Consider the following 57671-nt stretch of genomic DNA (forward strand, 5'->3'; position numbering starts at 1 on the left):
TGCACTCGGACCGAGGCTCCCAGTTCCGCTCCAACGCGTTCCTGCGGGTGCTGAAGAACAACGGCATCACCGGGTCGATGGGCCGCGTCGGCGCATGCGGTGACAACGCCGCGATGGAGTCGTTCTTCGCCCTGCTTCAGAAGAACGTCCTCGATCGGCAGCGGTGGTCAACCCGGGAGGAACTGCGCCTGGCGATGGTGGTCTGGATCGAGCGCACCTACCACCGCAAGCGCCGGCAACGCCGCCTCGGTAAGCTCACCCCGATCGAGTTTGAGACAATAAACGTGGCCCTCAAGGCCGCCTGAAACCACTAACCCTTTGAGTCAACTGAACTCGGGGCAGCCCCATCAGGATGAGGCGGGAGAGCACCGCACGTGAGTGCGGGCCAGGATCCTAGATCCAGTCGTTGCGTTTGAAGAGGAAAAACAACACCGTGGAGAAGCCCACGATCAACGCTACCGAAGTGAAGAAGCCTCCGATCTCTCCGAAGCCGGGGTAGGGCACGTTTTGGCCGTAGAAGCCGGTGACGGCCGTCGGTACGGCGATGATGGCGGCATAGCCGGTCACCTTCTTGGTGATCACGTTGAGCCGGTTTCCCTGGAGGGCCAGATTCGCTTCGAGGATACTCGTGGCGAGGTCGCGCAGGCTCTCCGTCCATTCCATAGCGCGCAGTACATGGTCGTAAACGTCCTGAAAGTATGGACCCATTTCGTCGGCCACAAGGTGAAGGTCGCGGCGGAGGAGCGTGTTCACCACTTCGCGCATCGGCAGGATCACCCTCCGGAGCGTTACCAGGCTCTTCCGGAGCGCGAAAGAACTTCGTTGCAGGGCTTCCTGGTCGGCCGAGGGCACGAACAGCTGGTTCTGGAGCTCTTCGATTTCCTCGTCGAGGGTTTCTACCGCCTCGAAGTAGCCGTCGACGAGGTAGTCCAGCAGTCCGTGCAACAGGAAGGCGACACCATGCTTCGCCAAGTCGGGGGAAGAGTCCCATCTGGCAACCACAGCGTCCAAATCGATGCTTTTCTCTTTGTGCACGGTAACCAGTGCGCGGGCCGTGATGAAGGCGGCAATCTCGTCGGTGGTAACCGCTTTCGAGGCCGGATCGAAGCCGACAGCGTAAGCAGACAAGAACGAGTGATCGGGATAGTGATCGAGCTTCGGCCGCTGACGCAGTTTTGTAGCGTCTTCGACGGCCAACTCGTGCAACCCCAGCTCCTCGGTGAGTAGTGCGAGGTCGGCACCATCCGGGGTACAGAGGTCCACCCAAACCACGGTGTTGGGCAACTCAAGATGTTCGGACACATCGCCCAGCGCAAAGTTCTCGTCGATGAGGACACCATCGCGGTAACAGCGGGTACGAGGAGTGGGCACGGCACAGTCAACCATGTCCACCCGTGATCTTCTGGGACCTCGTTTCGCGATTCACGAAGGTGCATCGGGCGACAATCCTTGTCCAAACGGCATGGTCTTCGCACTGTTACGTCTCTGGCATGCGCAAGGACCCAGTCCCTGGTGGCCACACGGATCCCCGCCAACCTCCGGCTGGATCATCGGACCCGAGTCCCGCTGGAGGCGGCCGGGGCTTGGCTCATGTGATGCGCGGCCGGATTAGTGTTCGGTCCAGCAGCCCAGGATGGCAGTAGCTACTTGATAGGAAAACGCGGTGCGGGTGACGCCATGCGGCCCGACCTTCTCCGTCAACTTTCTGGCGTCAACTTGTAACGTCATGTTGTCTTTGAGGAAGACGACCACGCCGCCTGTAGTTTCGTAAGCAGGCAATCCGAGATTCGCGAGTCCTTCAATGGGTTGGACTGGGGCAAGGTTTCCCTGCATCGTGTCGAAGTAGCTGCGGGCAGACGCTGCGTCCGAGGATTCCTGCACCGAGATCACGAATTCTCCATCAGTCAGATGGTAGGTGCAGGTGTATTGGCGAGTGATCCAGCTGTCGACGGAGTGTGGCGGGGCGGCGAGAGCCAGCGCACGTGTGATGTTGTCGCGTGTTTCGGTGCCACAAATCATCTGTGATGCTGCGGACGGTCCTGCCTCCGCGGTGTCTGCCGAGCTCGACTGCGGAGTCGGGGAGGCCGACGTGCCTGGCATGGACATTCCGGGGGCCACTGTGTTCACGGCGCCGGAGGAGGTGGTGGCGCATCCAACCAGCAAAGCCGTGGAAGCCACCGCGATCGCAAGCACCCAGACACGCCTGTTGATACGCGTCGTCGTCCTGCTACGCCGCATGGCTGGACACCAAGCTGGCATAGACAACCACATTATCCGGGTACGTGCGAGTGGTTTCGTCGAACTCTCCACCGCAGGTGATCAGCCGTAGTCCCGCATGATCGGTGTTGCCGTAGACGGCGAACTGCGGAAAGTCATCTTTCGGGTATTCCTCCACCCCGTCGACCACGAATACCGCCACTGTCGCATCGGCCCGGGTAACCAAAACCTCGTCGCCGGGACGCATCTCACCAAGTCGGTAAAACACCGCGCGCCCCTGCACCCTGGAGTCGACGTGACCCAGGATGACGGAAGGTCCGACCGCGCCAGGGGTGGGCGAACCGGTATACCAGCCGGCCGGAGAGGCCTCATCCAACGACGGCGTCTGCACCGTGCCGTCAGGATTTTGTCCCAATTGCATCAGGACAGAGTCCACTTCAATCGCGGGGACATTGATCTGGATGGGCTCGGAGGCGGTCAAGGTCGGACCGACAACCTGGTCAACCCGCGGAGTCGGCTGAACAGAGATGGGCTCCGGTGAGGGTGTAGCGGAGACGGACTCCGGCGATGGGGCTGACACGGCAGCCGAGGCTGGCGGTCGAGGAGGAGGAGGGTTGCCCCACAGGGCGAAACCGGTCGCCGCACAGCCGACGATGAAGAGCAGAACCGCCGCCGCGGTAGCCAGACGGCTACCGCGGCGACGCTTTTCAGCCGGGATAATCACCGGGGATCAAACCGATCTCAGCCTCGGACGGCAAGACGCCGACGAATCATCACCGCGCCACCTGCCGCGGCCAGGGCCCCGGCACCAAGGGCGAGAAGACCCATGTCAGCACCGCTTGACGTGCTGCCACCGCCGGTTTCCACGCCACCATCAGGCATGTTCGCCTGCGACGCACTCAGGGCGCCGCACAGAGCCGGCGACGTTGCTGCCAGGGGCAGACTCGGAACCAAGTCACTCTTTGCGTCCTGTGCAGCTTTCGTCAACGTGGCCGGGTCCAGCCCGTGGACCACCACAACCGCCGTGCCTGCCTCAAGCGAGGCCGCGGTGGCGGCATCCAGAGTGAAGGTTCGGTTGTAGTCGTAGTTTGCACCCATCCCGGCAAGAGTCAGATCAGTTCCGGCCGCCGGACTCGTGTCGCCACTCGTGGACAACGTTGTGCCAATCGCTCCGTAGGACGGCTGACCTTCGGTCGTGCTGATCACACCATCTCCATCGGCGTCAGCTGCCGTGGTGGGACACTCCCCCTTCGCACCGATGTGGATGTGCTGTACGTGCGGGTACGGCTTACCGTCGAAGGTCTCGGCCAGACCCTTGACGGTCTGAGTGACTGTGGCCTGGTCACCGGAAACCTGGATGGAGAAGGTTCCGCTACCGTTACTGCCGTTGATCGCATCGAGCGTCCCCTGATAGGACGCGTCACCAGTGGCAGCAAGAGCTGGGCCACCAGTCAAGACGGCCACGCCCAGAGCAAACGCCGGCACAAACAACACTGCTGTTTTCTTATTCATCAAAGTCCCTTACTAGGAGGTAGTTTTCGAAAACATATCGGAGCGAAAACATAAAAGAGTAATCGTCAGTTGAGTTTGTGCGTACAGGCCATATATGTCAAGAGTGGCCCTGGCCTTGATGGCCGACAGCTCACAAGACACACAGTTCACTGTGGACGGATCACGTCGGGAGTTCACTTATAGGTACACAGGCGAAGCCGTGAAGCGGGTCATCACCACCGGCAAAGCGATCGCGACCGTCCTCCGAGAGAGTGAAGTCAACGAGGCAACCCTGGTTCGCATGGCGAGATCCGTCCGAAGAAATAGAAAAGCCACCACCACCCACCGAGCTGATGCCTACTCGGTCGACGTCACCGACGATGACCCCGCCAAGATCGAATAACGCGACGTCCGGCACCAACAAGCGGGTGTAGGTCTTTGGAAATGTCACTCAGTCGTGGTGGCAGACGGTCGGTTCTTCACAAAAAAGATCGTGAAAATGAGAGCGGCCAGAGCCGTACCGGCGAGAAGGATTAGTCCGATCGCGTAGCTGTTTTCCGCAGCGTTGTAGGTGGCCCCCATCACCAGTGGCGGGAAGTATCCGCCTAACCCACCGGCAGCGCTGACGATGCCGCTCACCGCCCCCACTCTGGCGGGCGGTGCGCTCCTCCCGATCCAGGCGAACACTCCCCCAGCTCCGAGACCGAGTGCCGACGCCATCGCGACAAAGGTGAGGCCGGCGGGGATCTCGCCATCGGGACGGAGGTTCACCACCCAAGCGAGAACGGCCACCGCCGCCAGAGACCCGGTTACCACTGGCTTCGGACCGATGCGGTCGGCAAGAATTCCGCCGATGGGGCGGAGAATAACGGCGGCAACAGCAAACCCAGCCGTTCGTGTTCCCGCGGCAGTGAGGTCGAAATCGTATATCTGGCGGAGGTACGTGGGCAGGTAGGTGGAAAATGCGACGAATCCGCCGAAGACCAGCGCATAGAGAAAACTCATCTGCCACGTCACGCCGAGCCGCGCCGCAGCGGTGAGCTTGGGAAGGAAAGGATCAGTGCTGGCCGTGAATCCGGGGGCCTCTGCCATCAGAATCCATACGCATGTTGCGGTGACGAGGAGGAGCGTCGCGATGATGAGGTGAGTTGGAACGTATCCGAGCCATTCCACCAAACGTGGAGTGAAAAATGCCGACACTGCGGTGCCGCCCATCCCTGCCCCGAAGACGCCGGTTGCAAAGCCCCGTCGGGACGGTTGGAACCACTGGCTCACAAAGGGAATTCCCACCGCGAACACGGTTCCGGCTACGCCGAGCAGCAGCGCTGCAGCTACCAGGAAGGCAAATGAGTTGAGGGTTCCGGCAAGCGCCACGAGCAAAAGGACCGGGGCGGATGCAAGCAGTACCAGTGTGAACAGGAGGCGTCCGCCGAATCGGTCGGTGAGCACGCCCACTGGAATGCGGCCGATCGATCCGACGAGTATGGGCATCGCAATGAGTACGGACGTTTGAGCCGAGGAGAGGTTCATCGACTCCGTGTAGCGAATTCCGAGCGGCGAGACGCTCGTCCACGCCCAAAAGCACACGACGGAGGTGAGCGTCGCGAGGGTGAGGTTCACACCCTTGCTGCGGTGTGCTCGCTGCAGTGCCGTCATTTTCGAGCCCATTGGTGTGTCCATGGCCCGCAACTCCGATCAGCGTTTTTCCCGGGTGCGGTCCGTGGTTCCGATAGGCGCCCACCCGCGGCGCACCGGTCGAATCAGCCCGGGCTCCTGATCCCTGGACCGATAGACAATGTAGGGCCGGAAAAGGTAGTGCAGAGGTGCGGTGAAGGCGTGCACCAGCCGGGTGAAGGGCCACACAACGAACAAGAGCATGCCCACGAGGGTGTGAATGTGGAAGGAGAATGGAGCTGCGGCCATGGCCGCAACATCTGGTTGCAGGATGAAAAGCGACCGGAACCAAGGCGCCACGGTTTCACGATAGTTGTGGCCATTTTCGCCGCTGAAAACACTAGCGAGGGTGGTCCAGAGCCCCAGGATAATCGCGGCGGTCAACACGACGTACATGATCTTGTCGTTGGTGGTCGTGGCCATGAAAACCGGCCCGGTTTTGCGTCGCCGATAGATCAGAATCACAATGCCACCGAGAGTGCAGACCCCCGCAACGCCGCCGACCAGCAATGCGTTGAGGTGATAGAAGTCCTGACTCATCCCAAAAAAGAGTGTCCAGGAAATCGGGATCACCAAGCCGAAGAAGTGTCCGGCGATAACGGCGAGGAACCCGAAATGAAATATCGGCGATCCGATGCGCAGGAGCCGGGATTCGTAGAGCTGGGACGAGCGGGTGGTCCAACCGAATTGGTCGTAACGGTAGCGCCAGATAGTTCCACCGATCAGGATTGCCACCATCACATACGGAAGAATTCCCCACAGCAGCACGTCCCACATCATGAGCTAGCGTTCAGAGGAAGCAGGCGCGGGTCGTACGGTTCGAGTCCGACACTTTCCGTCGGAGGGCCGACGCCGGCCATGGCTTGCACGGCCTGCCGGTCGGCCGGCGAGCGTCCTGGCAGCGTGGCGCAAATGCCGTCCATCACGATGGCGTACGGCGACCCGTGATCCGTGAGCGAAAGCCGGAGCATCTCGACGCTGGGCCGATACTGGATGAGCAGGTCCCGGCCCGCAACGGGGCCGGCCACAGCCGCGAACTCGAGCACCAGTGGCAGGAAATCGGGCAACTCACCATGAGTATTGGTCAGAAAGTCACTCCCCCGGTATACCTGCTTGAAGGCCGCCAGCACGTCACCCCTGCGACGGGTGTCGCCATCTGTCCAATATGACAAGTAGAGCGGATGATGCTTACTGAGATCGAACGTCTCAACGTAGGAGCGCTGCAAGGTGCCGATTGCGGTGTTCTCAAGGTACGCAATGATCGCGGTGAGATCAGGCGCTGCCGGGCTCTGTTCGGCCAGTGCGGACCGCATCAACTCGCACCTTCCCACCAGTTGAGCGTCCGGGTACGACAGGCACCACGAGGCTGCCTGGTAGAAGACCCGCTGCGCCAGGCTCTGAGCTGCAGCCCGGTCGCGCCTCACGGCGCACCGCCATCCGTCGGCGGGCGCAAGTCCGCTGGTGACGGCGGTGCAGCGCGGGGCCGGTCCCGTTTTTCGGGGAAAAGGCCGACGGGGGTTCCGTTGCCGTCCCAATTCAGGAGGTTAACGCGGTCCCGTAGCGTCCGCTCGCCGGCGGGAGTGTCGGAAGTCTGCCGATCTCGAAGCGCGTAGAAGTTCTCCACGGCGACGGGCGTCGGCCGACCACTCGCCTCCCCGAACGGAGAGTCTTCGTACATGCCCGGCCCGCCCTCGAAATCGACCGAGCAGCCCATCTCCTCCAGGTCGTGCGCCTGCTCAACGTGCGCCTTGGGGATGACGTAGCGCTCGTCGTACTTCGCGATCGCCATCAGTCTGTACATTTCATACATGTTGCCTGGAGACATCCCCACGGCGGCGGGGATCGACGGGTCGGGATCTTGTCCCATCGTGATACCGCGCATGTAGGCCCGCATCGCCGCGAGTTTGCGTAACACCTCGGTGACTTTGTCGGTGTCCCCAGCGGTAAAGAGCTCGGCGAGGTACTCGACGGGAATGCGCAGCGCGTCAATGGCACCGAAGAGGTTGCCGCTGTCTTCGGCATCGTGGCCCTGTTCACTGAGGAGGTCGACAATGGGCGACAGCGGGGGCACGTACCAAACCATGGGCATCGTGCGGTATTCCGGGTGCAGCGGCAACGCCACCTTGTACACCTTCGCCAGTGCGTATACGGGGGACTTTCGCGCGGCTTCCAGCCAGTCGCCCGGGATGCCCTGGTCGAGAGCGGCGGCGGCCACCTCTGGGTCGTTCGGGTCGAGGAGTAAATCCATCTGCGATTCGTACAGGTCGGTGACATCCGTCACCGCGGCAGCGTCGGTAACGCGGTCGGCGTCGTAGAGGAACAAGCCGAGATAGCGGAGGCGCCCGACACACGTTTCGGAGCAGACCGTGGGGAGACCAATTTCCACCCGCGGATAACAGAACGTGCACTTCTCGGCCTTGCCGGTTTTGTGGTTGAAGTAGATCTTCTTGTACGGGCAGCCGGTGATGCACTGGCGCCAGCCGCGGCATTTGTCCTGATCGACGAGCACAATGCCGTCTTCCACGCGCTTATAGATGGCACCAGACGGACACGACGCCATACAGGAAGGATTGAGGCAATGCTCACAGATCCGCGGAAGGTAGAACATAAAAGTTTGTTCAAAGGCAAACTTAATCTTGTCCTCCGACTCCCGCCGAACTTTTTCCACGATGGGGTCAAGGTGACCCATCTCCGGGGCGCCGCCGAGGTCATCGTCCCAGTTCGCCGACCAACTGATTTTGGTGTCCTCACCCGTGATCAAAGATTTCGGGCGGGCCACTGGAAAGTCGTCTCCCAGCGGCGCGTCGATCAGGGTTTTATAGTCATAGGTCCAGGGCTCGTAATAATCCTTCAACTCGGGCTGCACGGGGCTTGCGAAGATTCCGAAAAGCTTCCTTAGGCGTCCGCCCCCCTTCAGTACAAGCCGACCCTTCTTGTTTAGCTGCCAACCGCCCTTCCACTGCTCCTGGTCCTCGTAGCGACGCGGATACCCTTGCCCCGGCCGAGTTTCGACGTTGTTGAACCAGACATATTCAGTTCCAGCTCGGTTCGTCCATGCCTGTTTGCAGGTCACCGAACAGGTGTGGCACCCGATGCACTTGTCGAGATTCATCACCATGCCCATTTGAGCCATCACGCGCATCAGTACCGCACCTCCTGGGAACGCTTTCGGATTGTGGTGACCATGTCCCGCTGGTTGCCGGTGGGGCCCAGGTAATTGAAGGCGTACGACAACTGCGCATACCCGCCAATGAGGTGGGTGGGTTTGACAAGCAGGCGGGTGGCCGAGTTGTGAATTCCACCGCGGCGGCCCGTCGCCTCCGACTTCGGCACATCGATGGTGCGCTCTTGCGCGTGGTAGACGTAAACGACTCCCGCGGGCATCCGATGGCTGACCACGGCGCGGCACACATACACGCCGTTGGAATTGACGCACTCGATCCAGTCATTGTCAGAAACCGAGATGGCCGCCGCATCCGTCGGGCTGATCCAAGCCGTCGGTCCTCCCCGCGATAGCGACAGCATGAATAGATTGTCCTGATACTCCGAATGGATTGACCACTTCGAGTGCGGAGTCAAATAGCGCACTGTGATCTCGGTGGTTCCGTTCGGGCCAAACCGCGGTTCACCGAACAGGCGCTGCATATCCAATGGGGGCCGGTAAATCGGGAGGGCCTCCCCGAGGTCGCGCATCCAGTCGTGATCGAGGAAGAAGTGCATCCGGCCGGTGAGGGTGTGCCAAGGCTTCAGCCGCTCAACGTTGATCGTGAACGGGGAATACCGACGCCCACCAGTCTCCGACCCGGACCACTCAGGCGACGTGATCACCGGGACGGGCCCCGCTTGCGTCTGCGCGAAAGTCACCCGCTTCTCCTCGGATCCCTCGGCAAGGTCGACGAGCTTCATACCGGTCTGCTCTTCCAGTTCGCGAAACCCCTGCACGGCCAGTTCGCCATTGGTGGTGCCGGAAAAGCTCAGGATGGCCTGGGCGAACTTCGCATCGGTATCGATGGCCGGGCGGCCGTTCCCCGCGCCACCGAGCATCACCCCGTTGCTACGGGCGAGCCGCTCGATCTCATGCCCCATCCGATAAGTGATGTTCTTCACGGTGAAACCGCGTTCCTCCGCGAGGGGTCCGATCGTAGCTAGCTTCTCTGCGATAGCGGTGTAGTCCCGTTCGACGATCGAGAAGACAGGCATGTTCTGACCGGGGACCGCCGGAATATCGGTGTCCCGCCAGTCGCGCACCACCCCACCCGGCTGAGCAATCTCCCCCGGCGTATCGTGTTGCAGCGGAACACTGACCAGGTCCCGTCGGGTGCCGAGATGCGTTTTGGCCTGGCGGGAGAACTCCTCGGCGAGCAGTCGAAACGTGTCAAAGTCGGTTTTCGCCTCCCACGGTGGGTCGATTGCGGGGCTGAAGGCGTGCACGAAGGGGTGCATGTCGGTCGAGGAAAGGTCGTGTTTTTCGTACCACGTTGCAGCCGGAAAGACGATGTCCGACAACAGCGTGGTTGACGTCATCCGGAAATCAGCTGAGACGAGCAGGTCCAGTTTTCCTTCCGGCGCCTGGTCGTGCCATTTCACATCACGCGGTCGGGCAGCGTTCACGTGGTCGGCCCCCATCACGTTATTGTGAGTGCCGAGAAGGTTGCGCAAAAAGTACTCATTGCCCTTGGCAGATGAGCCGAAAAGGTTGGAGCGCCAGAGCACCAGGGTGCGCGGCCAATTTTCGGAAGCGTCGACATCGTCGATGGCGGGGGTCAGCCGCCTGCTTTTGAGGGCATCGGCGATCCAGGTGGCGGCGTCGGGCGCCTCCCCCGCATCCACCGCAGCTTGCGCCTCATCGGCGAGGTCAAGCGGGTTGCGGTCGAACTGAGGGTAGAACGGCATCCAACCGAGCCTGTTCGACTGCGCGATCGTGTCCGCGGTGTGCATACCGTCGAAGTGCCCATCAGCGAGAGGGGACTTGAGCGAGTCGGCCGAGTACCCATCTGAGCGCCATTGATCGGTGTGCATGTACCAATACCCGGTACCGATCATGGTGCGCGGCGGTCGACTCCAGTCCAGAGCGTTAGCGAGAGAAATCCATCCCGTGATCGGACGGGTCTTCTCTTGGCCGACGTAATGCGCCCAGCCGCCGCCGTTTCGTCCCATGCATCCGGTGAGCATCACGAGCGAGAGCACCGCACGGTAGGTGGCGTCACCGTGGAACCACTGGCAGATACCGGCCCCCATAATGATCATGGACCGCCCCTTCGATTCCTCAGCGTTGCGGGCAAATTCTCGCGCCACCCGGATGCACGCGGCGGCCGGCACGCTCGTGATTTCCTCCTGCCAGGCCGGCGTGTACGGCGTCGACGCGTCGTCGTAGTCGGTCGCCCAGTCGCCCGGCAGCCCTGGACGCCCAACCCCGTATTGAGCGAGCATCAAGTCGAACACCGTGGTTACCAGGTGCCCTGCCACGCGCCGGACGGGAACGCCGCGAGTCACGATCGACCCCTCCCCGGAGGGTGCCTCGAAGCAGGGCATCCGGATCTCAGCGGTTTCCGGGGGCTGGCCTGAGACGGACTCGTCGAGAAGGCTCAACGCCGGGTCGACACCCTCGAGGTCGAGGTTCCACTTGCCCTTGCCCGCTTCACCGTACCGGTAGCCGATGGAACCATTGGGCACCACGGGAGCGCCAGTCGCTGAGTCAAGCAAGACCGTTTTGAACGCAGCATCCGGAATATGCGCCTTGTCGGGCAAGTCAGCCGCCATCAAAAATTTCGTGGGCACCAGCCCACCGCCGGCGTGCTCCTCGAGCCGGACAAGGAAGGGTAGATCTGTGTAACGGCGCACATAGCCGCTGAAATAGGGCACCTGCCGGTCGACGAAGAATTCTTTGAGCATCACGTGCCCCATCGCCATCGCAAGCGCAGCGTCAGTGCCGGCTTGGGCGGGCAGCCACTCGTCGGCGAACTTCGTATTGTCGGCATAGTCGGGACTGATCGCCACCACCTTTGTGCCGCGATACCGCACCTCCGCCATGAAATGCGCGTCAGGCGTGCGCGTCACAGGAACGTTTGATCCCCACATCATCAGATAGGTGGAATCCCACCAGTCACCTGATTCAGGCACGTCAGTCTGGTCGCCGAACACCTGCGGAGAGGCCACGGGAAGGTCGGCATACCAGTCGTAAAAAGACGTCATCACCCCGCCGATGAGCTGGATGAACCGGTTACCCGCCGCGTGCGACACCATAGACATGGCCGGGATCGGGGAGAACCCGGAACACCGATCCGGACCGTACTTCTTGATCGTGTGGACGTGGGCGGCGGCGGCGATTTCGATCGCCTCCTGCCACGGAATCCGGACGAGCCCGCCCTTCCCTCGCGCTTGCTGGTAGGTACGACGTCGTTCAGGGTCGTCCACAACGTCAGCCCAAGCGAGCACGGGGTCCTGGAGACGCACCTTCGCCTCACGGTACATTTCGACGAGAACACCGCGGGCGTACGGATACCGCACCCGCGTGGGTGAGTAGGTGTACCAACTGAACGCCGCACCACGGGGGCACCCCCGCGGCTCGTACTCCGGACTGTCGGGGCCCACCGACGGGTAATCCGTCTGCTGCGACTCCCAAGTGATAATGCCGTCCCGAACGTAAACCTTCCACGAACACGACCCCGTGCAGTTCACCCCATGGGTGGAACGCACCACCTTGTCATGGCTCCACCGGTCGCGGTAGAACACATCGCCCTTGCGCCCGCCCTCACGGAACACTGCGCGCCCATCATCTGTTTGGTCCCACCGAGTGAAAAAACGGCCTAACGCCAACATGGTGTCCGACGCTTTTCCGTCCAACCCGGCAGGCACTGGAGTAGCTGCCATGGGGGAATACTATATATCGACCTTTCAGTCCGCTAGTGGTGCACATGAACCCGGATGGTGGACACGTATCACGCGACCGTTATCACGGGAAACAGGGCTAAACCGGGATTCTCAAAAGCACCTCACTTTGAGCCAGGAAGCCGCAACTACGAGCGACAAGTGATCGCACTGACGTCGGTTGCGAAGACCTACTTCAGCAGCGTCCGCACGAAAGCGCGCCGGCGTGGAGGGCTGCGGCTCGCGAGGCAATTCTTATCGGCGACTGACAGCGTTCTCCCAGCGAACCCCTATTCTCTTGACCGCACTATTTCGATTGCCTCCAACGAACCGTCCCGATTACGAGGAGATAACATGCCCTTCATCACCGCCCCGGATCACAGCGGTCCCGACGTCGAACTGCATTACGAAGACGTCGGAGCCGGTAAGCCCGTCGTACTGATCCACGGTTGGCCCCTGAGTAGTAGGTCCTGGGAGGGGCAGGTACCCGCACTGGTCGAGGCCGGCTATCGGGTCATCACTCTTGACCGTCGCGGGTTCGGACAGTCGTCACAGCCCTGGGATGGGTACGACTACGACACGTTTGCCGCCGACCTGAAGGCGGTCATCGATGCCCTCGACCTGCAGGGGGTCACCCTGATCGGATTCTCGATGGGCGGTGGAGAGCTCGCTCGATACGTCAGTACCTACGGCACCGCCCGCATCGCGAAGCTCGTCTTCGCCAGCGCCGTGCCGCCTTACCTCTGGAAATCGGATGATAACCCTGACGGAGGCGTCGACTCCGATTTGGCTCACTGGTTCCACGACGGCTTGACCGGAGACCGGCCGGCGTTCCTGCACGAATTTCTGCAGATGTTCTTCACCGCCGGCAAGCCGTCGCTGGTCAACACTCCAAAGGTTAGCTCCGCGCAGATTGCCTATAATCTCAACATCGCACAAATGGCATCGCCGAAGGGAACGCTCGACTGCGTTACCGCATTCTCCACTACCGACTTCCGCGACGACCTCACGAAAATCACGGTGCCGACTTTGGTCATACACGGTGACTCCGACACCATTGTGCCATTCGAGGTGAGTGGCAAACGTACTCACGAGTCCATCACCGGCAGTGAACTCGTCGTGATCACAGACGCCCCGCATGGTCTCACCGTTTCGCACAAGGACGAATGGAACCAGCACGTCCTCGCATTCCTCGCGAAATAGCCAACCGCCTAAGGCCCTCGCCGACGAGGTTAAAACCCTTTGCGCAGGACCTTGCCTTGTGATCGATCGTAGCCGTGCATAGATTGACCGAAACTGAAACCACTACCGGGTCTGGTGCTGGCCGGCTCGTCTATGGCACGACCACGGGGTCGATCAGCAACTTTTCCTCAGGGCTTGCGTGTCAGAGCTCACGATTGTTTTGGCGAAACCTCGAACCTTAATGTCGGTATGGTCACCCGGGCCCCCACAAGCCTCTCCCTGGTAATTTTCAAGAAGGAAGTAGAAACATGAGTCAAGAAGCGAATATCACCGCACAGCAAAAGTTCCGTGACGCCGTCAACAGCGGGGAACTCGCGCTTATCAACGAACTCGTGGCCGAAAACGTAGTCGATAACGATCCTGCTCCTGGCCAAGGCGCAGGCCCCGCAGGCTATCAGGCGTTCTTCGCCGAAATGATTGCCGCTTTCCCGGACTTGCACATCAGAGTTGAGCATGTCGTCGCGAATGACACCGACGTCGCATTCGCCTACACCCTCACCGGTACCCACCAAGGCCCCCTCATGGGCCATTCTGCGAGTGGAAAATCAATGTCCGTTCGTGGCATGCAGATCAGTCGGTTCAAGGCCGGGAAACTCGTAGAGCGGTGGGGCAGCAGCGACGAAAAAGGCATGCTCGAACAGCTCGGACTCGCTCCGTAACCTGCCGCGCTTTGTGTTCGGTAATTCCGGTGAAACAGAGCTGGCTCGGGCCTGTCGCGGTGAATTTCCGCATGACGTGGTCGTCTTGGACGGGCTTATCGGAGGTAAACCGGCATCCGAACGCGGAGTCGTCTCGGCGAAATCCCAGGCGGCGTTGGTGAGTTGCGGGTCGTCCCTGTTGCGCTGGGAGGTGGGGTCGCGCTTCCACTGGTAGAACGCTCGTTTGGAGGGGCGCAGCACCCGGCAGGTCACCGTGACGATCAGGAGTTCCGCGCGATTTCTAAACTATCTCTCTAGGCACAACCGCCTAGGGCGTGTCTCCTAATGCTTTTGACCAGATAATTATCGCTCGGAGTACAAAACCGCCGCGGTAGGTGAGGGCGAGTTTGTCGTAGCGGGTGGCGATGCCGCGCCACTGCTTGAAGACCTCGAAACACCGTTCAATGACGTTGCGGCATTTGTACGACACCTTGCCGAAGGTGGGTGGGCGGCCACCGGCTTGGCCGCGCCGTTTCCGGTTAGCGACCTGGTCCGATCGCTCCGGGATCACGGCCTCAATGCCGCAATCCCGGAGCATCTTCCGGTTCGCTTTCGACGAATACGCCTTGTCACCCATCGCCCGATCCGGCGTCGTACGCGGCCGACCGCCACCGAGCCGCGGCACTCGCAGACTCCCCAAAACCTCCGGGAACATCGGTGAGTCACCGCCCTGCCCCGGCCCTAACAGAATCATGATAACGCCGACCCAAAACAGGGCCAGTAGTGCCGGGCGAATTCCAGCGGTCGTCGCAACACTGATTGGTTAGCTGGATCGCAGTGCGTCGGCGAGGAGCTGGGCTGGTGTTGTCCAACCGAGTCGCTTCCGGGGCCTGTTGTTGATCTTGATCGCGACAGCGGCGAGGTCATCGGCGCTGTGGATGGCGAGGTCGGTGTGCTTGGGGAAGTATTGCCGCAGCAGTCCGTTCATGTTCTCGTTGGATCCGCGTTGCCAGGGCTTGCCGGCGTGAGCGAAGAACACGCCGTCGGTGAAGAGGGAGGCGATCTTGTCGTGGCTGGCCATTTCGGCGCCCTGGTCCCAGGTCAAAGTGCGCCGGAGTTCCTGAGGTAGGGCAGACATCGCGGTGATGAGCGATGCGTTGACTTCAGCTGCGGTGTGCCCGCCGGGGAGGTGGAGGAGGACGGCGTAGCCGCTCTTGCGGTCTACCAGGGTGCCGATCGCCGAACGGGTGCGCGTGCCGATGATGAGGTCGCCTTCCCAGTCTCCGAACCGAGACCTGTCGTTTACGACCTGGGGGCGGTGGTCGATCAGGGTCGCTGGTGCGATGAAGCGTGGGGCGCGTACGTCGGGGCGCCGTCGACGCTTGCGCAGTGCCCTGCCCGTTCTTAGGTGTGGTATCAATTTCCTGGTCAAACCGCTGTTACCCGGCCAGTACAGGGCCTGGTAGATCGTTTCGTGGCACACGTGCCACGATCGTTTCTGTGGGTGAGTGTCTCGTAGCCAGTAGCTGATCTGTTCGGGGCTCCAGTCAAGTTTCAGTTTGTCTTGAACCAGGTCTCGGAGCTGGAGGTCTTGCCCGATGCGCCCTGTTCGCGCCCGTCGGGCCTTCTCTCGAGCTCGAGCGTGGGCCAGGACAGCGTCGTACTGGCCGCGGTCGTGTTTTCGCATGTTGCGGCGAAGCTCGCGGCTGATCGTCGACGGTGACCGGCCAAGTCGCCGGGAGATCTCCCGGATGGAGAATCCTTCTCGTGTGAACAAAGCGATCCGCTCACGTTCGATCAGGCTCAGGTACCGTTCGTGTCTGTCCGCCTCAGCAAGTCGTAGCGGCGCGATCCCACCACGTTGAGATCGCCAACGGTGGCCGGTCGTGCGTCCGATCCCGACGCGCTTCGCGGCGGCGATCGGTCCGATCCCGGCAAGGATGAGTTTCCAATACTCGTCTTCGCGGTTGAGGTTTCTCTTGCGCCCACGTCTGGCCATCTTCACACTCCAAATCTTGGTGGAGTGTTGGGACGAGACCTAGAACTCGCCCGGAGTGATTTCCAGACCCTCGAGTCCAGCGTTCAGGAGTATCCCGCGGAACGAGCGCCTGACGTTGTACGGTGCGAGCGGCGTACCAACCCGCGAGAAAAAGAGCAGGTGCTCGGTGTCCTCCGGATCGAGTAGCGCCAAACGCTGGCGAATCACATCGGCCGCGAACTGCGGCACAGCGATGACCCTGTTCGACTCGTGTGTTTTGGGATGCTCTTGACGGTGCACGCCGGTGCCGTTGTGCACCACAAGCGTGCCGCTGATGTTCACCCACGGCGGATCCGCATCCATGTCGACGTCGCACTGCCGAAGCGCAAGCGCCTCGCCAATGCGCGTAGCAGTACCGAGCATCACCTCGATGATGTCTCGAACCTGCCCGTCTGACCGTGGCCCCATCCGGCCCTCCCCCATGCGCCATTCGCGTGCCGCGAGGCGGATGGCGGCTATCTGCTCCGTCGTCAGTGCCTTCGGGGTGTGTGGAGGCATCTTCATGCGTGAGGCCTCGTTCATGGGATTTCGCGGAATGATTTCCCGCCGTACCGCGAATGCCAAGATCATGCCAAGGATCGTACGGGAGTGCTTCGCTCGCGGATAAGCCATCTCGCGCTGCTTCTTCAAGAAGAGCTCGATGCGTCCGACGGTCACTTCGCGAACCGTGAAGTTCTCAAAATAGGGCAAGACGAGGAGACGCAGTTGACGCTGGTAGGTGTCCTTCGTCCCTTGGGAACGGTCGACATCGTTCATCACGTCGTCCATCCAGGCCGCAGCGAGGAGAGGGAACGGTGAGCCGGCCTGGAGCGAATCGCCGACGTCCCCGGCATGCATCCGAGCGGCCAATGCGACTTTGAGCGCTGCTTGCGCCGCGTTGCGGCTCGAGCGGGTCGCGCCCACCTGCCGTGACTGGCCGTCCCAGTCGCGGAAGACAGTCGTTGCCCGGTACCGGTCTGGACCGACCTTGGTCGTCTTAATAGCACCGAACGTGCTGATCGGAAGCCGTGGTCGTCCGACCATCAGTGCTCGCCACCTCGACTACTCAAGGATGATTCGGGCTCGTGGAGGCCGTCCAGCCATCGCCGCACGTCGGAGACTCGATAGCGGATCTCCCGTCCAACTCGAATGCCAGAAGGACCGCGCCCGTCGGTGCGCAGGTCATAGATGGCCTGCACCTGCACGCCGAGATACTCGGCGAGTTCACTTGTCGTCAGTACAGGCTCTAGACCGAGCCCGAAGAGTCGTTCAGTATCCATGATCAGCAGGTGCTCGAGGCCACTCCAGCTCAATCGAACCGGGTCGTGCACCTTCTTAGTGAGCGCCGGCATCAGGCGGTCACTTTCGAATAAACCATGGATAAACCATGTATACATCAAGTCTTGCCCTTTCAGTGAGGACAAGAAACCCTGATCAGATCTTAATTACAGTAGGGCGGCCGGGACTTGAACCCGGGACCGACGGATTATGAGTCCGCTGCTCTAACCAGCTGAGCTACCGCCCCAATCGACGCGACTGCTCTGACGAGTGGGCGACCGATTCTGTGGTGATCGGGTGGATCACCGGATCCAACGATACAGGTTCGAAAGGCGGGCTCGCCCGCCTACTCCGCGCCGCGGGCGGCCGCGTCGGAGGTGACCGCGTCGATAACCGGTTCCCCGCGATACAGGCACTCAAACGTGTTCAGGGTGCGGTTGATGTCGTGCATGCTGATGAGCCGGAGGGAGCTGTTTTTGAGCGCGATCAGGTCGTCGGGTGCGGCCGTCAGAACTGTTGTGAGCTTGTCGGCGAGGTCCTGAGCGTTACCGGGCTCGAACAGGTAGCCGTTCTGGCCATCGTGCACGAGGTGTGGGAGTGCCATGGCGTTGGCGGCCACGATCGGTAATCCAGACGCCATCGCCTCCATAGTCGCGATGCTCTGCAACTCCGCGATCGACGGCATCGCGAACACCGTCGAGCGGGTGTAGGCGGTCGCCAGTTCGGCATCCGTCACATAACCCGCGAACGTGACCCGACCACTAAGTCCGAGCGTCTGCGACAGATGTTCGAGGTTGCGCTTCTGGTCGCCCCCACCGACGATCTCCACCTGCACATCAAGGTCGGGCGACAGGAGTGCCACGGCCTGCAGCAACACGTCGATCTGTTTCTCACCCGTCACGCGGCCAACGAACAGAATGCGGTTTTCGGAGCGCGGCGCGAAACTGGACGAATAGTTGTGGGCGTCGATGCCGCAGGAGATCGCCAGCACACCCTCGAGGCCGGTATAGCGTTCCAGGAACTGAGCGGCCCGCAGCGTCGGGGTCGTGACGGCCTCAGCCCGACCAAAGGTGCGCCGGGCGGCCCGCCAGGCACCCTTGATGAGTCGGTCGTGCAGACCTTTGGGAACAAGGGTGAATTCCAGCATGTTCTCCGGCATGAAGTGATTCGTGCCGATGATGCGGATGCCCCGCTTCGCGGCCTCGATCGTGACGGCGCGGCCCACCATGATGTGCGACTGGAAATGCACGACATCCGGTTTGAATGTGTCGAGAATACGCCGGCTCTCCCTGGGGATGAACCACGGCAGCGCATACCGCAGCCAGTCGTGCGGGTACCAGCGCCAGCTCTTGAGACGGTGCACGACCATCGGCTGACCCTCGTGCACCTCGGTCCAGGTGCCGAACTTGCGTGACGCGGCCGGTGCCATGATCTGCACCTCGTGCCCGCGGGCCACCATCCCGGCGGCAAGACGCTCCGCGAACTTGGCCGCACCATTCACGTCGGGCGCGAAGGTATCCGCAGCGATCAGTATCCGGAGCGGCGACTTCGACACCGGCTCGATGCGGGTCGCCTCGCTCGGCATAACGGTCGAATCTGACAAAAGACACTGTCCCAACGTATGTGAGCCGGAGTTCGTCATCCGGCGATAATTCATGCTTTCGACAGCGCACACGCTGACGAGGTCTTGTAGAACCCTATTCTAAACCGTCCCGGCCACCGCGATACGGGTCGCGACGCGCCCGTGGGAACGCCGATCCCAGTGGCTCGGACCGTGTCAATCGTCGGCCAGTGGGTGAAACCGGGCCAACAGGAAGACCCCGACGATTGCGATGACACCCGCAACGAGGAAGGCGACCGTCGCCCACGGCGGCGCCTGCTCGATCTCGCCCAGGACGACGATGCCGATACCGACGGCGATCAGCGGATCGATCACTGTCAACCCGGCGATGACCAGATCCGGCGGTCCCGATGCATAGGCATTCTGAACGAAATAGGCGCCGAGCCCCGCCGCCAGCAGCAGCCCGACGAGGCAGGTCAGAGTCAGCCACTCGAAGTTGCCGTTCTGGGTGCGGTTGATGACGACCTTGGCCAGTGTGGCGACGAACCCGTAAAGGACTCCGGCGCCCACGATGTAGAACATCGCCTTGAACCGGGTGCGCAGTCGAACGAACAGGACCCCGAAGACGGACAGCACGACGCCGAGCACGACCAGGATCGTGATCAGGTTGCCATCCGTGACCGGCTTGTCTACCGCGGTGAAGGCGGCCACGGTGACGAAGAGGGCCACCCCGCCGACGCACATCGCGATTGCGATCTTGGAAGCTCGGTTGACGGGTACCCGGGTAATGCGGGAATTCAGGATCGACGTGATCACGAGGGCGACGGCGCCCAGCGGCTGAACCATGATGATGGGGGCGAACGCCAGGCTGGAGAGCTGGAACGCGATCGCCAAACCGAGCATAATCGTGCCGAACACCCAGGACGGTCGCCCCAGAAGCAACATCAGCTGGCGCGGGTTGAGCCCCCCGGTGACCTCCGCCGTCTTGGCCTCGACCTTGGTGACGCCCCGATGCTGGAATTGCGCTCCCAGGGACAGGAAGACCGCTCCGACCAGGGCGAGCGGTATACCGATGGCCTGACGAGGATTGATTGCGATTTCCGCAGTCAGGTCAGCCAGGGAGAGTGTCACTCGACGACTTTACCGAGAACCGGCCCGATATCCTTGCTGAATGGCCGTTCGCTCGATAGTTATTTCAGGAGACCCCGTTCTCCATTCCCCTGCCCTGCCAGTGACCGATTTCGGGAGTGTCCTGCGTGAACTCGTGCAGGACATGTTCGAGACCATGGATGCCGCGCCCGGCGTCGGTCTGGCGGCGCCGCAGGTCGGAGTGCCGCTGCGGCTCTTCACCTTCAACTACCTCGACGACGACGACCACCTCTGGCGTGGCGTGGCCATCAACCCGGAACTGTGGATCACCCCGGTTTCCGCGGGCGAGGCCGACGAGGACGAAGACGTCGAGGGCTGCCTGTCCTACCCGGGCGAGCGCTTTCCGCTGATGCGTTCTCCCTCCGCCATCCTGAGGGCGGTGGATCTCGAGCAGAAACCCTTCGAAATCCACGCCGAAGACTGGCTGGCCCGAATCTTCCAGCACGAGTACGACCACCTCGACGGCACCCTGTACGTGGATCGCCTCGAGCATTTCTACGCCAAGATCGCCTTCAAGGTGACCCGCAAGCGTGGCTGGGGCACGCCCGGGCTCGGCTGGATGCCCGGCGTCGACAACCTCGAAGATTGACCAGATAGGCCTGGCCTGATTCGCTGGCCCGGTGAAAGAGTCAGCCGCGGTCGAGGTCCACTCCATGGATGCCGTTGTGGAAGCGCAACGACGGGAAGATGGCCGAGACCGTGAACCCGACGCCGGGCACGGTCCCGGCGTTGAAAATGCCACCGAACATCGCGGTGCGCTCGCGCATCTGAGTGATGCCTGCCCCGGCTACGTTCGCACTCAGTGCCTTGAGGTCGTCGTCGATCGTGTACATCGTGCGCGCGGCGAAGTCGGCGGCGTCGGCACTGTCCCGGCGAGCCGCCGCACGGATGCCGTCATCGGCGACCAGCAGCTGCAGCCCGTCCTGAGTCCACGTGAACGTGACCCGAGCCTCCGTGCCTCGTCCGCCATGGGTGAGAGTGTTGGCCAGCGCGCTCTGCAGGATACGGAAGACGGCCAGTTCGGCGCCCTGCTTGAGCGGGAACCGCGCGCCTGACTCGGTGAAGACCACGGTGACGCCCGCGTCACGCATGACCCGGAACAGCTCGTTCGCCGACTGCAGGCCCGGTTGGGCGGCGGCGACAGATTCGCCCTCGCGCACGATCGTCAGCACGCGGCGCATGTCGGCCAGCGCCACCCGACCGTCGTCAACCAATGCCGTCGCCACCCGCACGGCGCTGGACGGGTCGCTCTCGGCCGTGTAGCGGGCACCTTCGGCACGGGTGATCAGCCGCGCAACGGACAGCACGGCCACGTCCTGCAGTTCCCGGATGATGCCGAGCCGGCCCTGTTGTTCGGCAAGAGACAGTTGCAGGTCAATGCGCATCCGCTCGGCCGCCGTGCGGTCGAAGACCACGCGCCGGGCCCGGACAAGGGTGACCAGCCAGAGGGCGAGCAACCCGACGACGAGCACGGACAGAACGGTGCTCACGGTGAGCCAGGACTCCACGGATGCCGCCTTTTCTGCGACCGCGTCGCACGGAAGTGAACGGGATACAAAAAAGGCCACCAGGGGTGGAGCCCTTGGTGGCCTTTCGCTCCCCGACTTGGACTCGAACCAAGAACCTGCGCATTAACAGTGCGCTGCTCTGCCAATTGAGCTATCGGGGAATGTTGCTGGAACAGCTCTGCTACTTTATCAAAAGTTGGCGATCTGCCAAATCGGCGTCAACCGTCAGTAACCGATTCGAGGGTCAACGACGCCGACGTACCGCCCATCCGCAAGGAAGGCAACCACATTCAGGCGAATCCGCTCGGCCAGGAGCGGGGCGGTCATCTCGGGCGTGTCGGCCGAATGCGGTGTGATCAGGCACCGCGCCTCGGCCCAGAGCGGATGCCCCTGCGGCAACGGCTCCGGATCGGTCACGTCGAGGGCAGCGCCGGCGATGGTTCCTGCGGCCAGCGCTGCCACCAGAGCGTCCGTATCGACGAGCGGGCCGCGGGCGATGTTGACGAGCACCGTTTCGGGCCGCATCAGCTCGAGTTCGGCCCGGCCGATCAGGTGGCGGGTGCCGCCCGTGAGCGCAGCCGCCACGACGACGACGTCGCTGGTCTGGAGAACGCCGGAGAGGGCGTCCGTCACCACCGTCTGAGCCGCACCGGGCACCGGCTCGGTGCTGCGGCGCACCACTGTGACGTGGGTGCCGAAAGGCTCGAGCAGGCGGATCAGCTCACGGGCGATCCCACCAGCACCGATGATGGTCACATTGAGGCCGTAGAGCGAGCGCCCCTCGGACAGCGTGCTCCAACCCTTGGCCCGGACGCGCTTCGGCAGCACCCGCAACAGCGCCAGGGTGAGAGCCAGGGCGTGTTCGGCGACGGGCTGCGCGTACGCGCCTTTCGCGCTGGTCCACAGAAGGTCCGGGCGGTCCAGGCCGGCCAGCACCCCGCTGAAGGCGTCGACGCCCGCCCAGGGGAGCTGCACCCACCCGATGCCGGGATACGCGTGCAGGGTGGCGCGCAGCTCGTCGGCCCTGCCGTAGTCCAGCCAGATCAGTCCGCGGGTCTCGCCGGAGAGCTCTGTCACGGTTCCCCCGGCAGCCTCGACCGCCCGGGAGAAGGCCGGTTCCGGCCGCGGCAGGATGGTGATCGGACCGGGGGCCGGCCGTCGGTGCGCCGGAAGGGGCGTGACCTCGTCGGCGAGAACGGCCTGGTGTTGCACGAATTCAGTTTTCGATGACATGTTCGTCGGATTCACTCTCGTAGTCGTAGTTGTCGTCGTCGTTCTCCTCGTCCGGCGCCTCCCCCATCAGAGCCGCAGCCAGGCCGGCGACATACGGGTGCCATGGGTCGTCGAACACCTCGTCGATCGTACCCAGCCCCACCAGCACGCCCTGGTGCAGCACGGCGATTCGGTCCGCGACCCGGCGAAGCACGCTGAGGTCGGAACTGATCACCATCGCCGAGAAGGCCCGCTCGCGCTGCAGCTCGCCGATCAGGTCGACCACGGCGTCCCGGACGGTGGCGTCGACGCCGGCCGTCGGCTCGTCCGCGATCAGGACCGACGGCCCGAATACCAGCGCCCGGGCCAGCGCCACCCGCTGACGTTGACCATTGCTCAGCTCGTAGGGGAATTTGGTGAGCACCGACAACGGAAGCCGCACCGCGTCGATCATGGTCGCCACTTGCTCGTCGAGGGTGTGCCGGTCGTAGCGCCGGTCTCGGTCGAGCACGGGCTCGGCCACGATCTCCGCCACCGTCAGAGTCGAGGGCAGCGTGTCGGCGGCATCCTGGGCGAGGTGCCCCACCCCGAAGGTGAGCCGGGCCAGCTTGCGCCGACGGATGCCACGGAGCCGGTACCCGAGCACCGTCGCCTCTCCCCCGGTGATCTCTGGTCGAACGTCGCCGGTGCCTCCGCCGCCGTGGCTGAACGCGGCGCCCGAGAGAACCCGGGCCAGCGTGCTCTTGCCCGAACCGCTCTGCCCGAGCAGTCCGAGCACCTCACCGGCCCCGATCTGCAGGGTAAGGCCACGCACGGCCGTGAATGCGCCGCTGGCACCGTGGGGCGGGTACTCGACCGTCAGGTCACTGGTGGAGATCGGACTGGTCGGACTTGTCGGTGCGGCGCCGCGGATCATGTGTCTATCCTGCCTCACGCAGCCGGCGCAGTCCCTCCCGGCGCAGGGCCTGCTCGGCCGGGTCCGGCACGGGCAGGGAGGCCAGGAGCCGCTGGGTGTAAGGATCCTTGGGTGCACCGAGAACCTCGGCGCTGGTGCCCTCCTCGACCAGTTTTCCGCGGTACAGCACCGCAATCCGGTCCGCGACGAGGTCGACGACAGCCAGGTCATGACTGATGAACAGCGCGGCAAAGCCGAACTCCCGCTGGAGATCGGCGAACAGCTCCAGCACCCGCGCCTGCACGGAGACGTCGAGAGCGCTGGTGGGCTCGTCGGCTATCAGCAGGGGCGGCTCCAGGGCGAGCGCCCGTGCCAGGCTCGCGCGCTGGCGCTGGCCGCCGCTCAGCTCGTGCGGGTAGCGGTCGCCGTAGGCACGCGGCAGCTGCACGGCCTCGAGGAGCTCGTTGACCCGCGGGCGGGCGTGGGCGGCGTTCTTCGCCCGACCGTGCACCACCAACGGTTCGGCGACGCAGTCGGCGATGGTCAGCAGCGGGTTGAAACTCGACGCCGGGTCTTGGAAGACGAACCCGATGTCGCTGCGGAACTTCCGGAACGCACGTTCCTTGAACCCGTTCATCTCGTGGCCCATCACGGTCAGGGAGCCACCGGTCACCCGGGTCAGGCCGGCGATGGCCCGCCCGATCGTGGTCTTGCCGGAACCGCTCTCCCCCACCAGACCGAGAACCTCACCGGGCCGGATCAGGAAGCTCACGCCGTCGACGGCGGTGAAACCGGACCGGCCGAGCCGGCCGGGGTATTCGATTCGGAGCTGGTCGGCGACGACGACCGGCGCCTGCTGCTCCCAGTCGGCCGCGCGGGCCGTGGCACGGGCGGCGGCGTGCACGACCCCCTGGCCCACGTGAGGCACGGCGGCGAGCAGCTTCTTCGTGTAGTCGTTCTGCGGCGAGCGGAAGAGGGTTTGGGCATCCGCCTCTTCGACGACCTTGCCCTGGTACATCACCGCGACTCGGTCGGCGAGGTCGGCGACCACGCCCATGTTGTGGGTGATGAGCACGATCGCCGTGCCGAATTCATCGCGGCAGCGGCGCAGTAAGTCTAGGATCTCGGCCTGCACGGTCACGTCGAGCGCCGTGGTCGGCTCGTCGGCGACGATCAGGCCGGGGTCGAGCACCAGGGCCATGGCGATCACGACGCGCTGCTTCTGGCCGCCGGAGAACTGGTGCGGGTAGTAGTCGACGCGGGTTTCCGCGTCAGGGATACCGACCCGCCCGAGGATCTCGATGGCCTTCTTGCGGGCTTCCTTGCGACTGAACTGGCCGTGCGCGCGGATGCCCTCCATGATTTGCCAACCCACCGTGAAGACGGGGTTCAGCGCGGTCGAGGGTTCTTGGAACACCATGGAGACGTCGGTGCCGCGAACCTGCCGCAGCTGGGCGGTGCTGAGTGCGATGACGTTGCTCTCGCTCGAGCCGTCTTTGCTGCTGAGGATGACGGCCCCGGAGGCGGTCGCCGTCTCCGGCAACAGCCCGAGGATGGTCTTGGCGGTGACGGTCTTGCCGCTCCCGCTCTCGCCGACGATGGCCAGGACCTCGCCGGGAGCGACCCGCAGGGTGACGCCGTCAACGGCCCGAACGGCTCCGGCGTCGGTCGCGAACGAGATGCCCAGATCGGTGATGGTGAGCACGTCGGTCATGGTCGGTCCTCGAGTCCTTCGGTGGGATGGGTTGCGGCGCCTTCCAGTCCGCCGAGCCCGCCGGGGCCGGCGACGAGGGTGCCGCCGGGAACGACCGAGGTCTGCGCGACGATCCCGGCCGACTGGCCGACTGCGCGGCGTCCGCGCAGGCGGGGATCGGCCAGGTCGTTGAGGCTTTCGCCGACCAGTGTGATGCCGAGCACGACGAGCACGATGGCCAGTCCGGGGAACAGTGACGTCCACCAGATACCGCTGGTGACGTCCGAGAGGGCCTTGTTGAGGTCGTAGCCCCACTCGGAGGCGGCCGTCGGTTCAATGCCGAACCCGAGGAAGCCGAGGCCCGCGAGGGTCAGGATGGCCTCCGACGAATTCAGGGTGAAGATCAGCGGAAGGGTGCGGGTCGCATTGCGGAACACGTGCCGGAACATGATCCGGCCGCTGCCGGCACCCAGCACGCGTGCGGATTCCACGTAGGCCTCCGCCTTGATCCGCACCGTTTCGGCGCGGATCACCCGAAAGTACTGCGGAATAAAGACCACGGTGATTGAGATCGCCGCAGCCAGCACACCGCCGATCAGGTTGGATTTGCCCCCGGAGATGACGATCGACATCACGATGGCGAGAAGCAGCGACGGGAACGCGTAGACGGCGTCGGAGACGACCACCAGGATTCGGTCGAGCCAGCCGCCGAAATAGCCCGACACCAGCCCGAGGAACACCCCGGCGAAGATCGACAGCAGGACGGCCACTATGATCACGAACAGGGCGGTCTGGGCACCCCACAGCACCCGGGAGAGCACGTCGTAGCCGCTGACGGTGGTGCCCAGCGGATGCGCGCCCCCGGGCGGCTGCTGGGCTCCGAAGGCGCCGTCGGCGTCGCGCAGCTGGCTGAAGCCGTAGGGCGCGAGCACGGGGGCGAAAATGGCGGTCAGCACGAAGAGCGTGGTGATGATCAGGCCGGCGACCAGCATCCCGCGCTGGAGTCCGATGCTCTGCCTGAGCTGGTGCACGACGGGGAGGCGGGACCAGACGCTGCGCTTCTGCCGGGCGGAGATCGCGGTGGCGTCACTCATCTCAGTACCTCACTCTCGGGTCGATCAGTGCGGCGATGATATCGACGACGAAGTTGGAGAGGGCGACGATCACGGCGAGCAGGGCGACGATCCCCTGCACCGCCACGAAGTCCCGGGCCTTGAGGAACTCGGAGAGCATGAAGCCCAGGCCCTTCCATTCGAAGGTGGTCTCGGTCAGCACGGCGCCGCCGAGCAGCAGGGCGATCTGGAGGCCGATCACGGTGATGATCGGGATCAGGGCCGGCCGGTAGGCGTGCTTCCGCACCAGGCGGAACTCGCTCACCCCACGCGAGCGAGCGGCGTCGACGTAATCGGTGCCAAGGGTTCCGATCACGTTGGTGCGCACGAGGCGGAGGAAGACCCCCGCAGTGAGCAGCCCAAGCGTCAGCGCGGGGAGCACGGCATGCTCGAGCACGTCCCCGAGCACGGTCGGGTCCCCGGTCAGGATGGCGTCGATCGTGTACAGGCCGGTCTGGTTCGGCAACAGCTGCATCTGCAGCTCGGAACTGGTCGAGGCCCGCCCGGAGACGGGAAGCACGTCGAGGTAGACGGCGAAGACGAGTTTGAACAACAGCCCGGAGAAGAACACCGGCGTGGCGTAGCAGAGGATAGCGAAAACCCGGAGGAAGGCGTCCGCGGATTTGTCCCGCCAATAGGCGGCGACCATGCCCAGGGGAATCCCGACGATGAACGCGACGACCAGGGCGTAGAAGACGAGCTCGAACGTGGCCAGCCCATAGGTGACCAGGATCTCGGAGACGGGACGGTTGGTGCTGATGGTCGTGCCGAAGTTGCCGGTGAATACCTGGCCCAGGTACTCGATGTACTGCACGAAGATGGGCCGGTCGTAGCCGGCGGCCTGGATGCGCTCGGCCAGCTGCTCGGGCCCGAGACGCCCGCCGAGAGCGGCCGTGATCGGGTCACCGGTCGTGCGCATCAGCCAGAAGACCATGGACACGAGGATGAAGATGGTGGGAAAGATCAGCAGGAAGCGGATCAGGATGTACCGGCCGATCCCGCCGTCGGTTGCGGGACGTTTCTTGCGTCCCGTCGCGCGGGGCGACGGGGGGCGCGTGGTCACAGTGGTCATTCCTGCCTAACGATTGGACTGTGCGATTAGACCGTGACGGGGGCACCCAGCGCGCAAGCGGCTGGATGCCCCCGGGTTTCAAATTAGAGAAACTCTAACCGGTTGACGTACTAACCTTTGGCCAACGCCGCGTAACGGAACTTGAACGACGCGTCGAGCGTGTCGCTGGTTCCGGTCACATCGGGGCCGGTGACGGCAACCTGGGCGCCCTGGAGCAGCGGCACGGTGGATAGCTGCGCGGCGACCTTGTCCTGGATCTCCTCGATCAGCTTGGTGCGCTCGGCGGGATCGGCGGTGACGGCCTGCTTCAGGATCAGGGCGTCGACCACCGTGTCGCTGTAGTGGTTCTTGAGGAAGCCGCCTTCGAGGAAGAACGGGGTCAGATAGTTGTCCGCGTCGGAGTAGTCCGGGAACCAACCGAGCTGGTAGACGGGGTAGACATCCGTCGTGCGGTCCTTCGAGTACTGAACCCACTCGGTGGTCTGCAGGTTGACGGTGAAGAGGCCCGAGGCTTCCAGCTGGTCCTTGACCAGGGCGTACTCGTCGCCGGACGACGGGCCGTAGTGGTCGTTACTGTACTGGAGATTGAGCTTTACCGGACCGGTCACACCGGCGGCCTTGAGGGTTGCCGCGGCCTTGTCGACGTCGGGGGCACCCTCACCGTCGCCGTAGAGGCCTTTGAGGGACTCGGTGGCGCCGGTCAGTCCGGCGGGAACGTAGGAGTACACCGGGGTGTATGTGCCCTTGTAGACCTGCTCGGCGATTTCGTCGCGGTCGACGAGGTCGGCCACGGCCTGGCGCACGGCAAGGGCCTTGGCCGGGTCGGCCTCGGCGGTCTTGGCACCGAACGGCTGGGTGTCGAAGTTGAAGACGATGTAGCGGAGTTCGCCGCCGGGGCCGTCGACGACCTTGACCTTGTCGTTGCCGCGCAGGTCCTCGATGTCGGTGGCCGACAGGCTACGGAACGCCACGTCGATATCGCCCTGCTGCACTTCGAGCTTCAGATTGGAGGCGTCGGCGTAGTACTTCACGTTGACGACGTCGGTCTTGGCCGCGCCCAGGAGACCCTCGTAGTCCGGGTTGGCCTTGTAGCCGACCAGGTTGTTGAAGTCGTAGCTGGTGATGACGTACTGGCCGGCGAACGCGTTGGCGTCGACGATGTCCTGGTCCGGCGTGAGCTTCGTGGCCGAGAAGGTGTCCTCGTCGACGATGGGGCCGGCCGGGCTGGACAGGATCTGCGGGAAGATCTGGTCGTCCGCCTGCTTCAGGGTGAAGACAACCGTGGTGTCATCGGGGGCCGCGACGCTGTCCAGATTATAGAGCAGCGAGGACGGGCCGTTGTCGTCTGCGATCGCCAACTGGCGATCGAAGGTGAACTTGACGTCGGAGGAGGTGAGCTCGTTGCCGTTGGCCCACTTCAGACCAGGCTTGAGGGTGACCGTGTACTCGGTGGGGCTGGTGAACGCGGCGGCCGTGGCGATGTCGGGCTCGACATCCGGGCTGCCGTAGGGCGTGTTCATCAGGAATGGGAAGACCTGGTTCTGCACCGCGAACGAGCCGTTGTCGTAGGAACCGGCCGGGTCGAGCGACGTGATCTTGTCGGTCGTGCCGATCGTGATGGCTTCGCCACCCGAGCTGGTCTCGTTGTCGGTTCCGCCGGCGGAGCAACCCGCGAGGGTCAACGCGGTGACCGCGAAAACCGCTGCGGCGCTGAGCCCTCTCGCGCGTGAAGTGGATGAGAATGCCATAGCCGTGAGCCTCTTCCTCTAGAAAACCGATGCCGGGCGCAGGAATCGTGCGCGGCCAGCATTGCTGTAGGAAAAGAAGTAGCACAGAATGCGCGGTGTCCCGGCGCAATACGATGCATCTTTATCGAGCTGCAACCAAGGAGAAGCCGGGCGAGACGAGCCCGGTCTACTCCTCCCGGAGGTTGCGGCGCTCGGCCTCGACTCGCACCAGCTCTCGCTGGAGTGCCACGTAGACGTCGCGATTGGTCGCATCCGCGCGCTGGAGTCGGCCGAGCAGTTCGGCCTTCTGACGCAGCAGGTCCCGGTCGATCAGGGCCACAGTGATGTCGCGCACGTAGCGGCCGATTTCGCGTTCGGAGCGTTCGGGAAGGGAAGCCATCGCCAGCTCCTTGACCAGGTTTTCCAGCGTGGCCGGGACCTCGGCGACGATGCGGTCGAGCCAGTCGACGGCGTCGTGGTGGGGCGCGGTGGCCGCGATGGCGTCGCGCACCACCGCCAGGGAGGTGTTCACGAAGTTCGTCGCCGCGGCGCGCTGGATCAGATCCACCCCGACGACGGTAGGGCGCTGCAGCATGGCCATCAGGCCGTCGCGTTCCAGCCGGGTGACCGGGTCGGTCGCCAGGTCGATCATGGAGAACGGCTGCTCCCGCGGCGCCGGCTCGTTCTCCCCCGGCCGAGATCCCGGAGTGGCCGTAACGGTGCTCCGGGAGCGCGACAGGGCGGCGGAGACGGCCTTGCCGACCTCGCCGAGCTCCATGCCGAGCATGCGCGCCAGCTCGTGCGTGTAACCGGGTCGCAGGGTCGGGTCACGGATGTCGCCGACGATCGGCGCCGCGGCGCGAAGCGCGGCGACGCGACCCTCCACCGTGTCGAGGTTGTATTGGCCGAGCAACTGCCGGATCATGAACTCGAACATGGGCTTTTTCGAGTCGATCAGCCGGCGCACGGCGTCATCGCCGCGGTGCAGTCGCAGGTCGCAGGGGTCCAGTCCCTCGGGCGCGACGGCCACATACGTCTGGGCGGAGAAACGCTGCTCCTCGCTGAATGCGCGCACGGCGGCCTTCTGGCCGGCGGCATCCGGATCGAACGTGAACACGACCTCGCCGACCCCGCTGTCGTCGCCGAGCACGCGACGCAGCACCTTGATGTGGTCGACCCCGAAGGATGTGCCGCAGGTGGCGACCGCGGTCGTCACCCCGGCAAGGTGGCAGGCCATGACGTCGGTGTAGCCCTCCACGACGACGACCTGGTGGCCTCGGGAGATGTCGCGTTTGGCGAGGTCAAGCCCGTAGAGCACCTGGGACTTGTGGTAGATCGGCGTTTCGGGGGTATTCAGATATTTGGGTCCTTTGTCGTCGTCGAGGAGGCGACGCGCCCCGAAGCCGATGGTCTGCCCAGTGATGTCCCGGATCGGCCAGACCAGGCGGCCGCGGAACCGGTCGTACACGCCGCGGTCGCCGCTGGAGACGAGACCGGACAGCGTGAGTTCCTCGGTGGAGAACCCCTTGGCGCGCAGGTGGTTGGTGAGCTCGTCCCAGCTTTTCGGGGCGAAGCCGACCCCGAACCGGGCGGCCGCGAGGGAGTCGAAGCCGCGTTCGCCGAGGAAAGTACGCCCGACCAGGGCGCCGGGGCTGCCGAGGCGTTCCACGAAGAAGTCGGCCGCGGCCTGGTTGGCGGCGTACAGGCGGGCCCGATTGGTGTGGTCGGGAGCCTCGCCGGCGCCGCCCTCGTAGTGCAACTCGATACCGACCCGGCCGGCGAGCCGTTCGACGGCCTCACTGAAACTGACGTGGTCCATCTTCTGCAGAAAGGAGTAGACGTCGCCGCTCTCGCCGCAACCGAAGCAGTGGTAGAAACCGACCTGGGGGCGCACGTGGAAGCTTGGGCTGCGCTCGTCGTGAAAGGGGCACAGTCCCTTCATCGATCCCACGCCGGCGGACTTGAGACTCACGTAGTCGCCGACGATGTCGGCGATGTTGGTGCGGGCCTTGACCTCTTCGATGTCGTTTTGTCGAATCAGGCCTGCCATAGCTGAATGTTAGTCCTGCCCGTGTCGGTGTTCGGTGTGGTGTCGTCGTTCTGTGCGATGCTGTCCGTGCTGTCCGTGCTGTCCGTGCTGTCCGTGCTGTCCGTGCTGTTGTTCGCGCAGGTCAGTGCTTTACCAGGCGTTCGTACCAGGCCAGCGCGGACTGGTCGGTCAGGCTGGCGACCTGGTCGACGACGACGCGTTTGCGGGCTGCGGCGTCGGCGGCCGCGTGCCAGTCCTCCCGGTATCCCGCGTCCAGGTGTTCGTCCCCCGTCGCGTGCAGCGTGCGCGCCAACAGGGTGAGCACCTGCCTCTGCTCCACGTAGATGGGCTTGCGGGTCTGTCGCGTCATCACGAAGGTCGCCACGATGCCCTTGAGCACGGCGATCTCCGCCTCGACCTCCCGCGGCACGACCACGTGGGCGCCGAACCGAATCAGGTCGCCTCCCGGGTTGGCGTCGCGGGTGGCGCGCACGGCGGCACCGCTGAAGCGGCCGATCAGCTGGCTGGTCAGGTTCTTCAGCAGGCCCTGGTCGCGGCGGCTGCCCGACCACGTCTCAAGCCAGGCGTTGAGCGAGTCGAGCCGGTCGAAGGCGTCGGCCAGGTCCCCCTCGGAGAGACCATCGCCGGTCCACTCGGTCATCGTGGCCAGAAGCGACTCGTGGTTGGTCCGGCTGCCGAGCTGGCCGACGTCGATGTAGCCGTTGACGACGGCGTCCTCGAAGTCGTGCACGGAATACGCGATGTCGTCGGAGAGGTCCATCACCTGCGCCTCGATGCAGCGCCGGCGCTCCGCGGCGCCGGAGCGCATCCACTCGAAGGCCTCCCTGTCATCCGGGTAGAAGCCGTACTTGGCGCGGCCGCTGGGATCGGCGACCGACGAGTCGGCCGGCCAGGGGTATTTGCAGCTCGCGTCGAGGCTCGCCCGGGTGAGATTGAGCCCATAGCTGCGGCCGTCGCGGCCGAAGACCTTGGGTTCGAGTCGGGTGAGCAGGCGGAGCGTCTGGGCATTGCCCTCGAAGCCGCCGATGTCCGCGGACCAGGTGTTGAGGGCCTTCTCGCCGTTGTGGCCGAAGGGCGGATGGCCGATGTCGTGCGCCAGGCAGGCGGTGTCGACGATGTCCGGGTCAAGGCCCAGCCGCAGAGCGAGTTCGCGCCCGACCTGGGCGACCTCAAGAGAATGGGTGAGTCGGTTGCGCGCGAAATCGAGGCCGGCGGCCGGGCTCAGCACCTGGGTCTTCGCTGCCAACCGGCGCAGTGCGCTCGAGTGCAAAAGCCGGGCCCGGTCGCGAGCGAAATCGCTGCGCCGGGAGCCGTGCTCCTCAGGCAGCCAGCGTTCCTCGTCGTGCCTGCTGTATCCGGTCTCGTTAGCCACCGCTTGTGTCCCCTTCACCTTCGGTCAGATTGGCGCGCTCCGCCGACACAAGCTCCTGGGAGTCGAGCCAGTGTTCAGGCAGTGAGGTTTTCTTCGGGCTGCCGGCCCGACCCCGGGGTCCCTCGGCGCCCTCGCCGGGATAGTCCTGATCGCCGTCGAGGGTGCCCAGCAGATCGTCGAGCTGCGCGAGCGAGACGACCGAGGCCAGGCTCGCCCGCAGGTCGCCGCCGACCGGGTAGCCTTTGAAATACCAGGCCACATGCTTACGGATGTCCCGACAGGCCCGCTCCTCGCTCTCGAAGAACTCGGTCAGGAGCACCGCGTGGCGGCGAAAGGCGTCGGCGACCTGGCCCAGGTTGGGCTGGATCCTGGCAGCCGGCGCGCCGGACTCGCCGCCGCGGAAGGCCGCGGCGAGGTCACCGAACAGCCAGGGGCGGCCCAAGCAGCCGCGCCCGACGACGACGCCGTCGCAGCCGGTCTCCGCGACCATGCGCAGGGCGTCCTCGGCGGACCAGATGTCGCCGTTGCCGAGCACGGGCACGCTGGTGACGGTTCTCTTGAGGGTCGCGATGGCAGACCAGTCGGCCTGGCCGGAGTAGTGCTCGGCTGCCGTTCGGGCATGCAGGGCGATGGCCGCGACACCGGCGCCCTCGGCCGCTTTGCCGGCCTCCAGATAGGTCAAATGGTCGGAGTCGATGCCCTTGCGCATCTTGACGGTAACCGGCACGTCACCGGCCGCGGTGACGGCACCCTCGACGATCTGGCGGAAGAGCCCGAGCTTCCAGGGCAGGGCGGCGCCGCCGCCCTTGCGGGTGACCTTGGGAACCGGGCAGCCGAAGTTGAGGTCGATGTGGTCGGCCCGGTCCTCGGCCACAAGCAGGGTGACTGCCTCGGCGACAGTCTTCGGGTCCACGCCGTACAGCTGGATTGAGCGGATTTTTTCGCTCGCGTGATGGTTGATCAGCCGCATCGACTCCGGCGTGCGTTCGACCAGCGCACGGGAGGTTATCATCTCGCTGACATAGAGGCCTGCGCCGTATTCACGGCACAGACGACGGAACGCCGTGTTGGTAATCCCGGCCATGGGAGCGAGAACGACGGGCACGTCGAGCGTGAGCGGGCCGATCGTGAGGTTCGCCGGGCTGGTCTGGGTTACGGAAGTCATCCGTTCAATTCTCCCCCACGCCGGGACGCCTACCTGACGACCCGGCTAGACGCCGCAGGAACCGCCGCCGCAGCATCCGCCGGCCGCGGTCTGGCCGAGAAGTTCGATCGTGGGAACGGACTCGGCCTCGGCGAGGGCGACCGGGGTGGTGGTGTCGGGTGCGTCGCTCATGTGTTCTTCTCCTCGGATTTTTCGGTCTGCGCCTGGCGGAGGGCCTGGGCGAAGGTGTCGGGGTCCTGGGCACCGGAGATCCCGTATTTGCCGTCGATGACGAAGAAGGGCACCCCCTGGATGCCGTAGGCGTTGGCCTGAGCGACGTCGGCCTTGACATCCGCGAGGAAGTCGTGGGCGGTCAGGGCGCGGATAACGTCGTCACGGTCCAGGCCGATTTCGGTGGCGAGGTCTGCGAGGTCGCCGATCCGGCCGACGTGGCGGCCGTCGACGAAATAGGCCTTCAACAGTCGTTCCTTCATGTCAAGCTGGCGGCCGTGCGCCTTCGCGTAGTGCAGCAGCTCGTGCGAGATGACAGTGTTGGTCTGATGCACGGAGTCGTAGTCGTAGTGCAGCCCGACGCTCTCGGCAATGCCGGTGACGCGCTCGAGCATCTGCTCGACCTCGGCGACCGGCAGGCCCTTGCGCTGGCTGAGGTAGTCGACGGGGCTGCCGTCGAAGTCGACCGGGGTATCCGGGGCGAGTTCAAAGCTGTGATATTCAACCTCGACGTTCCCGTCGAACAGGGCCGCCCCGGCCTCGAACTTGCGCTTTCCGATGTAGCACCAGGGGCACTGAACGTCGGACCAGATGTCTACTTTGATGGTTTCACTCACTGTGGGGTCAACCGATGGTGCCCCACGTTGTATTCCCGGCCTAGACGGTCGGTGCGTCCACGGCGCCGCCGTAGCGGCGGTTACGGGCTGCGTAGAGCTCGATTGCCCGCCACAGGTCTTCACGGCCGAAGTCCGGCCAGAGAGTGTCCAAAAACACCATCTCCGCGTAGGCGCTCTGCCAGAGCAGGAAGTTGCTGGTGCGCTGCTCCCCCGAACTACGCACGAACAGGTCAACGTCGGGGAGGTCCGCGGTGTACAGATACCGCTGGATCGATTTCTCGGTGATCCCGGCGGGCTTCAACCTGCCTGCGGCCACGTCCTCAGCCAGCGCGCGCACGGCATCCGCGATCTCGGTGCGCCCGCCGTAGTTCACGCACATGGTGAGGGTGAGCACGTCGTTTCCGGTGGTCAGCCGTTCGGCGAACTGCAGTTCCTTGATGACGGATGCCCACAGCCGGGGCTTGCGTCCGGCCCACCGCACGCGCACCCCCCATTCGTTGAGCTGATCGCGCCGGCGGTGCAGAACGTCCCGGTTGAATCCCATCAGGAAGCGAACCTCGTCGGGTGACCGCTTCCAGTTCTCGGTGGAGAACGCGTAGACGCTCAGGTGTTTGACGCCGATCTGGATGGCCCCGGCGACGACGTCGAGAAGCGCGGCCTCCCCCGCCTTGTGGCCTTCCACCCGAGGCAGCCCGCGCGCGTTCGCCCACCGGCCGTTGCCGTCCATCACGACCGCCACGTGCTCGGGAACGGCCTTCGTCGGCAGGGCGGGCGGGTACAGGCCCGTCCAGTCCAAGGGTTTGAACGGCACCGCATCCTTGTGGGTCAGGGGCTTCTGGCCGAAGGGATTGAGGAAGGGCGCAGGGGTCATCGACTCACGTGTTCCAACGATCGAAGGCCGCGTCCGAGGTGCCACTGAGTGTAGGCGGCGACGACCCCGGTGGCCTGGGCTCTGGTTTGGGGCGGGGTGGATTTGGTGTGCTCCCAGTCGCCGGTCAGGAGGGAGCCGAGCAGGGTGATGGTGGCCGGATCGAGCCTCGGCGAACCAGGCGCTGCGCAATCGTCGCAGACGATCCCGCCAGCCTGCACAACCATCGCGGAGTGGGATCCCCGGGCTCCGCACCGTGCGCAGTCCTGGAAACTGGGTGCCCAGCCGGCCATCGACAGTGCTCGGAGCAGATAGGAGTCCAGGGTGAGGCCCGCGCCGTGCTCACGGCGGGAGAGCGACCGGAGGGCACCCACGAGCAGCAGGTATTGCTGCAGCGAACCCTCCGCCTCGGTGAGTTTGTCGGCGGTTTCGACCATGGCGCTGGCCGCCGTGTAGCTCGGGTAGTCGGCCGTGATCAGGGCTCCGTAAGAAGCGATGGACTCCGCCTGCGTGATGACGTCGAGGCTCCGCCCCTCCCAGAGCTGCACGTCGGCGACCATGAACGGTTCGAGCCGGGCCCCGAATTTCGACGCGGTGCGGCGCACACCCTTGGCGACCGCGCGCACCTTCCCGTGCTGGCGCGTGAGCATGGTGACGATGCGGTCGGCTTCGCCCAGTTTCTGGGTGCGCAGCACGACGACATCATCACGGTAGACAGGCACCCTTGGATTCTCCCACCTGGCGGGAGCGCGGGGTCGTCAAGCGCGCCGATACCCACCGTTTCAGTGGTTTCATTAGGGGTGCCCTCCACCTCATTCTTCATTCCGCTCTGGCTCGACCTCACGGCCGTGGCCATCGGCGCCGTGCAGGGCGCCATGTTCGCCGGCCGTTTCACCGACCGCCGCTTCGACCTGCTCGGCATCGCGCTGATCGGCGTCACCGTGGGGCTCGGCGGCGGTTTGCTCCGCGATATCCTGCTGGGCGGCGTGCCGGCCGCGCTGCAGAGCAACTGGTACCTGCCGGTGTGCGCGGGGGCGGCTCTGCTCGGCATGCTGCTGCAGAGCCTGTTCAACCGGCTCGGCCCGTTCATCATCGCCCTCGACGCCGTGACCATCGGGCTGTTCGGCGCCCTCGGCACGAGCAAGGCACTCGCCGTCGGCCTGCCGGAGATCCCCGCCCTGTTCGTCGGGGTCGTCACGGCGGTGGGTGGGTCGGCCCTGCGGGACATGATGTTGAACGTGCCGATCGCCGTAATGCATGTCGGTTCGTTCTACGCCGTCGCGGCCGGGGTCGGCAGCGGCCTGCTCGTGGTGCTCTTCATGCTGCAGGTGCCCATCACCATCGCCGGGATCGCCTGCGTCGTGGTGACGACGGTCATCCGGATCCTCGCCGCGCGGTACGGCTGGAGCCTGCCGCAGCAGCGCGCGATCGGCAGTTGGCCCCGGTGGCGGCGCGACAATATCGTCGCCTTCCGGCGGCGCAGGAACCGCGGGGACTGAGGCACCGAACGGGCCCGAAACTGGTCCACAAACGACGGATTCCGCTCTCGCCTTTCATTGCCTCCCGGGTCAGACTGGTGAGAAGTTTTCACGTCGTTTGGAGGAACCTCATGAACATGATGAAGGGCACCGTGCCCGATTCGATGCCGGATTTGGTGCCGGTCCTGTCCCGAGGCAAGCACAGAAACCCGCGTTCCGGCGCCTGTTTCATGGAGTTCGCCTCCTATCTCGCCGGAGAGGCCTGGAGTGACCACCCGGCCTGCACTCATCCGTTACTCGCCTCCGCCGCTCGGATGGTGAACGACTGCACGTCGGACACTGCCCGGGCCCGCCTGGTCCCGCTGATCCCGTCGGTGATCGGTTTGCGCGGGGACAACGCACGGGTGCGCCTGCTGATCGCTCTGCGGGCGGCCACATCCGCCCTCCCGGTCACGAGTGCGGACCACCAACGGGCTCTTGCCGTGGGGATCCTCAACTGCGAACGGCACCTGACCGAGGCCAGCGGCACCATTCCCGACGACGTCGCCCTGCGCATCCGCAATTCGTTTGACGCGGCACCGGAGACCGAACGGTGGGCCCGAGAATTCATCGCCTCGATGGGATCCTGGTCTCGGAGCAAGTTCACGGACCGCACGGCGGAGACCATCATCCGGGTGTCCGTGCAGGGCGTCGCGGAAGCGTGCGTTCCCGACCCGGACGGTCAGCTCTACGACCTGCTCGCCGGCGCGATCGACGACTGCACGATGGTGTTGACCCCCGCGGTCAAGCCACGCGCTGCCAGGGTGACTGCCGACCCGACTCACGTCACTCCGACGCACCGGACGAAGACGAAGGACACGGCGCGGGTCTAGGGCCGGTTTGACAGCACGCAGCCGGGAATCGACGCTCCGGCCGAGCGCCCTCCTCCCCGGGGAAGGCACTCGGCCGGGCTGACGATTCTCTGCTCACGCGCCGACGGAGTCCACGTGCCGGCCGAGGCTACCCGAGGTCAGACGGTCGCGTCCGCCAGAGACCGCTTGCCGGCCTCGGCGCGGATGCCGCGGTTGACCGCCGACACCACCGACTTGAGCGAGGCGGTCGAGATGTCCGCGTCGATGCCGACGCCCCAGAACCGCGTGCCGTTGACGTCGAGTTCGACGTAGGCCGCGGCGAGGGCGTCGCCGCCAGCCGACATGGCGTGCTCGACGAAGTCGTAGAGGGTGATGGCGATGCCGCGTTCGGCCATCACGCCGAGGAACGCCGCGATCGGGCCGTTGCCCGCGCCGACGGCGCTGGACACGGTCGTGTCGTCGCGCAGGTCGACGGACAGTTCGACCGAACCGGAGAGGTCGCTCGAGGTGCGCGTGGCGTGCAGCTCGAATCGACCCCACTTGGCGTCGGGCGTGGTGTGGCTGGCCGGTAGGTACTCGTCGTTGAAGATTTCCCAGATCTGCTCACTGGTGACCTCGCCGCCCTCCTGGTCGGTCTTGGACTGCACGACGCCGGAGAATTCGATCTGCAGCTTGCGCGGCAGGTCCAGGGCGTGGTCGGTCTTGAGCAGGTAGGCCACGCCGCCCTTGCCGGACTGGGAGTTGACCCGGATCACGGCTTCGTAGCTGCGTCCGAGGTCCTTCGGGTCGATCGGCAGGTACGGGACCGCCCAGAGCAGGTCGTCGACGCCGCAGTCCTGCGTGGCGGCATCCACTGCCATGGCCTCGAAGCCCTTCTTGATGGCGTCCTGGTGCGAGCCGCTGAACGCGGTGAAGACCAGGTCGCCGGCCCAGGGACTGCGCTCGGGCACGGGCAGCTGGTTGCAGTACTCCGCGGTGCGCTTGACCTCGTCGATGTTGCTGAAGTCGATCTGCGGGTCGATGCCCTGGGTGAACAGGTTGACGCCCAACGCCACCAGGTCGACGTTGCCGGTGCGCTCCCCGTTGCCGAACAGACAGCCTTCGATGCGGTCGGCGCCGGCCAGGTAACCCAGTTCCGCGGCCGCGATGGCTGTGCCGCGGTCGTTGTGCGGGTGCAGGGAGATGAGCACGTTCTCGCGGTGGGCGAGGTGGCGGGACATCCACTCGATGGAGTCGGCATAGACGTTGGGTGTGGCCATCTCGACGGTCGCGGGCAGATTGATGATGACCTTGCGCTCCGGCGTAGGCTCGAGGACCTCCAGTACCTGGTTGCAGACGTCGACGGCGAATCCCAGCTCGGTACCGGTGTAACTCTCCGGGGAGTACTCGTAGTAGACCATGGTGCCGGGGACGGATGCCTCGGCGGCGCGGCAGAGACGCGCGCCGGCCAACGCGATGTCGACAATGCCCTGCTTGTCTTCGCGGAACACGACCTTGCGTTGCAGCACGCTGGTGGAGTTGTAGAGGTGGACGATGGCCTGCCTGGCGCCCGCGATCGACTCGTAGGTGCGCCGGATCAGGTGCTCGCGCGCCTGGGTGAGCACCTGGATGGTCACGTCGTCTGGAATGGCATTTCCGTCGATCAGGCTGCGCACGAAGTCGAAGTCGGTCTGGCTGGCCGACGGGAAGCCGACCTCGATCTCCTTGTAGCCCATCCGCACGAGCATGTCGAACATGATGCGCTTGCGCTCCGGGCTCATCGGATCGATCAGCGCCTGGTTGCCATCCCGCAGGTCGACGGCGCACCAGCGCGGGGCCGCAGTGATGTGCTTGTCCGGCCAGGTGCGGTCGGGCAACTCGATCGTGAACTGCTCCTGATACGGGCGATACTTGTGGATCGGCATCTGGGATGCGGTCTGATTGTTTTTCATGATCTGGGATCTCCTCGCGAATGGTGGGTAGCCAACGACGAACTCCGCGACGAGGGAGGCCTCAGACTAGGACTCGTCGCGGCAGCGAAGAAGCAACTCACCGAAAAACATAAGAGCAGGCTACCACCCTCGGCTGCACCCTTGGCAGCGGATCGGGTCACGCCACCCGATCCGCTGCCGAGGATGCTGGCGGTTCGGGCTGCAGGCGGAACGACGGCTAGAAACCGAGGCGGCCCAGCTGTTTCGGGTCGCGCTGCCACTCCTTGGCGACCTTGACCCGGAGCGAGAGGAAGACCCGCTTTCCCACCAGCGGTTCGATCTGTTTGCGGGCGCGCACACCAACATCCTTCAACCGGCTGCCGGATTTGCCGATGATGATGCCCTTCTGGCTGTCGCGCTCGACGAACAGGTTCGCGTAGATCTCGACCAGTTCCTGGTCGTCGCGCTCGATGATGTCGTCAATGGTCACGGCGATCGAGTGCGGCAGTTCGTCGGTGACGCCCTCGAGCGCCGCCTCCCGGATGTACTCCGAGATGCGCGACTCGAGGCTCTCGTCGGTGACCGCGTCGGCCGGGTAGAGCGGGGCATCCGACAAGGGCAGCAGGCGCAGCAGCTCCGCGCTGAGGATATCGAGCTGGATGCGGCTGGTCGCCGAGATCGGCACGATCGCCTCCCAGTCGCGCAGCTGTGACACGGCGAGGAGCTGGTTGGCGACACTGGTCTTGGAGGACATGTCGATCTTGGTCACGATGGCCACCTTGCGGGCCCGCGGAAAGTTGTCCAGCTGCTCGTTGATGAACCGGTCGCCCGGGCCGATCGGCTCGTTGGCCGGAATGCAGAGGCCCACCACGTCCACGCCGGACAGCGTCGACTGCACGAGGCTGTTCAGTCGTTCGCCCAGCAGAGTGCGCGGCTTGTGGATACCCGGGGTGTCGACCAGAATCAGCTGGCCGTTCTTCTGGTGCACGATGCCGCGGATGGCGCGCCGGGTGGTCTGCGGCTTCGACGACGTGATCGCGACCTTCTCCCCGACCAGCGCGTTCGTCAGCGTGGACTTGCCCACGTTGGGGCGTCCCACGAACGACACGAACCCCGCTCGGAATCCTTCTACTTCAGTCATGACCGTTCACTCTCTCATCGTCCGACACTCCGAGGAATGCGTTCTGCGCGTCTATCAGCGCTTGATCTCGTTCAACCAGCACGGTGCTGATTCGTTTGCGGCGGCCCTCGGTGCGTTCGGCGGTGAGGACCAACCCGCTCGCCCTGGCGACCGAACCCGCCACAGGCAAGCGCCCGAGGGCCTTGGCCAGCAGGCCACCCACCGAATCGACCTCGTCGTCGTCCAGTTCCAGGTCGAACAGTTCGCCCAGCTCGTCGACCGGAAGCCGCGCGCTCACCCGAAAGCGACCGTCGCCGAGGACCTCGACCTCCACGACGTCGCGGTCGTACTCGTCGGAGATGTCTCCCACGAGTTCCTCGATCAGGTCTTCCAGGGTGACCAGTCCGGCGATTCCACCATACTCGTCGACCACCATCGCGAGGTGATTTGACTCGAGCTGCATCTGGCGGAGCAGCGCGTCGGCTTTCTTCGACTCGGGCACGAAGACGGCAGGTCGCTCGAGCTCCCGCACCGTGAGGCTCTCCACATTCGGCGGCCGCTCGTAAACGAGCCGAGCCACATCGCGCAGGTACAGGATGCCCGTGACGTCATCCACTTCGCCGTCGATGACCGGAACCCGGGAGAATCCCTTACTCAGGAACAGGCCCATCGCCGCGCCGATCGATGAGTCCGCTTCGATGGTGACCATGTCGGTGCGCGGAATCATCACCTCGCGCACGACGGTCTCGTTGAACTCGAAGATCGAGTGGATCAGTTCCCGGTCGTCCTCCTCGAGGACGTCGAGCTCGGTGGCCTCGTCGACCATGCTGAGCAGCTGGTCCTCCGACGTGAACGTGGCCAGCCGGGTGCGCCCGGGGGTGACCCGGTTGCCGAGGGCGACAAGCGCGTTGGCGATGGGGCCGAGGAGCACTCGGAGGAAGTGCACCAGCGGGGCGATCGCGGAGAGCAACTCCACGGGGTGGGCCCGGCCCACGCTGCGCGGGCTGGCGCCGACGAGCACGAAGGAGACCGCGGTCATCAGCAGGGACGACAGCAGCAGTGCCAGCCACAGCTCCTCGATCGTGGTCGCGAAGACGAGGGTCACCAGCACGGCCGCCGTGGTCTCGGCGATGATCCGTACAAAACTGATCGTGTTCAGGTGCGCCCCGGTGTCGGCGGCGATCGCCGTCAAAGGGCGCTTGGCACGGGACTTCTCGGCCAGGTCGAGAATGTCGGCCCGGGATTGGCTCGTGACGGCGGAGTCCACCGCGGCCATCAGGCCGCCGAAGGCGACCAACAGGATGGCCGCCGTGAGAAACCACCCGATCATCGGTCGCGGAGGCGTTCCTGCAGGGCGAAGCCGATCAGGATGTCTCGCTGGATGCCGAACATTTCCTTCTCCTCGGCGGGTTCCACGTGGTCGAATCCGAGCAGGTGCAGCACGCCGTGCGTGGTGAGCAGCAGGAGTTCCTCGAGGGTGCTGTGCCCGGCTGTCTCGGCCTGGCCCTGGGCCACCTGCGGGCAGAGCACGATGTCGCCGAGCAGCCCCGGCGGGGTCTCGGCGTCTTCGGTGCCTGGGCGCAACTCGTCCATCGGGAAGCTGAGCACGTCGGTGGGGCCCGGCTCATCCATCCATTGCACGTGCAGCTGCTCCATCGCACCCTCGTCGACGAGGACGATCGCCAGTTCGGCGTCAGAGTGCACGTGCATGGAGTCCAGAGCGTAGGCGGCCAGACGCAGGATGGCGGCCTCATCGACCGGGATAGTCGATTCGTTGTTGATTTCGATGCTCAAGAGGATCTCCGTTTCGGAAGGCGGTCGCGGGGAGTGCTGGGGCGGCCGGGTCCGCGACCTGCGAATTCCCGCGCCTGATCGCTTTCGTAGCGCTCGGCCTGCTTCTGCGCGTCGTACGCGGTCCAGGCGTCGACGATCCGGCCGACCAGCGAGTGCCGCACGACGTCGGCACTGGTCAGACGTACGAAACGGATGTCGTCGACCCCGTGGAGCACCCGGCTCACCAAGCGCAGCCCGCTCGAGCCCGCCGGCAGATCAATCTGGGTGATGTCCCCGGTCACGACCATTTTCGAGCCGAACCCCAACCGGGTGAGGAACATCTTCATCTGTTCGGGGGTGGTGTTCTGCGCCTCATCGAGCACGACAAAGGAGGAGTTGAGCGTGCGGCCGCGCATATAGGCGAGCGGGGCCACCTCGATGGTTCCGGCTGCGAGCAGTTTGGGCACGAGTTCCGGGTCCATCATCTCGTTCAGGGCGTCGTACAGGGGGCGCAGATACGGGTCGATCTTCTCGGTGAGGCTGCCCGGCAGGAAGCCGAGTCGTTCCCCGGCCTCGACGGCCGGGCGGGTGAGGATGATCCGTTCGACCTCCTTGCGCTGCAGCGCCTGCACGGCCTTGGCCATTGCGAGGTAGGTCTTGCCGGTTCCGGCCGGCCCGATCCCGAACACGATGGTGTCGGTGTCGATGGCGTCCACGTATTCCTTCTGTCCGATGGTCTTGGGGCGGATGCTCTTGCCGCGGGAGCTGAGGATGGCCGGGCCCAGACGTTCGGAAGGGCTCGTGGAGCTGTCCTCGTCGAGCATCCGTGAGGAGGTGCTCACCTCGGATTCGACGAGGTCACGCCCGCCGCGCACCATGAGCAGGAGCTCCTCGATCAGGCGACGCGCCGCCTCGACATGCGCGGTCTCACCGATCAGGGTCACCTCGTTGCCGCGCACGTGCACGCTGACGCGGGGGTGTTCCTTCTCGACGGCGGCGAGCAGACGGTCGTCGGCGCCGAGCAGGCGCACCATGGCGATGCCGTCGACCGTGATGTGCACCTCGGCCTGGCCGGGCCCGGGCTCACCGGAAACCAAGCGTTCCCTCCCCGAGGGTTCCGCCGGCGGCCTGCGGGGCGAGCAGGTGTGCGTGGACGTGGAAAACGGTCTGCCCGACGCTGGCACCGGTGTTGAACACGAGCCGGAACTGGCCGTTGGACAGCCGGGCCGCCACAGCGTCCGCCACCTCGATGAGTTCGGTCAGCAGCCCGGGGTCTCCGGCCGCGAGCTCGACCACGTTGCTGTACTCGGAGGTTTTCGGCGTGATGACGACATGCACGGGCGCCTGCGGGGCGATGTCGGTGAAGGCGATGATCCGTTCGGTTTCGGCGACGATGGTCGCCGGGATCTCGCGCGCGGCGATGCGAGTGAAGATGGACGGTTCTTGGCCGGTGGAAGACATATCTCTATCTTAAGCTCACGCGCTACCAGCGGCCGAGCGTCACGTTCAGGATGGAGAGAGCGGCCGGGCCGGCGGTGGAGGTGCGCAGCACATTGTCGCCCAGGCGCACCCGGGTGGCGCCTGCCTGCTCGAGCAGGGTCAGCTCGGCCGGGGAGATGCCGCCCTCGGGTCCGACGACGAGCAGGATATCCCGGTCGTCGGTCGGCGCCGCCTGCGAGGTCAGCCGTTCGCTCGCCGTGGGCTCCAGCAGCAGCATCCGGGTGGTGCCAGCCAGCTCGGCCAGCATTTTGGTGCTCGCCAGTGCCCCGACCGTGGGCAGCCACGCGCGAATCGACTGTTTCGAGGCCTCGCGCACAATGCTGGACCAGCGATCCTGGCCCTTCTTGATTTTCGCACCCTCCCAGCGCGTCACGGAGCGGGATGCGGCCCACGGGATCACCCCGTCGATGCCGAGCTCCGTGGCCGCCTGCACGGCCAGTTCGTCCCGGTCTCCCTTGGCGAGAGCCTGGACCAGACGGATGCGCGGCGTCAGCAGCGCGCTCACGGTCACCGTCTCGACGCGCAGGGTCAGCAGCCTCGCATCTGCGTCAACAACGGTGGCGGCCAGCATGAGCCCGGCCCCGTTCCCGATCTGCAGGTGCTCGCCCGGGCGCATCCGGCTGACGGTGACCGCGTGCCGGGCCTCCGCGCCGCCGATGCCGACGACCGCCCCCGGCACGCACTCGGCGACGTGGAGCGCCTCATCGATGAAGAAGTGTGCCATCGACGCCTAGCCGCGAAACCGATCGCGCAGCTTGGCGAAAAGTCCCTGCTGGAAGGCGCTGAGGGCAGGAGCCGGCGCCTTGTGGCGGGCCGCAAAGGCCTCAATCAGCTCCCGCTCCTTGTGGTCGAGACGGGTCGGCGTGACCACGTGCACGACGACCTTCAGGTCGCCCCGTCCGTTCCCGCGCAGGCGGCTGACGCCGCGGTCCTTGACCGTGATGATCTCGGCGCTCTGCGTGCCCGGCCTAAGCTCGACCTCGATGTCGCCGTCGAGCGCCTTGACGGTCGCGGACCTGCCGAGGATGGCATCCGTCATCGGCACCTCGAGGGTGCAGAGCAGGTCGTCGCCGTCACGGCTGAACACGTCGTGGTGGCGCACCTTCATCTCGAGGTAGAGGTCCCCGTTGGGACCGCCGGCCGGACCGGCCTCGCCGCTGCCGGGCATCTGCAGGCGCAGGCCCGTGTCGACCCCCGCCGGGATGTCGACGGGGACCGTGCGACGCGCTCGCACACGGCCCTGGCCCTGGCAGGTGACGCAGGGAGTGGCAATGATCGTACCGTAGCCGCGGCAGGAACCGCAGGGGCTGCTCGTCATGACATTGCCGAGCAGCGACCGCACGGCGCGCTGGATGGTGCCGGTGCCGTGGCAGATGTCGCAGGTGACGGGCGCGGTGCCCGGCTGGCAGCACGTGCCGTCGCAGGTCGCGCACATGATGGCCGTGTCGACCTCGAGCTCCCGGTGCGTGCCGAAGATGATCTCATCGAGGTCGAGGTCGACCCGGATCAGGGCGTCCTGGCCGCGCTCTCGGCGCGACCGAGGCCCGCGGCTGGACCCCCCGCCGCCGAAGAAGGTCTCGAAGATGTCGCCGAAGTTGCCGAAGTTGCCGTCGAAACCGGCAGCTCCGCCGCCCGAGCGGCCGTTGCCGCCACGGTCGTAGTTGTCGCGTTGCTTGACGTCGCTGAGCACGTCGTAGGCGTGCGTGACGGATTTGAAACGCTCGGATGCATCCGCGCCCGGGTTCACGTCGGGGTGCAGCTGCCGGGCCAGCCTGCGGTAGGCCTTCTTGATCTCGTCGGTCGAGGCGTCGCGGGCGACGCCGAGTACTTCGTAATGGTCAGCCAAAGCTGGCTCTCCTAGGTCTGTTCTGAAATGTGGTGTCCCGCCGGTTTCTGGGCCGAGGGGAACTGGTCAATTCTCGCCGAGAAGGCGTGAAAGGTAGCGGGCGACCGCGCGGACGGCCGCCATGTTGTTCGAGTAGTCCATCCGAGTGGGGCCGAGCACGCCGAGGCGCGCCAGGTTGCCGCCCTGCGAGGAGTAGCCGCTGGTGAGAACGGACGTCTCGGCCAGACCGAACGGGGCATTCTCCCGGCCGATACTGACGGACACGCCGTGCTGGTCGGAGGCCATCTCGCCGAACAGCCGCAGAAGCACGACCTGTTCCTCAATGGCCTCGAGCACCGGGAAAATGCTGCCGGTGAAGTCTTCCTCAGTGCGCACGAGGTTGGCGGCGCCGGCCATCACGAGCCGGTCCTGCCTGTTCGCGCCGACCTGGTCGCGCAGGGTGCCGGTGATCAGATCCACCGCCTCCTGTTGCTCGAGCGGGCCGAGGCCGGAGCCGGCGGTGAGGGAGCTGCCGGTGAGGGTGCTGGCGGCCTCGCTCATGCCGAGCCCGACCAGGGCAGAATTCAACCGGGTGCGCAGGTCGATCAGAACGGGTTCAGCCAGTGGCCGGGGCAGGTCGACGACGCGTTGCTCGACCCGTCCGGCATCCGTGATCAGAACCGACAGGAGGCGAGTCTCGGACAGGGGCACCAGTTCGATGTGGCGCACCTTCGCGCGGGACAGCGACGGATACTGCACCAGGGCGACCTGATGGGTGAGCTGCGAGAGCAGCCGCACGCTGCGGGCCAGCACCTCGTCGAGGTCGGCCGACTGACCGAGGAACGTCTCGATGGCTTGGCGCTGCGCCGCCGAGAGCGGGCGCAGATCGGCGAGGTGGTCGACGAACAGGCGGTAGCCCTTGTCGGTGGGGATGCGGCCCGACGAGGTGTGCGGAGCCGCGATCAACTCTTCCTCTTCGAGCAGGGCCATGTCGTTGCGGATCGTGGCCGCCGACACCCCGAAGGAATGCCGGTCGACGATAGATTTAGAACCGACGGGTTCGCGGGAGGCGACGTAGTCCTGAACGATCACACGCAGGACTTCGAGACTGCGATCGGACACCATGGCGCTCGCCTCCTCCCAGCGTCGCGAGTGCAGCACCGATTGGCACTCGCGGTATGTGACTGCCAATCATACCGCGACCGGCTGGGCTTACCCATTGCTCCCCAATGTTGGGGCGCAGTAACTTAGGCATGTAGCACCTCTTCCCCGGTGCACTGAAAGGCATGATCATGAGTAATTTCACTGGTCCCGGACCCGATGATCCGTACCAGGGCCAACGGCCACCGCAACCGCCCTACCAGCCTGCCGCCCCCGGACCGTCGGCACCCCTGACGCAGGCGGATGACCGCCAGTGGGCGTCCCTCGCTCATCTGGGCGGGATCCTCATGTTCGTGCCGTCCCTGGTGCTGTGGCTGCTGTTCAAGGACCGCGGACCTCTGACCAGCGTCGAGGCGAAGGAAGCGATCAACTTTCAGATCACGCTTCTGATCGGCTATTTCGCGATCAACTTTTTTGCGACGGTCATCGGCTTCCTCACGTTCGGCATCGGCGGCGTCATCGGCGGTCTCGCCTGGGTGCTGTACATCCTCGGTGTTGTCTTCTCGGTGCTCGGCTACCTCCAGGCGAAGGACGGCCACCACTACCGGTACCCGTTCGCTGTGCGCCTGATCAAGTAGCCCGGCGCACTCGGTTTTTCTTTAGAAGGAGCACCAATGACCAATTCCACCCCACCGCCGCCCGCCAACCCGTACCAGGCTCCCACCCCGATGAACCCGGCCGACGAAAAACTGTGGGCCACCCTCGTGCACGTCGGCGGCATTCTGTTCTATTTCGTGCCGGCTCTGATCGGCTACATCGTGCTCAAGGACCGCGGCCCGTTCATCCGGGCGCACACTGCGACCGCACTGAACTTCCAGCTCACGCTCCTGATCGCCTACGCGGTCGGCGGCGCCCTGACGATCATCCTCGTCGGCTACCTCGTACTCCTGGCTGCCTTCGTTCTGATGGTCGTGTTCGGCATCATGGCCGCTTTAGCCGCGAACCGGGGGGAGTACTACACGTATCCGCTGTCGATCAAGTTCGTGAACTGAGTTCAGTCGGCGAGCAGGCGGCGTACGACGGCATCCGCCAGTAGGCGTCCTCTGAGGGTCAGTTCGATCGAACCGCAGAGGGCGGCTTTCGCGTCGATGAGTTCGTCGGAGATGAGTCCGGCCACCTCGTGGCGCCCGAGCGGGCTGAGCGAGTCGATGACGACGCCCTCGCGGATTCGGGTCAGCAGGAGCACCCGCTCCACCTCCTGAGTGGCCGCATCGAGGGTCTCCCGCCCGGCGGCCGGTGAGTCGCCGGCGCGAATCCGATCCCCGTAGGCCGACGGATGCTTGACGTTCCACCAGCGCACCCCACCGATGTGGCTGTGGGCTCCGGGCCCCACACCCCACCAGTCTTGGCTGCGCCAGTAGGCGAGGTTGTGGCGCGAGCGGTGCGCGTCATCCGTCGCCCAGTTGCTGACCTCGTACCAGCCGTAGCCGGCCGAGGACAGTAGGTCGTCGGCCAGCTCGTAGAACTCGGCCTGAACGTCGTCGTCGACAGGGGCCAGTTCGCCGCGCTTGATCTGGCGGGCCAGCTTGGTGCCCTCCTCAACGATAAGCGAGTAGGCGCTGACGTGGGTGGGAGCCTGCCGGATGGCGTGCTCGAGGCTGGTGCGCCAATCGCTGAGGGTCTCCCCCGGTGTGCCGTAGATCAGGTCGAGGGACACGTCGAGGCCGGCCTCGCGCGCCCACTGGACCACGAGCGGCACCCGCTCGGGGTCGTGGGTGCGCTCGAGGGTGGCCAGGACGCTCGGCACCGCGGACTGCATGCCGAAGGACACCCGGGTGAAGCCGGACCCGGCGAGGCGGCCGAGATAGGCGGCGTCGACGGAGTCGGGGTTCGCCTCGGTGGTCACCTCGGCGCCGGGTGCGATCCCCCAGGTGGAGCGCACGGCCTCCAGCATCCGCACCAGGTCGTCGGCCGGGAGCAGGGTGGGGGTGCCGCCGCCGAAGAAGACGGTCGCCGCCTGGCGGGCCGGCACGCCCGACTGAGTCAGGATCCGGCCGGCCGACTGGACCTCGGTGATCGCCTGACCGGCATAGTCATGCTGGCTTGCGCCGCGCAACTCGGTGGCGGTATAGGTGTTGAAGTCGCAGTAGCCGCAGCGGACCCGGCAGAACGGCACGTGCAGGTAGACGCCGAAATCGCGCTGGGCTGCTCCCACGGCGGCCGAGGCCGGCAGCAGGCCGTCGCGGGGCGCGGGGTCGCCGACGGGAAGGGCACTGCCCATGCGGTTAGACCGCGCCGATCGGATGCAGCGCGCGTAGGTACCGTGCGGTGATTTTTGCCTGTTGCCGCCGCACGAACGGCCAGCCCAGCCGGTAGAACCAGGTGCTGGGGCGGGAGAAGGCGCGGATGGTGAGCCAGACCGAGTCGTCCTCGCGTCTGTCGATGATGAACGATTCCTCGCCGCTGGCCGGGTGCCCGGCCATAGTGCCGTAGGCGAAGCCGAGGCGGTCGGGTTCGTCGATCACGTAGACCACGCGCACGGGGGCGTCGATGGTTAAGGGGCCTAACTTGGTCGTTAGGTGCGCGGACATGCCGTTGACGATGTAGGGCGTGCCGTCCGCGGCGAAGACGGCCTCGTCCAGCTCTGACTTCTGGTCGCGGGCGGCCTGGCCGTCGGCGTCGAAGACGAGTCCCGTGTACTGCTGGCCGGTGCCGTCCAGCAGGTCGGTGACGGTCATCCCGCTCCCCCGCTGCACGCCCCAGGTCATCAGCGACTTCGAGGCCAGCTGGAAGCGCTCCTCACCGCTGCCGAGGCGCACGGTGCGTTCGAGGGGCCGGTAGCCCTTGGGTGGGAACCGGAGCAGGTCCGGGGCGAGGGTGCCGCCGATGGACGCGTAGGTGACGGCGGTATCGGTGAAGGTGGCGCGGCGCATCCGTCTACTTCTTCTTCGGGGGCTCGTCACCGGACAGGGCGGCGATGAACGCCTCCTGGGGAACCTCGACCCGGCCGACCATCTTCATGCGCTTCTTTCCCTCCTTCTGCTTCTCCAGCAGCTTGCGCTTGCGGGAGATGTCGCCGCCGTAGCACTTGGCGAGAACATCCTTGCGGATGGCACTGATGGACTCGCGGGCGATGATGCGGGCGCCGATCGCGGCCTGGATGGGCACGTCGAACTGCTGGCGCGGGATGAGCTTGCGCAGCCTTCCCGTCATCAGCACGCCGTAGTCGTAGGCCTTGTCGCGGTGCACAATCGCGCTGAACGCGTCGACCTGTTCGCCCTGCAGCAGGATGTCGACCTTGACCAGGTCGGCCTCCTGAGAGCCGATGGGTTCATAGTCGAGCGAGCCGTAGCCGGCGGTGCGGCTCTTGAGATTGTCGAAGAAGTCGAACACGATCTCACCGAGCGGCATCGTGTAGCGGATCTCGACCCGGTCTTCGCCGAGGTAGTCCATGCCGAGCAGGGTGCCGCGGCGGCTCTGGCAGAGTTCCATGATCACGCCGACGTAGTCCTTGGGTGCGAGGATGGCCGCCTTCACGATCGGCTCCTCGACCTTGGCGATCTTGCCGTTCGGGAACTCGCTCGGGTTGGTGACCGTGACGGACTTCTTGTCGTCGGTGGTGACCTCGTAGATCACGCTGGGCGCCGTGGTGATCAGGTCGAGGCCGAACTCCCGGTCGAGCCGCTCGGTGATGATTTCCAGGTGCAGCAACCCGAGGAAACCACAGCGGAAACCGAAACCGAGGGCGACGGATGTCTCGGGCTCGTACACGAGGGACGCGTCGGAGAGCTTGAGCTTGTCGAGGGCCTCGCGGAGGGCCGGGTAGTCGCTGCCGTCGATCGGGTAGAGGCCCGAGAAGACCATGGGCTTCGGCTCGGTGTAGCCCGGCAGGGCGACGGTGGCGGGGCGGAGCGCGGTGGTCACCGTATCGCCGACCTTCGACTGGCGCACATCCTTCACGCCCGTGATCAGGTAGCCGACCTCGCCGACGCCGAGGCCCTTGCTGGTGGTGGGCTCGGGCGAGGTGACGCCGATCTCGAGGATCTCGTGCGTGGCACGGGTCGACATCATCTGGATCTTCTCGCGCGGGCCCAGCTTGCCGTCGATCATGCGCACATAGGTGACGACGCCGCGGTAGCTGTCGTAGACCGAGTCGAAGATCATCGCGCGGGCCGGGGCGGCCGGGTCGCCGACCGGGGCAGGGATGAGGCGGGTGGCGCGGTCGAGGAGTTCGGCGACGCCGACGCCGGTCTTGCCGGAGACCCGGAGCACGTCGTCGGGACTGCCACCGATCAGGCTGGCGAGCTCCTTCGCGTACTTGTCGGGGTCGGCGGCCGGCAGGTCGATCTTGTTCAGCACCGGGATGATGGTGAGGTCGTTCTCCAGCGCAAGGTAAAGGTTGGCGAGGGTCTGCGCCTCAATCCCTTGGGCGGCGTCGACGAGGAGGATTGCTCCCTCGCACGCGGCCAGGCTGCGAGACACCTCGTAGGTGAAGTCCACGTGGCCGGGGGTGTCGATCATGTTCAGGGCGTAGGTCTGCCCGTCGAGTTCCCACGGCATCCGCACGGCCTGGCTTTTGATGGTGATGCCGCGCTCGCGCTCGATGTCCATCCGGTCAAGGTATTGGGCGCGCATCGAACGGTCGTCGACGACGCCGGTGATCTGCAGCATCCGGTCGGCCAGCGTGGACTTGCCGTGGTCGATGTGAGCGATGATGCAGAAGTTGCGGATGAACTCGGGCGGGGTGGCGGCCGGTTCAAGCGCCGTGAGGGGTCTCGGTGACATGGTCTGGCAATTCTCCCATAGGTGGCTGGGTCCCGGTTTCGCCGCTGCCCCGCATCGTTCCAGGCTTGCGCTCGGGCACGGGCCGCGCCCGGCGGCTCGCAGCGAACCACTGCCGTGAACCACCTCGACGCAGATTCTCCCGAAAGCGAGCTTTTTCGACCAGTTTGGGAGCGTGTCGGCCAGAATCTCCGTCGAATTCGTTCGGGCTCGGGGCAGGGTCGGGGCGCGCAGTGAATGCCCGAACCGCGGAGGCGCTGCTGCAGAGGCGGCGGTGTGCCGTGGCTCTTCGGCGGGTAGTGTGGCCAACTCAGGAGATCCGACCGGGCAGGGCCCGACATCCGCACCGGTTCCGCACTGGTCCGCGGTGGCCCGGCCACCCGTGCGTTGGATGTCCTGAGTTGGCCACAGACGCAGCGCCCGGCCGAGCGCTCAGCCACGGAAGAGCCAAAAAAAGTCACCGCGAACCGGGTGCTGTCACTGTTGTCCTGGTGCGGCCAGCCCCTGGTGTCTATCATCGGCATCGGCAGCGCCGTCACCCTCCAGTGCGGCTGCTCACCAGGAGGAATGAATGACACCCGCCGTCCCGGTCCTTTTCGTGCATGGGATCCGCACGTCGGGCACCATGTGGCGGCGACAGCTGTCCATGCTGGGCGAGGCCGGGCATCCGGCACTCGCGATCGATCTGCCGGGGCACGGCTCCCGCATGGACGAAACGTTCACCGTTGCGGGTGCACTGGCCGCCATCGACGAGGGTGTCGCTGCTCTGGGGGGCCGGGTGCTGCTGGTCGGCCTCTCCCTCGGCGGCTACTACGCCATCGAGTACGCCGCGCGCCACCCGCAGAAGGTGGCCGGGCTGGTCGCCGCGGGAAGCTGCGCGCTTCCGGCCGGCTGGCTACTGGACGCCTACCGGGGCCTGGCCCGGCTGATCCGCCGACTGCCCGATCAGGGACTGTGGCTCCACACCACACTCGTGCGGGTGCTCCTTCCATCGGAAGGGGCAGCCGACACGCTCGCCGGCGGTGTGCCGCTGACGGTGATGGATGCCGGGCTCGGCGCCACCGGCAGCCTCCGCCCGCTGGACAGCCTGGCTCGCTATCCCGGCCCGGTGTGGCTGGTCAACGGTTCTCTGGATCAGTTCCGGCTGCATGAGCGCCGCTTCCTCGCCGCCTGCCGGGACGGGCGCCTCGTGATCGTCCCCCGGGCGTCGCACCTCGTCAGCCTGGCCCAACCGGAACGCTTCGCCGCGGTGCTGAGCGGCATTCTCACGGAGGTTGCGATCGACCGGCCCGGGCCGATTGTCGACCTGAACGGATAACTGGTATCGTTGGCCGTTGACTTGCGTGTTGGGTCCCACCCCACACGATTTTTGTCGCACGGCGCCCTCTACCGCCAAGCGGCCCATCCGAACAAGAATCTAACGAAAGCGTATAAACGTGGCAAACATCAAGTCGCAGATCAAGCGTATCGGCACCAACAAAAAGGCCCAGGAGCGCAACAAGTCGGTCAAGAGCGAGTTCAAGCGCGCTGTCCGCGCGACTCGCCTGGCGATCGCCTCGGGCGACAAGGACAAGGCTGTCGCCAGCCTCGCCGTTGCTTCGAAGAAGCTCGACAAGGCCGTCAGCAAGGGCGTCATCCACCAGAACCAGGCCGCGAACAAGAAGTCCGCGATCGCCAAGTCGGTCAACGCCCTCGTCTAGTCTGCGCCTGACCGGGATCAGGACCGTTCACCGGCCCTGACCTGCGTACACAACAGCCCCTGCCATCTCGGTGGGGGCTTTCGTGTGTCCGGGCAAGGGGTCGGACCCTCGGGGACCGGTCATCTGGAATTCATCGCGGCCTGGCCCGGTCAGGCGCCCCAGCATCGCCCTGACGGCGGTCCTGGCAGCCGTCGTCGATCCGCCGCTCGTCGCGCTGATCGTGTCGTGCGCGCCGAGCCCGCCCCGGCCCACACACCTCACTTCGGGCATCAGCTGGCGCGCACCACGGTGACCGACCCCTCCCTGGAGCGCAGTTCACCGTCGAGGGTGAGTACGCGCGCGAAAGCCGGGTCTGGTCAGCTCTCACCGCGGCGGGCGATCACACCGATGAGCCGCTCGAGGGCAAAGACGGGGTCGCGCTCGGCACCCTTCACCGCGGCATCCGTTTCGGCCAGCGCCACGACGCAGCGGGCGAGACCCTCGTCCGACCAGCTGCGCAGGTCACGTTGGGCCCGCTCGACCTGCCAGGGGGCGAGGCCGAACTGGGAGGCAAGCTGGGCCGAGCCGCCGCGCACCCCGCAGAGCTTCGCCATGGTGCGGATCTTCATGGCGAACGCGGCCACCACCGGGACCGGGTCGGCGCCGGAGGACAGGGCGTGGCGCAGGATGACGAGCGCCTCCCCTTGATGCCCTGCGATAGCGGCATCGGCTACCTTGAACGCGTTGGCCTCGACCCTGCCGCCGTAGTAGCGGTCCACGGTCGTCTCGGTCACTTCGGTGCCGACATCGGCGATGAGCTGCTGGCAGGCCGCGGAGAGTTCGGCGAGATCGCCGGAGAACGCGGCGACCAGGGACCGCAACGCGCTGGGAGTGACCCGCTTGCCGGCCGTCTTGAATTCCGCGGAGGCGAAGTCGTGCCGGTCGGAGTCTTTCTTCAGCTCGGTGCAGACGACCTCGACGGCGCCGCCGACGCCCGAACGGATGGTGTCGAGCAGCTTCTTGCCGCGCACGCCGCCGCCGTGCCGGAGCACGACGTAGGTGTCCTCGGCCGGGTTCTGCAGGTAGTCCAGGGCCTCCGCGAGGAACGTGTCGCTGCACTTCTCGACGGAGCTGACGCGGATCAGCCGCGGTTCGCCGAAGAGGGACGGGCTGGCCATGGTGAGCAGTTCGCCGGGCGCATAGCTGTCGGCCTGCACGTCGCTGATCTCCAGGCTGGGGTCTTCGAGTTTGAGGAAGTCCCGCAGCTGGCGGATCGCGCGTTCGGCCAGGAACACCTCGGTTCCGGAGACCAGGATGATCGGCGCCGGCCGCACCTGGTGCCAGGCCAGCTGCGGGATGGCGACCGATTTCGGCACAGCGCGGGGCGCGGTCCGGCCGGATGAAGCGGTTCGTGCGGCCACTCGGGGTTCCTTCGGTTGAGGCTGTGCGGAATCCATTAAGACTATCCGGGGTCGGTGTCCGCCACGGTCTCGCTCTGCACGGTCTCGCTCCAGACCGTCAGCGCACCACCCCCTGGCCCCGGGGCGATCACCAGCAGTCCCTGCTGGTCGGTGCGGAGGGCCAGCGTGCCCGCGGCCGCAAGAATGTCCAGGACCGTGTCGGTGGGATGGCCGTAGCCGTTCTCCCTGCCTACCGAGATCAGCCCCACCGTGGCCCGGAGATCGGCATAGAGCTCCGGGCTTTGGTCTCCCGACCCGTGGTGGGCGACCTTGACGACATCCACCTCCCCGGGGCTGGAGCTGCGCCGGAGCGCGTCCTGGGATTCCTCGCCGAGATCTCCGAGAAACAAGGAACGGATGCCGCGACCGTCGAATCCGATCGTCACGCTCCCCTCGTTTCCGGTCTGCATCACCGCCGAGCCCCGCACCGGCCAGAGGATCTCCCAGCGCAACTCCCCGAGGGTGCCCGTGTCGCCGCGGGCAGCGCCCCGCAACTCGGCTCCGCCCGCGGCGAGGGCATCGTGCAGTCGCTCATCGTCTGCGTTCTCCGGGATGCCGACCAGCGCCGTGTCGACGCGGCCGATCACGGCGGCGACCCCGCCGATGTGGTCCAGGTCGTAGTGGGTCAGCACGAGAATGTCGATTCGGTCGATCCCCAGCGTGTCGAGGCAGTCGGCGAGCAGGTCCGGGTCGGGCCCCGCGTCGACGAGCACCTACCGGTCGCGGTCGCGCACGACGACCGCATCACCCTGCCCGATGTCGCAGGCCGCGATCTGCCAGTCCGCGGGGAAGGCCACGGCCCGGCCGACGCCCGCCCCGATCAGGCTGCCCGCGTAGCTTCCGGCGGCCAGAACCAGCACCGCGATCGCCGCGATCGGCCAGCGCGCCCGAACCTGTCCCCGGCCCCGCATCACCAGCGCCACCGCGGCCACCGTCAGTAGAACGGTCACGAGAACACCGACCGGGCCGCCCAGCCAGGGTAGGCGGCTGCCGGGCAGCTCTGCGGACGTTCGGGCGATCGCCGCGATCCAGGCGGCCGGCAGCCAGGCCAGGTAGAGCACTCCCCCGGCAACACCGGGCAGCCAGGGCAAGAGCAGGCACGCGATCAGACCGATGACGGTGGCGGCCGGGGCTGCCGGACCGGCCAGCAGATTCGCGGGCACCCCGTAGAGCGGGAGGGTGGGAGTGAGCAGCACGAGCACCGGCTGACAGGCCAGCTGCGCGGCCAGCGGGATGGCGATCACGGCGGCGAGCCAGGTGGGCAGCCACCGATGCAGCATCCGGGTCAGCGGTCCGGCCAGGACGAGTAGGCCGGCCGTGGCCAGAACCGACAGGGCGAACCCGTAACTGCGGGCCAGCCATGGGTCGGCCGCCAGCAGTAGGATCACGACAAGTGCGAGCAACGGCACTCCTCGGCCCGGCCGACCGAAGGCAATCCCGAGCAGCAGGATCGTCGCCATCAAAGCAGCACGCAGCACACTGGGTTCGGGCGTCACGAGCACCACGAACCCGAGCAGGGTGAGAAGCGAGATCGCGATCCGGATGCCGCGGCGCAGTCCCAGAAACCCGGTCAGCAGCATGACTCCCGCGATCACCACGGCGCAGTTCGCTCCGGACACGGCGGTGAGGTGGCTGAGCGAACTCGTCTTCATGGCCGCGTCGAGGTCTGCCTCGACCGAGCTCGTGTCACCGATGGCCAGGCCGGGCAGCAGGTCACCGCCGTCGCCGGGAAGATCGCCCGCGGCGGTCGTGAACAGGGTGCGCAGTTCCCCGGCCCAGCCGAGCCACCAGGGCGGTGCCACGAGGAGCTCGGGCGGACCCCGCCCGAACACCAGGGCGGATGCCGCGTCTCCGGCCGCCGTGAGCCGGAGGGTGGCGTCCAGCCGCACGACACTGCCGATCTGAAGCGCGGTCGCCTGTTCGCTCGCCGTCTCTGCGAACACGACCACCGGAACCGACAGTCCTCGCGCAGCACCCTTCCGGGCGACCTCGCCCTGCTCGATCCCGGTCAGGGTGCCGCGGAAGCGCACCCGGGCGGACGCTCCGGAGTCAGAGCCAGCCGGGCCGAAGAGTGCGGGAGCACCGAACGACTGGGTCTGCACCGGGATCGACGCCACCGTGAGGAGCACGGTCACTGACTCCTGCCGGGCGGCGCTCTCCCGCACGGTTTCCGGCAGCCGCCCGGGCGCAGCGACCGTGACCGCGGATGCCATCAGCGCGGCCGCAGCGCAACAGACCAGGCCGACACCCCAGGCCGGCGCTCCCCGGGCGCGGAACAGCCGACGCGCCACAACCAGGCCTACGCCCAGGGCGGCGGCCCACAACGCGGCCTGCGCGCCGGGTGCCCACCCGGGGAAGGCGATGAGCAGCCAGGCCGCCAGCCACGCGGTCGCCGCCGGGATAACCAGGCGCAGGTCGAGCCCGGTCATGTCGTGATCCGGGCGGCGAGCCACGGTGTCGCGTGTGAAATCCATACCGGGAGGCTAGGCGCGCCCGCGGCTCCCCCCCGGTGGCCACCGGAATCTGTGCCCGGTTGACGCGGGATTGGGGGTGGGGA

The 57671-nt window shown here is 65.5% G+C and carries 55 protein-coding genes and 2 tRNA genes; 11 read left to right on the forward strand and 46 right to left on the reverse strand.

Translation table 11 applies throughout. The features are described 5' to 3' along the window. The coding region (locus tag E3O22_RS02800; RefSeq protein ID WP_166784536.1) for an IS3 family transposase at positions 1-305 on the forward strand (305 nt) is incomplete at its 5' end. An 88-nt stretch (positions 306-393) separates the two neighbouring features. Here the strand turns inward: E3O22_RS02800 and E3O22_RS02805 are convergent. From E3O22_RS02805 to E3O22_RS02820, 4 genes are all read right to left on the reverse strand, one after another. Next, entirely contained in the window at positions 394-1386 is a 993-nt protein-coding gene (locus E3O22_RS02805) for a magnesium transporter CorA family protein (protein WP_134394147.1), read from the reverse strand. A gap of 222 nt (positions 1387-1608) precedes the next feature. After that, positions 1609-2019 carry a hypothetical protein gene (locus E3O22_RS02810; protein WP_134394103.1) on the reverse strand — a complete coding sequence of 137 codons (411 nt, stop codon included), beginning with the start codon at positions 2017-2019 and terminating at the stop codon, positions 1609-1611. A gap of 208 nt (positions 2020-2227) precedes the next feature. After that, positions 2228-2698, reverse strand: coding sequence for a class F sortase (locus E3O22_RS02815; protein ID WP_166786461.1), 471 nt, complete (start codon positions 2696-2698; stop codon positions 2228-2230). Positions 2699-2958: 260 nt separating this feature from the next. After that, a complete protein-coding gene (locus E3O22_RS02820; protein WP_134394105.1) occupies positions 2959-3729 on the reverse strand; it encodes a hypothetical protein in 771 nt (256 codons plus the stop codon). 199 nt (positions 3730-3928) lie between these two features. Here E3O22_RS02820 and E3O22_RS02825 point away from each other — a divergent pair, with 199 nt between their 5' ends. Next, positions 3929-4111: a hypothetical protein gene (locus tag E3O22_RS02825; protein ID WP_134394106.1), complete on the forward strand. Its 183-nt coding sequence runs from the start codon at positions 3929-3931 to the stop codon at positions 4109-4111. 44 nt (positions 4112-4155) lie between these two features. Here the strand turns inward: E3O22_RS02825 and E3O22_RS02830 are convergent, their stop codons facing one another. The 5 genes from E3O22_RS02830 to E3O22_RS02850 are packed head-to-tail and all read right to left on the reverse strand — an operon-like array spanning position 4156 to position 12252. Beyond that, positions 4156-5376, reverse strand: coding sequence for an MFS transporter (locus E3O22_RS02830; protein ID WP_134394148.1), 1221 nt, complete (start codon positions 5374-5376; stop codon positions 4156-4158). Positions 5377-5403: 27 nt separating this feature from the next. Continuing rightward, entirely contained in the window at positions 5404-6159 is a 756-nt protein-coding gene (gene narI / locus E3O22_RS02835; protein ID WP_134394149.1) for a respiratory nitrate reductase subunit gamma, read from the reverse strand. Beyond that, positions 6159-6806, reverse strand: a complete 648-nt coding sequence (gene narJ, locus E3O22_RS02840) for a nitrate reductase molybdenum cofactor assembly chaperone (RefSeq protein ID WP_347232330.1) — start codon at positions 6804-6806, stop codon at positions 6159-6161. Before narJ ends, narI begins: the two co-directional genes overlap by 1 nt. Further along, a complete protein-coding gene (narH, locus tag E3O22_RS02845; protein ID WP_134394107.1) occupies positions 6803-8524 on the reverse strand; it encodes a nitrate reductase subunit beta in 1722 nt (573 codons plus the stop codon). Before narH ends, narJ begins: the two co-directional genes overlap by 4 nt. Further along, positions 8524-12252 (reverse strand): nitrate reductase subunit alpha, encoded by a 3729-nt coding sequence (locus tag E3O22_RS02850; RefSeq protein WP_134394108.1) that lies wholly within the window; start codon positions 12250-12252, stop codon positions 8524-8526. Before E3O22_RS02850 ends, narH begins: the two co-directional genes overlap by 1 nt. Before the next feature lie 159 nt (positions 12253-12411). On the opposite strand from E3O22_RS02850, the gene E3O22_RS02855 reads away from it, so the two are divergent. After that, positions 12412-13452 (forward strand): alpha/beta hydrolase, encoded by a 1041-nt coding sequence (locus tag E3O22_RS02855; protein ID WP_347232331.1) that lies wholly within the window; start codon positions 12412-12414, stop codon positions 13450-13452. A gap of 287 nt (positions 13453-13739) precedes the next feature. Further along, positions 13740-14150 (forward strand): ester cyclase, encoded by a 411-nt coding sequence (locus E3O22_RS02860; RefSeq protein ID WP_134394109.1) that lies wholly within the window; start codon positions 13740-13742, stop codon positions 14148-14150. A 307-nt stretch (positions 14151-14457) separates the two neighbouring features. Here E3O22_RS02860 and E3O22_RS02865 read toward each other — a convergent pair whose 3' ends face one another. The 7 genes from E3O22_RS02865 to E3O22_RS02895 form a co-directional block, all read right to left on the reverse strand. Then, positions 14458-14883, reverse strand: coding sequence for a transposase (locus tag E3O22_RS02865; RefSeq protein WP_134394110.1), 426 nt, complete (start codon positions 14881-14883; stop codon positions 14458-14460). Between the two features lie 69 nt (positions 14884-14952). Beyond that, positions 14953-16134: an IS30 family transposase gene (locus E3O22_RS02870; protein WP_206750670.1), complete on the reverse strand. Its 1182-nt coding sequence runs from the start codon at positions 16132-16134 to the stop codon at positions 14953-14955. Between the two features lie 33 nt (positions 16135-16167). Beyond that, positions 16168-17070 carry a tyrosine-type recombinase/integrase gene (locus E3O22_RS02875; RefSeq protein WP_166784921.1) on the reverse strand — a complete coding sequence of 301 codons (903 nt, stop codon included), beginning with the start codon at positions 17068-17070 and terminating at the stop codon, positions 16168-16170. A gap of 119 nt (positions 17071-17189) precedes the next feature. After that, positions 17190-17543, reverse strand: coding sequence for an AlpA family transcriptional regulator (locus tag E3O22_RS02880; protein ID WP_241976492.1), 354 nt, complete (start codon positions 17541-17543; stop codon positions 17190-17192). Between the two features lie 54 nt (positions 17544-17597). Further along, positions 17598-17671: transfer RNA gene (locus tag E3O22_RS02885), tRNA-Ile, on the reverse strand. 99 nt (positions 17672-17770) lie between these two features. Next, a complete protein-coding gene (locus tag E3O22_RS02890) occupies positions 17771-19009 on the reverse strand; it encodes a glycosyltransferase (protein WP_134394112.1) in 1239 nt (412 codons plus the stop codon). 192 nt (positions 19010-19201) lie between these two features. Continuing rightward, positions 19202-20116: a DMT family transporter gene (locus E3O22_RS02895; protein ID WP_134394113.1), complete on the reverse strand. Its 915-nt coding sequence runs from the start codon at positions 20114-20116 to the stop codon at positions 19202-19204. 40 nt (positions 20117-20156) lie between these two features. Between E3O22_RS02895 and def the strand changes: the two genes are divergently transcribed. Then, positions 20157-20723: a peptide deformylase gene (gene def / locus E3O22_RS02900; RefSeq protein ID WP_134394114.1), complete on the forward strand. Its 567-nt coding sequence runs from the start codon at positions 20157-20159 to the stop codon at positions 20721-20723. Positions 20724-20763: 40 nt separating this feature from the next. Here def and E3O22_RS02905 read toward each other — a convergent pair whose 3' ends face one another. From E3O22_RS02905 to recO, 15 genes are all read right to left on the reverse strand, one after another. After that, positions 20764-21642: a sensor histidine kinase gene (locus E3O22_RS02905; protein ID WP_134394115.1), complete on the reverse strand. Its 879-nt coding sequence runs from the start codon at positions 21640-21642 to the stop codon at positions 20764-20766. Between the two features lie 88 nt (positions 21643-21730). Further along, positions 21731-21803: transfer RNA gene (locus E3O22_RS02910), tRNA-Asn, on the reverse strand. Positions 21804-21867: 64 nt separating this feature from the next. Continuing rightward, positions 21868-22875, reverse strand: coding sequence for a D-isomer specific 2-hydroxyacid dehydrogenase family protein (locus E3O22_RS02915; RefSeq protein ID WP_134394116.1), 1008 nt, complete (start codon positions 22873-22875; stop codon positions 21868-21870). Next, positions 22859-23770, reverse strand: a complete 912-nt coding sequence (locus tag E3O22_RS02920; RefSeq protein ID WP_134394117.1) for an ATP-binding cassette domain-containing protein — start codon at positions 23768-23770, stop codon at positions 22859-22861. The genes E3O22_RS02915 and E3O22_RS02920 overlap by 17 nt, the downstream gene beginning before the upstream one ends. 4 nt (positions 23771-23774) lie before the next feature. Further along, a complete protein-coding gene (locus E3O22_RS02925; RefSeq protein ID WP_134394118.1) occupies positions 23775-25463 on the reverse strand; it encodes an ABC transporter ATP-binding protein in 1689 nt (562 codons plus the stop codon). Continuing rightward, positions 25460-26536 carry an ABC transporter permease gene (locus E3O22_RS02930; RefSeq protein WP_134394119.1) on the reverse strand — a complete coding sequence of 359 codons (1077 nt, stop codon included), beginning with the start codon at positions 26534-26536 and terminating at the stop codon, positions 25460-25462. The genes E3O22_RS02925 and E3O22_RS02930 overlap by 4 nt, the downstream gene beginning before the upstream one ends. Position 26537: 1 nt before the next feature. Continuing rightward, the gene (locus E3O22_RS02935; RefSeq protein WP_134394120.1) at positions 26538-27626 is read right to left on the reverse strand and encodes an ABC transporter permease; all 1089 of its coding nucleotides are present in this window, start codon (positions 27624-27626) and stop codon (positions 26538-26540) included. Positions 27627-27736: 110 nt separating this feature from the next. Beyond that, positions 27737-29374 carry an ABC transporter substrate-binding protein gene (locus tag E3O22_RS02940; protein WP_134394121.1) on the reverse strand — a complete coding sequence of 546 codons (1638 nt, stop codon included), beginning with the start codon at positions 29372-29374 and terminating at the stop codon, positions 27737-27739. Positions 29375-29540: 166 nt separating this feature from the next. Beyond that, entirely contained in the window at positions 29541-31403 is a 1863-nt protein-coding gene (gene dnaG, locus E3O22_RS02945; protein WP_134394122.1) for a DNA primase, read from the reverse strand. Positions 31404-31524: 121 nt separating this feature from the next. Further along, positions 31525-32775 (reverse strand): deoxyguanosinetriphosphate triphosphohydrolase, encoded by a 1251-nt coding sequence (locus tag E3O22_RS02950; RefSeq protein ID WP_241973424.1) that lies wholly within the window; start codon positions 32773-32775, stop codon positions 31525-31527. Further along, the gene (gene dusB, locus E3O22_RS02955; protein ID WP_134394124.1) at positions 32768-33940 is read right to left on the reverse strand and encodes a tRNA dihydrouridine synthase DusB; all 1173 of its coding nucleotides are present in this window, start codon (positions 33938-33940) and stop codon (positions 32768-32770) included. Before dusB ends, E3O22_RS02950 begins: the two co-directional genes overlap by 8 nt. 45 nt (positions 33941-33985) lie before the next feature. Beyond that, positions 33986-34111 carry a hypothetical protein gene (locus E3O22_RS16540; RefSeq protein WP_255570036.1) on the reverse strand — a complete coding sequence of 42 codons (126 nt, stop codon included), beginning with the start codon at positions 34109-34111 and terminating at the stop codon, positions 33986-33988. Continuing rightward, positions 34108-34767, reverse strand: coding sequence for a DsbA family protein (locus E3O22_RS02960; protein WP_134394125.1), 660 nt, complete (start codon positions 34765-34767; stop codon positions 34108-34110). Before E3O22_RS02960 ends, E3O22_RS16540 begins: the two co-directional genes overlap by 4 nt. 40 nt (positions 34768-34807) lie before the next feature. Continuing rightward, positions 34808-35638 carry an isoprenyl transferase gene (locus tag E3O22_RS02965; protein ID WP_134394126.1) on the reverse strand — a complete coding sequence of 277 codons (831 nt, stop codon included), beginning with the start codon at positions 35636-35638 and terminating at the stop codon, positions 34808-34810. Then, positions 35635-36357 (reverse strand): DNA repair protein RecO, encoded by a 723-nt coding sequence (gene recO, locus E3O22_RS02970; RefSeq protein WP_134394127.1) that lies wholly within the window; start codon positions 36355-36357, stop codon positions 35635-35637. Before recO ends, E3O22_RS02965 begins: the two co-directional genes overlap by 4 nt. Positions 36358-36435: 78 nt before the next feature. On the opposite strand from recO, the gene E3O22_RS02975 reads away from it, so the two are divergent. Together E3O22_RS02975 and E3O22_RS02980 are read left to right on the forward strand one after the other, a co-directional pair. Next, positions 36436-37134, forward strand: coding sequence for a trimeric intracellular cation channel family protein (locus tag E3O22_RS02975; protein WP_241973425.1), 699 nt, complete (start codon positions 36436-36438; stop codon positions 37132-37134). A 110-nt stretch (positions 37135-37244) separates the two neighbouring features. After that, positions 37245-37985 (forward strand): hypothetical protein, encoded by a 741-nt coding sequence (locus E3O22_RS02980; RefSeq protein WP_174722036.1) that lies wholly within the window; start codon positions 37245-37247, stop codon positions 37983-37985. 137 nt (positions 37986-38122) lie between these two features. Here E3O22_RS02980 and leuA read toward each other — a convergent pair whose 3' ends face one another. The 9 genes from leuA to hrcA form a co-directional block, all read right to left on the reverse strand. Beyond that, positions 38123-39895 carry a 2-isopropylmalate synthase gene (leuA, locus tag E3O22_RS02985; RefSeq protein ID WP_134394128.1) on the reverse strand — a complete coding sequence of 591 codons (1773 nt, stop codon included), beginning with the start codon at positions 39893-39895 and terminating at the stop codon, positions 38123-38125. A 217-nt stretch (positions 39896-40112) separates the two neighbouring features. Then, complete coding sequence (era, locus tag E3O22_RS02990; protein ID WP_104099992.1) at positions 40113-41015, reverse strand: GTPase Era; 903 nt, start codon at positions 41013-41015, stop codon at positions 40113-40115. Next, complete coding sequence (locus E3O22_RS02995; protein WP_134394129.1) at positions 41008-42324, reverse strand: hemolysin family protein; 1317 nt, start codon at positions 42322-42324, stop codon at positions 41008-41010. The genes era and E3O22_RS02995 overlap by 8 nt, the downstream gene beginning before the upstream one ends. Further along, the gene (gene ybeY, locus E3O22_RS03000) at positions 42321-42788 is read right to left on the reverse strand and encodes an rRNA maturation RNase YbeY (RefSeq protein ID WP_134394130.1); all 468 of its coding nucleotides are present in this window, start codon (positions 42786-42788) and stop codon (positions 42321-42323) included. Before ybeY ends, E3O22_RS02995 begins: the two co-directional genes overlap by 4 nt. Continuing rightward, positions 42785-43801, reverse strand: coding sequence for a PhoH family protein (locus E3O22_RS03005; protein ID WP_134394154.1), 1017 nt, complete (start codon positions 43799-43801; stop codon positions 42785-42787). Before E3O22_RS03005 ends, ybeY begins: the two co-directional genes overlap by 4 nt. Positions 43802-43850: 49 nt before the next feature. After that, positions 43851-44228 (reverse strand): HIT domain-containing protein, encoded by a 378-nt coding sequence (locus tag E3O22_RS03010; RefSeq protein WP_134394131.1) that lies wholly within the window; start codon positions 44226-44228, stop codon positions 43851-43853. A 22-nt stretch (positions 44229-44250) separates the two neighbouring features. Continuing rightward, on the reverse strand, positions 44251-44991 hold the full coding sequence (locus E3O22_RS03015; RefSeq protein WP_134394132.1) for a 16S rRNA (uracil(1498)-N(3))-methyltransferase: 741 nt from the start codon (positions 44989-44991) through the stop codon (positions 44251-44253). Between the two features lie 6 nt (positions 44992-44997). Next, positions 44998-46113, reverse strand: coding sequence for a molecular chaperone DnaJ (gene dnaJ, locus E3O22_RS03020; protein ID WP_134394133.1), 1116 nt, complete (start codon positions 46111-46113; stop codon positions 44998-45000). A 66-nt stretch (positions 46114-46179) separates the two neighbouring features. Next, the gene (gene hrcA / locus E3O22_RS03025; RefSeq protein WP_134394134.1) at positions 46180-47217 is read right to left on the reverse strand and encodes a heat-inducible transcriptional repressor HrcA; all 1038 of its coding nucleotides are present in this window, start codon (positions 47215-47217) and stop codon (positions 46180-46182) included. A gap of 167 nt (positions 47218-47384) precedes the next feature. Between hrcA and E3O22_RS03030 the strand changes: the two genes are divergently transcribed. Beyond that, positions 47385-47831, forward strand: a complete 447-nt coding sequence (locus tag E3O22_RS03030; protein WP_134394135.1) for a DUF4870 domain-containing protein — start codon at positions 47385-47387, stop codon at positions 47829-47831. Positions 47832-47867: 36 nt separating this feature from the next. Beyond that, complete coding sequence (locus E3O22_RS03035) at positions 47868-48245, forward strand: DUF4870 domain-containing protein (RefSeq protein WP_241976493.1); 378 nt, start codon at positions 47868-47870, stop codon at positions 48243-48245. 2 nt (positions 48246-48247) lie between these two features. Here E3O22_RS03035 and hemW read toward each other — a convergent pair whose 3' ends face one another. From hemW to lepA, 3 genes are read right to left on the reverse strand one after another with little or no spacing between them, the layout of a single operon-like run. Then, positions 48248-49474: a radical SAM family heme chaperone HemW gene (gene hemW / locus E3O22_RS03040; RefSeq protein WP_134394136.1), complete on the reverse strand. Its 1227-nt coding sequence runs from the start codon at positions 49472-49474 to the stop codon at positions 48248-48250. A 4-nt stretch (positions 49475-49478) separates the two neighbouring features. After that, the gene (locus E3O22_RS03045) at positions 49479-50126 is read right to left on the reverse strand and encodes a DUF1990 family protein (protein WP_134394137.1); all 648 of its coding nucleotides are present in this window, start codon (positions 50124-50126) and stop codon (positions 49479-49481) included. 4 nt (positions 50127-50130) lie between these two features. Next, on the reverse strand, positions 50131-51978 hold the full coding sequence (gene lepA, locus E3O22_RS03050; protein WP_104100001.1) for a translation elongation factor 4: 1848 nt from the start codon (positions 51976-51978) through the stop codon (positions 50131-50133). A gap of 568 nt (positions 51979-52546) precedes the next feature. Here lepA and E3O22_RS03055 point away from each other — a divergent pair. Further along, entirely contained in the window at positions 52547-53293 is a 747-nt protein-coding gene (locus E3O22_RS03055; protein WP_134394138.1) for an alpha/beta fold hydrolase, read from the forward strand. Between the two features lie 118 nt (positions 53294-53411). Next, entirely contained in the window at positions 53412-53675 is a 264-nt protein-coding gene (rpsT, locus tag E3O22_RS03060) for a 30S ribosomal protein S20 (protein ID WP_104100003.1), read from the forward strand. Between the two features lie 356 nt (positions 53676-54031). On the opposite strand, the gene holA is transcribed toward rpsT, so the two are convergent. The 3 genes from holA to E3O22_RS03075 are packed head-to-tail and all read right to left on the reverse strand — an operon-like array spanning position 54032 to position 57588. Then, positions 54032-55075 (reverse strand): DNA polymerase III subunit delta, encoded by a 1044-nt coding sequence (gene holA, locus E3O22_RS03065; RefSeq protein WP_241973427.1) that lies wholly within the window; start codon positions 55073-55075, stop codon positions 54032-54034. Between the two features lie 41 nt (positions 55076-55116). Further along, the gene (locus tag E3O22_RS03070) at positions 55117-55827 is read right to left on the reverse strand and encodes a ComEC/Rec2 family competence protein (RefSeq protein WP_134394140.1); all 711 of its coding nucleotides are present in this window, start codon (positions 55825-55827) and stop codon (positions 55117-55119) included. Further along, positions 55828-57588 (reverse strand): ComEC/Rec2 family competence protein, encoded by a 1761-nt coding sequence (locus E3O22_RS03075; RefSeq protein WP_134394141.1) that lies wholly within the window; start codon positions 57586-57588, stop codon positions 55828-55830. Positions 57589-57671: the final 83 nt, after the last annotated feature.

The organism is Cryobacterium sp. TMT2-18-2, from assembly GCF_004402245.1.
GTDB classification, from domain to species: domain Bacteria; phylum Actinomycetota; class Actinomycetes; order Actinomycetales; family Microbacteriaceae; genus Cryobacterium; species Cryobacterium sandaracinum.

What these genes read in the sequence shown, in the direction of transcription:
- E3O22_RS02805 (WP_134394147.1), bottom strand. Translation starts at nt 1,386, where the DNA reads ATGGTTGACTGTGCCGTGCCCACTCCTCGTACCCGCTGTTACCGCGAT.
- E3O22_RS02810 (WP_134394103.1), bottom strand. Translation starts at nt 2,019, where the DNA reads ATGATTTGTGGCACCGAAACACGCGACAACATCACACGTGCGCTGGCT.
- E3O22_RS02820 (WP_134394105.1), bottom strand. Translation starts at nt 3,729, where the DNA reads ATGAATAAGAAAACAGCAGTGTTGTTTGTGCCGGCGTTTGCTCTGGGC.
- E3O22_RS02830 (WP_134394148.1), bottom strand. Translation starts at nt 5,376, where the DNA reads ATGGGCTCGAAAATGACGGCACTGCAGCGAGCACACCGCAGCAAGGGT.
- narI (WP_134394149.1), bottom strand. Translation starts at nt 6,159, where the DNA reads ATGTGGGACGTGCTGCTGTGGGGAATTCTTCCGTATGTGATGGTGGCA.
- narH (WP_134394107.1), bottom strand. Translation starts at nt 8,524, where the DNA reads ATGCGCGTGATGGCTCAAATGGGCATGGTGATGAATCTCGACAAGTGC.
- E3O22_RS02850 (WP_134394108.1), bottom strand. Translation starts at nt 12,252, where the DNA reads ATGGCAGCTACTCCAGTGCCTGCCGGGTTGGACGGAAAAGCGTCGGAC.
- E3O22_RS02860 (WP_134394109.1), top strand. Translation starts at nt 13,740, where the DNA reads ATGAGTCAAGAAGCGAATATCACCGCACAGCAAAAGTTCCGTGACGCC.
- E3O22_RS02865 (WP_134394110.1), bottom strand. Translation starts at nt 14,883, where the DNA reads ATGATTCTGTTAGGGCCGGGGCAGGGCGGTGACTCACCGATGTTCCCG.
- E3O22_RS02880 (WP_241976492.1), bottom strand. Translation starts at nt 17,543, where the DNA reads ATGTATACATGGTTTATCCATGGTTTATTCGAAAGTGACCGCCTGATG.
- E3O22_RS02890 (WP_134394112.1), bottom strand. Translation starts at nt 19,009, where the DNA reads ATGCCGAGCGAGGCGACCCGCATCGAGCCGGTGTCGAAGTCGCCGCTC.
- def (WP_134394114.1), top strand. Translation starts at nt 20,157, where the DNA reads ATGGCCGTTCGCTCGATAGTTATTTCAGGAGACCCCGTTCTCCATTCC.
- E3O22_RS02915 (WP_134394116.1), bottom strand. Translation starts at nt 22,875, where the DNA reads ATGTCATCGAAAACTGAATTCGTGCAACACCAGGCCGTTCTCGCCGAC.
- E3O22_RS02920 (WP_134394117.1), bottom strand. Translation starts at nt 23,770, where the DNA reads ATGATCCGCGGCGCCGCACCGACAAGTCCGACCAGTCCGATCTCCACC.
- E3O22_RS02925 (WP_134394118.1), bottom strand. Translation starts at nt 25,463, where the DNA reads ATGACCGACGTGCTCACCATCACCGATCTGGGCATCTCGTTCGCGACC.
- E3O22_RS02930 (WP_134394119.1), bottom strand. Translation starts at nt 26,536, where the DNA reads ATGAGTGACGCCACCGCGATCTCCGCCCGGCAGAAGCGCAGCGTCTGG.
- E3O22_RS02935 (WP_134394120.1), bottom strand. Translation starts at nt 27,626, where the DNA reads ATGACCACTGTGACCACGCGCCCCCCGTCGCCCCGCGCGACGGGACGC.
- E3O22_RS02940 (WP_134394121.1), bottom strand. Translation starts at nt 29,374, where the DNA reads ATGGCATTCTCATCCACTTCACGCGCGAGAGGGCTCAGCGCCGCAGCG.
- dnaG (WP_134394122.1), bottom strand. Translation starts at nt 31,403, where the DNA reads ATGGCAGGCCTGATTCGACAAAACGACATCGAAGAGGTCAAGGCCCGC.
- dusB (WP_134394124.1), bottom strand. Translation starts at nt 33,940, where the DNA reads ATGACTTCCGTAACCCAGACCAGCCCGGCGAACCTCACGATCGGCCCG.
- E3O22_RS16540 (WP_255570036.1), bottom strand. Translation starts at nt 34,111, where the DNA reads ATGAGCGACGCACCCGACACCACCACCCCGGTCGCCCTCGCCGAGGCC.
- E3O22_RS02965 (WP_134394126.1), bottom strand. Translation starts at nt 35,638, where the DNA reads ATGACCCCTGCGCCCTTCCTCAATCCCTTCGGCCAGAAGCCCCTGACC.
- E3O22_RS02980 (WP_174722036.1), top strand. Translation starts at nt 37,245, where the DNA reads ATGAACATGATGAAGGGCACCGTGCCCGATTCGATGCCGGATTTGGTG.
- leuA (WP_134394128.1), bottom strand. Translation starts at nt 39,895, where the DNA reads ATGAAAAACAATCAGACCGCATCCCAGATGCCGATCCACAAGTATCGC.
- era (WP_104099992.1), bottom strand. Translation starts at nt 41,015, where the DNA reads ATGACTGAAGTAGAAGGATTCCGAGCGGGGTTCGTGTCGTTCGTGGGA.
- E3O22_RS02995 (WP_134394129.1), bottom strand. Translation starts at nt 42,324, where the DNA reads ATGATCGGGTGGTTTCTCACGGCGGCCATCCTGTTGGTCGCCTTCGGC.
- E3O22_RS03005 (WP_134394154.1), bottom strand. Translation starts at nt 43,801, where the DNA reads ATGGTGCGCCTGCTCGGCGCCGACGACCGTCTGCTCGCCGCCGTCGAG.
- E3O22_RS03010 (WP_134394131.1), bottom strand. Translation starts at nt 44,228, where the DNA reads ATGTCTTCCACCGGCCAAGAACCGTCCATCTTCACTCGCATCGCCGCG.
- E3O22_RS03015 (WP_134394132.1), bottom strand. Translation starts at nt 44,991, where the DNA reads ATGGCACACTTCTTCATCGATGAGGCGCTCCACGTCGCCGAGTGCGTG.
- hrcA (WP_134394134.1), bottom strand. Translation starts at nt 47,217, where the DNA reads ATGGTGTCCGATCGCAGTCTCGAAGTCCTGCGTGTGATCGTTCAGGAC.
- E3O22_RS03030 (WP_134394135.1), top strand. Translation starts at nt 47,385, where the DNA reads ATGAGTAATTTCACTGGTCCCGGACCCGATGATCCGTACCAGGGCCAA.
- E3O22_RS03035 (WP_241976493.1), top strand. Translation starts at nt 47,868, where the DNA reads ATGACCAATTCCACCCCACCGCCGCCCGCCAACCCGTACCAGGCTCCC.
- hemW (WP_134394136.1), bottom strand. Translation starts at nt 49,474, where the DNA reads ATGGGCAGTGCCCTTCCCGTCGGCGACCCCGCGCCCCGCGACGGCCTG.
- E3O22_RS03045 (WP_134394137.1), bottom strand. Translation starts at nt 50,126, where the DNA reads ATGCGCCGCGCCACCTTCACCGATACCGCCGTCACCTACGCGTCCATC.
- lepA (WP_104100001.1), bottom strand. Translation starts at nt 51,978, where the DNA reads ATGTCACCGAGACCCCTCACGGCGCTTGAACCGGCCGCCACCCCGCCC.
- E3O22_RS03055 (WP_134394138.1), top strand. Translation starts at nt 52,547, where the DNA reads ATGACACCCGCCGTCCCGGTCCTTTTCGTGCATGGGATCCGCACGTCG.
- E3O22_RS03075 (WP_134394141.1), bottom strand. Translation starts at nt 57,588, where the DNA reads ATGGATTTCACACGCGACACCGTGGCTCGCCGCCCGGATCACGACATG.